This is a genomic window from Brachybacterium sp. FME24, assembly GCF_014897705.1.
GTDB lineage: Bacteria > Actinomycetota > Actinomycetes > Actinomycetales > Dermabacteraceae > Brachybacterium.
The window spans coordinates 1-54,004 of sequence record NZ_JABUXV010000024.1; the positions used below are offsets into that span (position 1 = coordinate 1).

Annotated in this window: 43 protein-coding genes and 1 tRNA gene; 18 read left to right on the forward strand and 26 right to left on the reverse strand. The window is 69.9% G+C overall.

The annotated features are described in order from the left end of the window. Positions 1–11 precede the first annotated feature (11 nt). Positions 12–1,919, reverse strand: a complete 1,908-nt coding sequence (locus INT51_RS19790) for a hypothetical protein (RefSeq protein WP_193107137.1) — start codon at positions 1,917–1,919, stop codon at positions 12–14. Between the two features lie 164 nt (positions 1,920–2,083). Here INT51_RS19790 and INT51_RS19795 point away from each other — a divergent pair, with 164 nt between their 5' ends. Continuing rightward, the gene (locus INT51_RS19795) at positions 2,084–2,788 is read left to right on the forward strand and encodes a DUF4194 domain-containing protein (RefSeq protein WP_193107138.1); all 705 of its coding nucleotides are present in this window, start codon (positions 2,084–2,086) and stop codon (positions 2,786–2,788) included. Between the two features lie 93 nt (positions 2,789–2,881). On the opposite strand, the gene INT51_RS19800 is transcribed toward INT51_RS19795, so the two are convergent. Next, positions 2,882–4,735 (reverse strand): CDP-glycerol glycerophosphotransferase family protein, encoded by a 1,854-nt coding sequence (locus tag INT51_RS19800; protein ID WP_193107139.1) that lies wholly within the window; start codon positions 4,733–4,735, stop codon positions 2,882–2,884. 342 nt (positions 4,736–5,077) lie between these two features. On the opposite strand from INT51_RS19800, the gene INT51_RS19805 reads away from it, so the two are divergent. The 3 genes from INT51_RS19805 to INT51_RS19815 all read left to right on the forward strand — a co-directional run bounded on the left by INT51_RS19805 (position 5,078) and on the right by INT51_RS19815 (position 9,098). After that, a complete protein-coding gene (locus INT51_RS19805) occupies positions 5,078–7,072 on the forward strand; it encodes a glycosyltransferase family 2 protein (RefSeq protein WP_193107140.1) in 1,995 nt (664 codons plus the stop codon). Positions 7,073–7,294: 222 nt separating this feature from the next. Next, positions 7,295–8,242 (forward strand): ABC transporter permease, encoded by a 948-nt coding sequence (locus tag INT51_RS19810; RefSeq protein ID WP_226985977.1) that lies wholly within the window; start codon positions 7,295–7,297, stop codon positions 8,240–8,242. Then, positions 8,235–9,098 (forward strand): ABC transporter ATP-binding protein, encoded by an 864-nt coding sequence (locus tag INT51_RS19815; RefSeq protein WP_193107141.1) that lies wholly within the window; start codon positions 8,235–8,237, stop codon positions 9,096–9,098. The genes INT51_RS19810 and INT51_RS19815 overlap by 8 nt, the downstream gene beginning before the upstream one ends. A gap of 83 nt (positions 9,099–9,181) precedes the next feature. Here INT51_RS19815 and INT51_RS19820 read toward each other — a convergent pair whose 3' ends face one another. The 4 genes from INT51_RS19820 to INT51_RS19835 form a co-directional block, all read right to left on the reverse strand. Further along, positions 9,182–9,889, reverse strand: coding sequence for an SDR family NAD(P)-dependent oxidoreductase (locus INT51_RS19820; protein ID WP_193107142.1), 708 nt, complete (start codon positions 9,887–9,889; stop codon positions 9,182–9,184). Beyond that, positions 9,882–10,568 carry a 2-C-methyl-D-erythritol 4-phosphate cytidylyltransferase gene (locus INT51_RS19825; RefSeq protein ID WP_193107143.1) on the reverse strand — a complete coding sequence of 229 codons (687 nt, stop codon included), beginning with the start codon at positions 10,566–10,568 and terminating at the stop codon, positions 9,882–9,884. Before INT51_RS19825 ends, INT51_RS19820 begins: the two co-directional genes overlap by 8 nt. A 225-nt stretch (positions 10,569–10,793) precedes the next feature. After that, positions 10,794–12,044: a CDP-glycerol glycerophosphotransferase family protein gene (locus INT51_RS19830; protein WP_193107144.1), complete on the reverse strand. Its 1,251-nt coding sequence runs from the start codon at positions 12,042–12,044 to the stop codon at positions 10,794–10,796. Between the two features lie 2 nt (positions 12,045–12,046). After that, positions 12,047–13,798, reverse strand: a complete 1,752-nt coding sequence (locus INT51_RS19835; RefSeq protein WP_193107145.1) for a glycosyltransferase — start codon at positions 13,796–13,798, stop codon at positions 12,047–12,049. A 482-nt stretch (positions 13,799–14,280) separates the two neighbouring features. Between INT51_RS19835 and INT51_RS19840 the strand changes: the two genes are divergently transcribed. The 3 genes from INT51_RS19840 to INT51_RS19850 all read left to right on the forward strand — a co-directional run bounded on the left by INT51_RS19840 (position 14,281) and on the right by INT51_RS19850 (position 20,270). Next, positions 14,281–16,170, forward strand: coding sequence for an SIP domain-containing protein (locus tag INT51_RS19840; protein WP_193107146.1), 1,890 nt, complete (start codon positions 14,281–14,283; stop codon positions 16,168–16,170). 71 nt (positions 16,171–16,241) lie between these two features. Beyond that, the gene (locus tag INT51_RS19845; protein WP_226985981.1) at positions 16,242–19,592 is read left to right on the forward strand and encodes an ATP-binding protein; all 3,351 of its coding nucleotides are present in this window, start codon (positions 16,242–16,244) and stop codon (positions 19,590–19,592) included. 174 nt (positions 19,593–19,766) lie between these two features. Beyond that, a complete protein-coding gene (locus INT51_RS19850; RefSeq protein ID WP_193107148.1) occupies positions 19,767–20,270 on the forward strand; it encodes a hypothetical protein in 504 nt (167 codons plus the stop codon). Here INT51_RS19850 and INT51_RS19855 read toward each other — a convergent pair. Further along, complete coding sequence (locus tag INT51_RS19855; RefSeq protein ID WP_193107149.1) at positions 20,233–21,708, reverse strand: phosphotransferase; 1,476 nt, start codon at positions 21,706–21,708, stop codon at positions 20,233–20,235. The two genes, INT51_RS19850 and INT51_RS19855, sit on opposite strands and share 38 nt — an antisense overlap. Before the next feature lie 84 nt (positions 21,709–21,792). On the opposite strand from INT51_RS19855, the gene INT51_RS19860 reads away from it, so the two are divergent. Further along, a complete protein-coding gene (locus INT51_RS19860) occupies positions 21,793–23,757 on the forward strand; it encodes an Ig-like domain-containing protein (protein WP_304502267.1) in 1,965 nt (654 codons plus the stop codon). Between the two features lie 10 nt (positions 23,758–23,767). On the opposite strand, the gene INT51_RS19865 is transcribed toward INT51_RS19860, so the two are convergent. The 6 genes from INT51_RS19865 to INT51_RS19890 form a co-directional block, all read right to left on the reverse strand. Next, positions 23,768–24,379: a LytR C-terminal domain-containing protein gene (locus INT51_RS19865; RefSeq protein WP_193107151.1), complete on the reverse strand. Its 612-nt coding sequence runs from the start codon at positions 24,377–24,379 to the stop codon at positions 23,768–23,770. 1 nt (position 24,380) lies between these two features. Beyond that, positions 24,381–25,790 carry a beta-N-acetylhexosaminidase gene (locus INT51_RS19870; RefSeq protein ID WP_193107152.1) on the reverse strand — a complete coding sequence of 470 codons (1,410 nt, stop codon included), beginning with the start codon at positions 25,788–25,790 and terminating at the stop codon, positions 24,381–24,383. A 265-nt stretch (positions 25,791–26,055) separates the two neighbouring features. Continuing rightward, positions 26,056–27,153, reverse strand: a complete 1,098-nt coding sequence (locus tag INT51_RS19875; protein WP_193107153.1) for a peptidoglycan-binding protein — start codon at positions 27,151–27,153, stop codon at positions 26,056–26,058. 486 nt (positions 27,154–27,639) lie between these two features. Then, positions 27,640–27,713 (reverse strand) — tRNA-Pro (locus tag INT51_RS19880). A gap of 57 nt (positions 27,714–27,770) precedes the next feature. Then, positions 27,771–28,709: a metallophosphoesterase gene (locus tag INT51_RS19885; protein WP_193107154.1), complete on the reverse strand. Its 939-nt coding sequence runs from the start codon at positions 28,707–28,709 to the stop codon at positions 27,771–27,773. A gap of 1 nt (position 28,710) precedes the next feature. Then, positions 28,711–31,110 carry a penicillin-binding protein gene (locus INT51_RS19890; protein WP_193107155.1) on the reverse strand — a complete coding sequence of 800 codons (2,400 nt, stop codon included), beginning with the start codon at positions 31,108–31,110 and terminating at the stop codon, positions 28,711–28,713. A 285-nt stretch (positions 31,111–31,395) separates the two neighbouring features. On the opposite strand from INT51_RS19890, the gene INT51_RS19895 reads away from it, so the two are divergent. From INT51_RS19895 to INT51_RS19910, 4 genes are all read left to right on the forward strand, one after another. Continuing rightward, positions 31,396–31,698 carry a WhiB family transcriptional regulator gene (locus INT51_RS19895; RefSeq protein ID WP_193107156.1) on the forward strand — a complete coding sequence of 101 codons (303 nt, stop codon included), beginning with the start codon at positions 31,396–31,398 and terminating at the stop codon, positions 31,696–31,698. A gap of 70 nt (positions 31,699–31,768) precedes the next feature. Next, positions 31,769–31,939 (forward strand): DUF4177 domain-containing protein, encoded by a 171-nt coding sequence (locus INT51_RS19900; RefSeq protein ID WP_096798403.1) that lies wholly within the window; start codon positions 31,769–31,771, stop codon positions 31,937–31,939. 4 nt (positions 31,940–31,943) lie between these two features. Continuing rightward, positions 31,944–32,462 carry a RidA family protein gene (locus tag INT51_RS19905; RefSeq protein ID WP_193107157.1) on the forward strand — a complete coding sequence of 173 codons (519 nt, stop codon included), beginning with the start codon at positions 31,944–31,946 and terminating at the stop codon, positions 32,460–32,462. Between the two features lie 10 nt (positions 32,463–32,472). Then, positions 32,473–33,291, forward strand: coding sequence for an MBL fold metallo-hydrolase (locus tag INT51_RS19910; protein ID WP_193107158.1), 819 nt, complete (start codon positions 32,473–32,475; stop codon positions 33,289–33,291). A 129-nt stretch (positions 33,292–33,420) separates the two neighbouring features. Here INT51_RS19910 and INT51_RS19915 read toward each other — a convergent pair whose 3' ends face one another. Then, positions 33,421–34,098: a Crp/Fnr family transcriptional regulator gene (locus tag INT51_RS19915; protein ID WP_304502268.1), complete on the reverse strand. Its 678-nt coding sequence runs from the start codon at positions 34,096–34,098 to the stop codon at positions 33,421–33,423. Positions 34,099–34,255: 157 nt separating this feature from the next. On the opposite strand from INT51_RS19915, the gene nth reads away from it, so the two are divergent. The 4 genes from nth (at position 34,256) to INT51_RS19935 (ending at position 37,233) form a co-directional block, all read left to right on the forward strand. Further along, entirely contained in the window at positions 34,256–34,948 is a 693-nt protein-coding gene (gene nth, locus INT51_RS19920) for an endonuclease III (RefSeq protein WP_226985978.1), read from the forward strand. Next, on the forward strand, positions 34,945–35,634 hold the full coding sequence (locus tag INT51_RS19925) for a CoA pyrophosphatase (protein WP_193107159.1): 690 nt from the start codon (positions 34,945–34,947) through the stop codon (positions 35,632–35,634). The genes nth and INT51_RS19925 overlap by 4 nt, the downstream gene beginning before the upstream one ends. Before the next feature lie 191 nt (positions 35,635–35,825). Beyond that, positions 35,826–36,212, forward strand: coding sequence for a cold-shock protein (locus tag INT51_RS22780; protein WP_193107160.1), 387 nt, complete (start codon positions 35,826–35,828; stop codon positions 36,210–36,212). Between the two features lie 4 nt (positions 36,213–36,216). Next, complete coding sequence (locus INT51_RS19935) at positions 36,217–37,233, forward strand: DUF3027 domain-containing protein (protein WP_193107161.1); 1,017 nt, start codon at positions 36,217–36,219, stop codon at positions 37,231–37,233. 149 nt (positions 37,234–37,382) lie between these two features. On the opposite strand, the gene INT51_RS19940 is transcribed toward INT51_RS19935, so the two are convergent. The 9 genes from INT51_RS19940 to INT51_RS19980 form a co-directional block, all read right to left on the reverse strand. Beyond that, positions 37,383–38,537: a DNA polymerase III subunit delta' gene (locus tag INT51_RS19940; protein WP_193107162.1), complete on the reverse strand. Its 1,155-nt coding sequence runs from the start codon at positions 38,535–38,537 to the stop codon at positions 37,383–37,385. 47 nt (positions 38,538–38,584) lie between these two features. After that, positions 38,585–39,316 carry a dTMP kinase gene (gene tmk / locus INT51_RS19945; RefSeq protein ID WP_193107163.1) on the reverse strand — a complete coding sequence of 244 codons (732 nt, stop codon included), beginning with the start codon at positions 39,314–39,316 and terminating at the stop codon, positions 38,585–38,587. Beyond that, the gene (locus INT51_RS19950) at positions 39,313–40,389 is read right to left on the reverse strand and encodes a Gfo/Idh/MocA family protein (protein WP_193107164.1); all 1,077 of its coding nucleotides are present in this window, start codon (positions 40,387–40,389) and stop codon (positions 39,313–39,315) included. Before INT51_RS19950 ends, tmk begins: the two co-directional genes overlap by 4 nt. Before the next feature lie 111 nt (positions 40,390–40,500). After that, positions 40,501–41,355, reverse strand: a complete 855-nt coding sequence (locus INT51_RS19955; RefSeq protein ID WP_193107165.1) for a carbohydrate ABC transporter permease — start codon at positions 41,353–41,355, stop codon at positions 40,501–40,503. Next, positions 41,352–42,515 (reverse strand): carbohydrate ABC transporter permease, encoded by a 1,164-nt coding sequence (locus INT51_RS19960; protein ID WP_370540840.1) that lies wholly within the window; start codon positions 42,513–42,515, stop codon positions 41,352–41,354. Before INT51_RS19960 ends, INT51_RS19955 begins: the two co-directional genes overlap by 4 nt. Further along, positions 42,512–43,858: an ABC transporter substrate-binding protein gene (locus INT51_RS19965; RefSeq protein ID WP_193107166.1), complete on the reverse strand. Its 1,347-nt coding sequence runs from the start codon at positions 43,856–43,858 to the stop codon at positions 42,512–42,514. The genes INT51_RS19960 and INT51_RS19965 overlap by 4 nt, the downstream gene beginning before the upstream one ends. A gap of 358 nt (positions 43,859–44,216) precedes the next feature. Further along, on the reverse strand, positions 44,217–46,937 hold the full coding sequence (topA, locus tag INT51_RS19970) for a type I DNA topoisomerase (protein ID WP_193107167.1): 2,721 nt from the start codon (positions 46,935–46,937) through the stop codon (positions 44,217–44,219). A 103-nt stretch (positions 46,938–47,040) separates the two neighbouring features. Further along, positions 47,041–48,123 (reverse strand): phosphatase PAP2 family protein, encoded by a 1,083-nt coding sequence (locus INT51_RS19975; protein ID WP_304502269.1) that lies wholly within the window; start codon positions 48,121–48,123, stop codon positions 47,041–47,043. Further along, a complete protein-coding gene (locus INT51_RS19980) occupies positions 48,120–49,775 on the reverse strand; it encodes a methyltransferase (RefSeq protein ID WP_193107168.1) in 1,656 nt (551 codons plus the stop codon). The genes INT51_RS19975 and INT51_RS19980 overlap by 4 nt, the downstream gene beginning before the upstream one ends. Positions 49,776–49,851: 76 nt before the next feature. On the opposite strand from INT51_RS19980, the gene INT51_RS19985 reads away from it, so the two are divergent. Further along, positions 49,852–52,395 carry a DEAD/DEAH box helicase gene (locus INT51_RS19985; protein ID WP_193107169.1) on the forward strand — a complete coding sequence of 848 codons (2,544 nt, stop codon included), beginning with the start codon at positions 49,852–49,854 and terminating at the stop codon, positions 52,393–52,395. Positions 52,396–52,406: 11 nt separating this feature from the next. On the opposite strand, the gene INT51_RS19990 is transcribed toward INT51_RS19985, so the two are convergent. The 3 genes from INT51_RS19990 to INT51_RS20000 are packed head-to-tail and all read right to left on the reverse strand — an operon-like array spanning position 52,407 to position 53,256. After that, entirely contained in the window at positions 52,407–52,757 is a 351-nt protein-coding gene (locus INT51_RS19990; RefSeq protein ID WP_193107170.1) for an Rv3654c family TadE-like protein, read from the reverse strand. Continuing rightward, positions 52,754–53,149, reverse strand: coding sequence for a TadE family type IV pilus minor pilin (locus tag INT51_RS19995; protein WP_193107171.1), 396 nt, complete (start codon positions 53,147–53,149; stop codon positions 52,754–52,756). Before INT51_RS19995 ends, INT51_RS19990 begins: the two co-directional genes overlap by 4 nt. Further along, on the reverse strand, positions 53,149–53,256 hold the full coding sequence (locus tag INT51_RS20000; RefSeq protein WP_304502270.1) for a DUF4244 domain-containing protein: 108 nt from the start codon (positions 53,254–53,256) through the stop codon (positions 53,149–53,151). Before INT51_RS20000 ends, INT51_RS19995 begins: the two co-directional genes overlap by 1 nt. Positions 53,257–53,284: 28 nt before the next feature. On the opposite strand from INT51_RS20000, the gene INT51_RS20005 reads away from it, so the two are divergent. Continuing rightward, positions 53,285–53,974, forward strand: a complete 690-nt coding sequence (locus INT51_RS20005) for a recombinase family protein (protein WP_193107172.1) — start codon at positions 53,285–53,287, stop codon at positions 53,972–53,974. Positions 53,975–54,004 lie beyond the last annotated feature (30 nt).

Consider the following 54,004-nt stretch of genomic DNA (forward strand, 5'->3'; position numbering starts at 1 on the left):
GTTCTCCCGGTTCAGGTCATCGGCAGGTCGCGCCTGGGGGCGACCCTGCTCGTTGGCGGCCTGCTGCGGCGTGCCGCCCTCGGCCAGGCGCGGGTCGGATGCTCCTGCACCTGCCCTGCACCTGCACCTGCACCTGCACCTGCACCTGCACCTGCACCTGCACCTGCACCTGCACCTGCACCTGCTCCGGCGGCTGCACCGGCCGATGTGGGCTGGGTGCCACCGCCGTGGGCCTGTCCGAGATCGTTCTCCCGGTTCAGGTCATCGGCAGGTCGCGCCTGGGGGCGACCCTGCTCGTTGCCGGCCGGGGAGACCTCGTCCTCAGCGCGTGAGGCCCGACGACCGCGCGGGTTCTCCGCCTCGTCCAGAGGGTCCTGGGCGTTCGGCCCGGCCGGGCCGCGATCTGCAGGGTCCGAGGCGTGGCGCTCGGCTCCCACGGGGCCCTGGGGATTCGGCTGCTCGCCGAATCGTGCGGCCTCCGCGTCCCTGTCGCGACCGGCCTCGGGACGTGACGCCGCGGCGCCTCCGGCAACTGCACCACCGGCTACGGCGCCACCTGCAACGGCGCCGCCAGCAGCGGTTCCGGTGCCGACGTCACCCGGGCGGTGCTCGGTGTTCGAGGCACCGTGCACGGGATCGCGCCCGGCGCCGGCACCGGCATCGGCCTCCGTACCGGGTCGTGCAGATGCGGCGTCGGACTGCGCGGTGCGCTGGGCCGGGCGGCCGGTGTCCTGCACTCGGGCGTCGTGGTCGCCGCGGTTCTCGCCGCGATCATCGGCGCGCGAGACGCGCTCCTCGATCGTGCTGTCCTCGAGAGGCTGGCCTTCGGTCTGACCCCCGACCTTGTCGTTGCCGGGGGCAGCGCCGGCGTCGCGGGAGTCGCTCCGGCCGGCCTGGTCGGCACCCTGCTCGGTGCGAGCGGCGTGTGCTCCATGGCTCTCGGTGGCGTGGCCATTCTGAGCGGGAGTGTCCTGGGGGCGGCCGCCCGGGGAACGGCCAGCCTCCAGATCCTCACGGGCCCGCCGATCGTCCGGGCGCGGGTCGCCGTCGTGAGCATCGGTGCGGTCACGATCACGATCATCGCCGCGGTCGTGCGCAGAGGCGGCGGCAGCACCTGCGCCGACGCCCGCTGCTCCGGCGACACCCGCAGCAGCGGCCGTGGTCCCGCCTCGGTGTGCGTCAGAGTCGTTGCGGTCGTTGCGGTCGTTGCGGTCGTGACCGGCATCGTCCAGGCCACGACCGTCGGCTGCGGCGCCCTCACGGGGTGCCTCGGCCGTGCGATCTCGGGGGGCCTGCGCGGTCGGATCCTGGGCTGCAGCGGTGTCCCGGCGTGCGGGCTCGTCGCGGCGGGCATCGGTCACCGGCTCCTGGGTGGAGCTTGCGGTCCCGTCGCGGTCGGAGGCCGCACCAGCGGCTGCTCCTCCAGCGGTGCCGGCGGCAGCGCCACCGGCCGCACCGGCGCCCGCGCCGTGCCCCGTGTCGGACTTGGCGGCGGCTTTGTCGCGCGGAGTGTCGGGATCCGGAGCGTCAGGGTCGAGGCGATCGGCCTCGGCGAGACGCTCATCCACAGCGCTGCGATCCTGTTCGACGGCGGAACGCTGCTTGTCCGCATCGGCCCGACGACGCTCGGCGGCGATCTGCTCCTGCTCCGCAGCCTTGGCCTTCTTCTCGGCGTCGAGCCGAGCACGATCGGCCTCGAGCTCGCTCTCCTTGGCCTTCAGATCGCGTTCCTGAACTGCCTCTTCCTCCTGCTTCGCCTGTTCACGCAGCTCGGCGGCGCGCCGACGATCCTCTTCCTGCTGCTTCGCCTTGCGGCGCTTGGACGCCAGCGTGCCCAGCACGATCAGAACGATCAGGACGATCAGGACCAGCACGATGATCCCGATGAGTGCGGGTAGTGAGATGGGGAGGTCGTTCATCGTCGGCTCCTTGCGGTCGGCTGCTCCGCCCGATCGAGCGGAGTAAATCCTGCTCTCAGAGCCGATTCCACCAGATATCGGGGTCCGATGGACAGAGTTCACAGGGATCGGGCATGCACGGAACGTTCGGTTCGCGTCAGCGGACGCCGGTAAGGTATGTCCCCGTGACCAGCTCAGCGCTCCGTACCGCAGCCGATGACGCCCGGGATTCCGACGGCGGCGACACGCCGCCGATCCCCGGCGCCGCGCTCGTCGACGACTCCCGGCGGGTGCTCGTCCACCTGATGCAGGGCCCGTTCCTCGATGGTCGACGCGACCCCGCGCGGTACGCCCAGCTGCTGCGCGACCGGGCCTCGCTCGAGGCGCGGCTCGCGGACCTCTTCCTCGAGCTGGTGGTCGACGACGATGCGCAGGTCGCCTTCGTGCGCCAGAGCGAATCCGATCCCGACGCTCCGAAGCTGCTGCGCCGACTGACCGGATTGAACCGCCTGGACTCGGTGTTGTTGCTGGTCCTGCGGCAAATGTTGCTCACCCAATCTTCCCGCGGGCAGCGCACCGTGGTCTCCGAGGCGGAAGTGCAGCAGGCGCTCGCCGCCTATCGCCGCACCACCTCGACCGACGAGGCAGGCTTCGCCAAAGAGGTCCGCGCTTCGATCGCGAAGGTCCAACGCGCAGGACTGCTCGACGAGCAGGGCGACGACTACGAGGTCTCCCCGGTCTTGCGCCTCATGATCGGGCCCGACGCCGCACGCGAGTTCATCGCGCTGTATCGGGAAGCCGGCGTCGGCGGTCTCGAGGACCCGAGCGACAGTGGTGACAGCGGCGACGAGGGCTCTGTGACGGACGGCGGCGACGCGAGCGCCGAGTAGGTCCCGGGCACTGTTCGACCGACTGGTCGACCTCCCGCCTCGCGGGCGGCGGCGACGGGCAGCTGACTGCCTCCGCAGAGGCGGCTCGTGGCCTCACTCGTCCTTGTCGTCCTCGGAACCGTCGTCGGGGTCCACCCCGCGCCCCGGCCGGCTGTCGCTGCCATGGGCCTCGGAGCCACCTTCTTCGCCTTCGGCGGGGGCAGTCATCGCCGGAGCGGTCTTCCCGGCATGCAGGACGACATCGCGTGCAGCCCCCACGAAGGCCTCCGCGTAGTTCTCCGGGGCGAAGGGACCGAGGTAGTACTCACGGGTTGCTCTGCGCTGCTCGGACTTGGTGTCGTGCAGCAGCAGCTCGTCGAGGGCCTGGTCGAGGTTGGACAGGTCCTTGGTGATGACGTAGGAGGAGCGGGCGAGCGGGAACGCCCGCTCGAACTCGTCGACCGTAGCGGTCATGGTGACCAGGCCGTAGGGCTTGCCCGAGTGCAGGAAGTCCGGCACCACCGACGAGACGTCGGAGATCATCGCGTCGGCCGCGTTGAAGCATCCGAAAGCATCCAGCTCCTTCTCCGCCGGGGGGCCGTACAGATGTGCGCGGCCGCTCGCATCCTGGTCGGCACGCAATATCTCGTGGATCTCGACGATGCGCTGCCGGGCTTCCGGATTGCGATAGCTGTATGGATGGGGGCGGAAGACGACCGTCCGCTCTCGGGCGACCAGCTCACGGATGATCGCCGGGCCCACCGGCAGGGAGCCGTAGTTCGTGTCGGCGTAATGACCCTCCCACGTCGGCGCGTAGAGCACCGTGCGCACCGGGATGTTCTCGGGGCGCTGCTGCTCGACCGCCTCCACCTGCGGGCGGCCCACGATCGTGAACTTGTCCTTGGGGATGTCCACGCCGTTGTCCTCGTAGCGGTCGATCCCGGCCTGGCCTGCCACGAAGACCTTGTCGTAGAGCGCGGTGACAGGATTGAAGCTGGAGGCCTTGTCGCTGTCGCCGTGCAGCAACTGCACGTGGGTCAGGTGCGGGTATCGCACCAGGTGCACGTTCGGGGCGGAGTTGTTCACGTAGAAGGCAGCGGTCATGGTCGGCGTGACCACATCGTCGAGCTGCCAGATGTTCGTGCGCACGACCACGGGGGCGTCGGTCAGGGAGGTGATCTCGCGGAAGGCCGAGGTGCGGCGCAGGACGACGATGAACTTCTCGCCGGTGCGCTCGAGGAACTCGATCCACATGCCCACCTGGTAGGAGGATCCCGCCGGGACCCCGTAGTACAGGATGAACGTCGGGTCGTACGCCTCGACCGCCGCATACAGGTTGTTGTCGGAGTCGACCGACTCACGGATGCGCTGGAACGAGTCCAGCGCGGAGGCGCCGGCCACGACGAGCGCGATGAGCGGCAGCACGAGCAGGGGCCCTGCCGGGACGCCGAGCAGCAGGAGGATGCCCGCGAAGGCCGTCACGGCCAGGTCGAGGAAAAGGACGACGTTCACGGGGAGCTTCGGCCCGCGGGTGTCGGAGATCCCGGGCAGGTTCTCGACCCGCAGTTTGCGACCCGGGGCGACCCGGGTGACGACGGGCTCGGCGAGCGGGACCAGTGCGAACAGGATGACCGCCACCCACCCCGCAGGCCCTGTGCCTCCGGTGCCCCAGGCGATCGCGAGGGGCAGCAGACCCAGCAGGAGCCGAATCCCGTGCTCGCCGGTGAGCGCCGTACGCGTCACGTGCTTGCGCAGGCGCCGGAATCCACGGCGGAGGAGGACGAAGAACGGGTAGACGGCAGGGAGGGCGGCGAGGGCCGGGTGGACTCCGATCGCCATCAGCGCCAGTGGTGCCATCGCGAACACCGTCTGCGTCAGGCGCCTCCGAAGGCTGCTGACGCGGCTCCAGGGAACTGACAACCTGCGAGCGGGCAGCGCAGTGCTGCCTGCGGTTTCGTTCTGGGTCATCGCCACGGGACTCCTCATGGGGACGGAATGATCAGGAGGGGACAGGCGCGCAGTTCGGCGAGTGCTCATGGAAACGTCGGGACCGCGGCCGACCGAGCGAAAGGCCGGCCCGGCATGCCAGGAATTCGGCGCGAGTACACCATACGTGCGACCGCTGTTCATCCCGTGGACATCTGTGGATGTTCGGAGCTACTCTGGCGATTCATCGGTGCCGGCGGGGGACCCGAGAGAACGTCGACGTCCCTGTCGCCGTGTCGATGACGCTGATGCGAGAGCGAAGCTCGCGAGACTTCTGACCTGCAATGCTGCGGAGCGATTCTCTTCATGGCCGATGGCGCCGACATGATTGACACCCCTGAGGCAACCCCTCTCATCTCGATGATCATCCCGGTCTACAACTCCCGGACGTACCTCGCCGAGTCCCTCGACTCGTTGCTCGAGCAGGGCCTGTCCGAGTCCGAGCTGGAGGTCGTCATGGTCGACGACGGCTCGGACGACGGCTCCGAGATGATCGTGGACGAGTACGCGCAGAGGTACCCGAACTTCCGCGCGATCCACCAGGCGCAGTCCGGCGGCCCGGCCTCGCCGTGCAACGAAGGGATCTGGGCTTCGCGAGGTCGCTACTTCTTCCTCCTGGGCTCGGACGATGTGATGACGCCCAACGCCCTGCGCGAACTCGTCGACGTCGCAGAGCGAGAGGGCTCCGATGTGGTCATCCCGAAGCTCGGGAGCCTCGGCGGGCGTCGCACCCCGGGCAGCGTCTACAAGAAGACCGTGTACGACGCAGATCTCGTGGAGCACAAGATCTTCAACACCCTTAGCGCGGTCAAGCTCTTCCGCAGAGAGCTCGTGGAGCGCACCGGTGCGTACCACCCGCCCCATCTCCGCGTCGGATCGGACCAGCCTTTCGTCGCGGCCCTCTACCTCGCCGCGAGCAGGTTCAGCATCTGCGCCGATCGCGAATTCGTCCTGATCCGGCGGCGCACGGACGGCTCCAACATCACCCGCACGTTCCGCTCGCCCGTGGAGTACGCCGACCTCGCGAGCGCGGTCCTGTCCGCGATCGTCACCGGGACCGAGCCCGGTGCCCTGCGAGATGGGATCGTTCGACGCACCTTCCGACGGGAGCTCCCCCCGATCCTCGGGGCAGCGTTCCTCGACCTGCCCGAGGACGAGCAGCGTCGCGTCGCCGATCGGGTCCGGGAGATGCTCGCACCGGTCTACCACGACGTCACCGCCCCGTATATCGAGCCGCTCACGCGGACCAAGGTCGATCTCGCGATCGCCGGGGACCTGGAGAGCCTGCAGGAGGTCATCGCCTGGCAGTCGCGCGGTGAGACGCGAGCCGTCCATGACGGAGCACGCTTCAGGTATCCGATCCCGCCGGAACTTGCCGCGAGGATCGGTGAGCACCGCATTCACCCGCCCGTGGTGCGGGGAGAGGTGACCCTGACCGGGGTCTCGTGCCGCGGACGCGTCGTCGAGCTCCGCGCAACCGTCCTCGCCGAAGACTGCAGGACGCCTGCGCCGGTCACGCTCCTGCGCCTGCGCCACCGCGGGACGGACGAGGCGGTCGATATCCCGACCCAGGTCGAGCGTCCCGTGGACGCGCCGTCCGGCAGCGGGAACGCGGTGCGGGCAGCGGTCGATCTGCGCGAGTTCACCTCGGGCGTCTGGGACGCGTACATGGTCCAGCGCTTCGGGGACGACGAGATCCTGACCCGGTTCGGCGCGAAGCGGTCCGAGCAGGTGGACGCCGAGTCGATCTATCTCTTCCCGGACGGGGGTGACGCACCTCCGCTGGGCAAGCTGTACTTCACGCGCGGGCCCGAGAACCTCTCGATCGACCTCGGCTTCACCCATACGCAGAACGACCTGCCGGAGGCATCGGTACGCGGCGTCATCGACCACAGCGGTGCCTCCGAACTGGCCATCCTCGCGGTGACCAGTCGCGGATCCGTGACGTATCACGTGCCGGCCGACGGCGGGGCGACGTCGCGCAGTACCCGCGCCGCGCATTCCACCCTGAGTGGTGGCCTGGTCTGCGTCGTACTGCCCTCGGATCTCCCGCACAGTGGCCCAGCGCGCCGTCTGATCCTCCAGGACGGCGATGCCACGCGGAGCATTCCGCTGCCGCCGTCCGCCGAACCCGGCATCGCGCCCGCGGGGCCCGCGGGGTCGCAGACCTGGCGAGAGGGCGAACGGACCGGAGACATCCTCCGTCAGGCCGTGGACGACCTCCGTGTCGTCGGCCGCAGATCGGCGCGACGGGTGCGGCAGGAGGCGACGTCCCTGCCTCAGCGCGTACGCGGGGTGCTCGGACCGCAGCGGCGGTGACGACGCCGCTGAGGTCCGACAGGTCTCCTCCGGCTGAAGTGGCCCCGCGGAACATGCCCCGAGGGGCATCGGTCACGGCAACTGCGTCCTATCGGCCGGTCGTCGTAGAGTGGCACGTCGCGCGGGTGCGGTGGAGACCACTGCGGCGCGTTCGCGTCACTATCATGAACAGACCCCGGGGCCTGTGAGATCGAATTGCCTCGGCGAGATGGGAGCAGTGTCTTGACCGTTGGCGAGGCAGGGAGCGCCGCGGCACCCGAGGTGCCCGCGCCGCTGGAGCGCGTTTTCGACCAGGCGTCGGTGGACCGCGCTGCCCGGGAGAACGGACTCGATCAGGTCGGTGTCCGTCCGCGCCTGGTGCCGTACCTCAAGGACCTCTGGACGCGTCGAGCGTTCATCAAGGTGCTCGCCATCTCGAAGGCGTACGCGGAGAACCAGAACACCTATCTGGGTCAGCTGTGGGCGCTGTTCTCCCCGATCCTCAATGCCACGGTCTACGTGATCATCTTCGGCTTCATCCTGAAGGTCGGCCGCGAAGGCATCGAGAACACGATCGCGTTCATCGTGGTCGGGGTGTTCATGTTCCGGTTCTTCGAACGATCCGTCATGGCCGGCGCGCACTCCGTCAACAAGAACATGAACCTGGTGCGGTCGGTGCAGTTCCCCCGCGCCGTGCTCCCCATCGCGGGAGTCCTCGCCGAGCTCACCGTCCTGGGGCCGGCACTGGTCGTCATGTGCGTGATCTCGTACTTCTCGGGCTTCCTGCCCATCGCCGGCACGGTGACGATCGACGCGTACTGGCTGCTGCTGTTCCCCGCGGTCGGGCTGATGTGGATCTTCTCGACCGGCTGCGCCTTCCTCGTGGCGCGCTGGGTCGCGATCACCCCCGACCTGGACAATCTGCTGCCGCACATCATGCGGGTGCTCATGTACAGCTCCGGCGTGATCTTCTCCATCGACCGGTACCTGGGGCAGTTCAGCTGGGGCTGGATCGTCGAGTACCAGCCCGTCGCCGTGTACCTCTATCTCGTGCGTTCTGCGCTGCTGAACGAGCCCGCGTATCCGCCGGACGGCACGATGTGGCTGCTCGGAGTCGGGTGGGCGGCAGTGTTCGCCCTCGTCGGATTCGTGGTGTTCTGGCGCGGAGAGGAGCGATACGGTCGTGACTGATATCGAAGAAGTCGACTTCGAGGTCGACCCTGAGGACCTCGACAACTCCCCGGTGGTGAGGGTTCCCTCGGACGAGCTCTCGCTGCTGGTGAACGATCTGCACGTGTCCTACCGCGTCTTCGGCGCGAAGAAGGTCGGGCACGGCCCCGGGCGCAAGCAGGGCCCGCTCGCCAAGCTGCTGCGCCGAGGAGGCCGTGCACCGGCGATCCGTGAGGTCAAGGCGATCCGGGGCATCTCGTTCGCGGCCCGGCACGGAGAGGCCATCGGCATCATCGGGGTGAACGGCTCCGGGAAATCGACCCTGCTGCGCGCCATCGCCGGGCTCATCCCGCCAGCATCCGGAACGGTCCACGTGGCCAGCAACCCGGCCCTGCTCGGCGTGAACGCGGTCCTCATGAAGGACCTGTCCGGGGAACGCAACATCATGATCGGCGCCCTCGCCCTCGGCCTCACCCCCAAGCAGGTCCAGGAGCGCTACCAGGAGATCGTGGACTTCGCCGAGATCGGCGATTTCGTCAATCTGCCGATGAAGTCCTACTCCTCCGGGATGGGGGGACGCCTGCGCTTCGCCATCTCCGCGTCGGCGGTGCCGGACATCCTGATGATCGATGAGGCCCTCGCCACCGGTGACGCCGGATTCCGCGCCAAGAGCAAGGCCCGGATGGACGAGATCCGGCAGGCGGCGGGGACAGTGTTCCTGGTCAGCCACTCCCTGGCGACCATCCAGAGCATGTGCACCCGAGTGCTCTGGGTGCACGACGGCCAGCTCGTCATGGACGGCGAGCCGAAAGAGGTCTGCGCGCGGTACAAGACGTTCGTGCAGGAGAAGAAGAAGCGCGCGAAGACCCTGCACTGAGCGGACGTCCTCCGTCGTGCCGAACGGGGCCCGTGCACCACTGGTGCACGGGCCCCGTTCGCGACGTTCACGTCAGCGTCGGATCATTGCCGCACGACGATGTTCTCCGAATCGATGAATCGACCCACCGGTGAGGAGATCGTGTTGATGACCTGGGCGACATGCTCAGGCTGCATGATCGTGCTGGGATCCTCGTCCGGGGCGAGAGTCTTGCGCAGCGCGGTGGCCGTACGACCGGGGGAGAGGCACACGACCCGGGTCCCGTAGATCGACAGCTCCTCGCGCATCGCCTGGCTCATGTTGATCACGGCGGCCTTCGAGGCCGAGTACGCGAGCCACCCGGAGCGGCCGTTGATACCGGCGGTGGAGGCGATGTTGACGATGAGATCGAAACGATTGCCACGGTTCAGCAACGTCTTGACGACCGTGAACGGACCGTACAGGTTCACGTTCATCGTCTTCTCGAAGTCGGCCATCTTGATCTGCTGGAGCGGTACAGGATTCGTGTACCCGGCATTGTTGACCAGGATGTCGATGTTGCCGACCTCGTCGTAGGCGTGCTTGACCGCCTTCTTCAGGGCGCCGCGGTCGCCCACGTCGACCTTCACGGGGATGACCCTGCGCCCGATGGGAAGCTCCGCTTCGAGCTCCGCGACCGCGGCGTCGAAGTCCTCCGAATCGCGCGCGAACATCACCACCGTGGTGATCTGGTCGTTGTTGAGGATGAAACGCCGTGTGGTCTCGAGGCCGATGCCTCGCGATGCTCCGGTGACGAGCGCTGTCTTACTCATCGTCGTCCTCCTCGGGTCGCAGGAGGAACCCTGCCATCTTCAGATCAGTGCTGGTGGTGACCTTGAAATTCCGGTCCGAGCCGTCGATGAAGTGGACCGGGAATCCACTGTCGGCGACGAGTGTGGCGTCCTCGGTGAACTCGACCTGCTGCTCACGAGCGCTGGAGTGCGCATCCTGGAGGTCGGACTTCGCGAATTTCTGCGGCAGCTGGACGTTGCGCAGTCGCGAGCGGTCCAGGGAGCCCGTGACCGCGGAGGTCTCCGGGTCGACCGGTGCCACGGTGAAGGCGATCTCGGACATGAGCGAGACGTTGCGGAACTCGGAGTCGATCAGCCGTTGGAAGTCCTGTCCCCGCACCAGGGGGCGCGCGGACTCATGGATGATGACGTCGTCATTGGTGCAGTGCGGGACCATCGCCGCGACCGAGGAATGGCGCGAATGGCCGGCCTCGACGAGCGTGACCGGGGTCGAGATCGCGTAGGCCTCGAGGACCTCCTCGATCTGTTCGCGCCACTCCGGCGGGTAGTTGACCACGATCTGGGAGATCTGATCGACCCGATCGGCCGTGACGAGGGCATACACCAGGATCGGTATCCCTCGCAGTTTGAGGAGCTGTTTCGGCTGGTTCGCACCCGTGCGACTGCCTATCCCGCCATTGAGGAGGATGAGTGAGTACATAGGTTGTTCCTTCATGCGGGTCGGCGGCGCTGCTCCCGAGTTGACGTAGCACGAGGTCAGACGACCGCATCCGTCGAGTTCACCGGGTCGTAACCTCCACGACCCGCTGCGTTCACTGTACAAGCTCGAGCCGCCGTTGCCGGGCGGCACGCGGGGGTGTGGCGGGTGCGGCGATCGGTTCGTCGGCGGCTCGGTCGGCACGGCCCCGTATCGGAGCCGAGCAGGTCAGCTCCGGTCGTGGGGCGTGGTCCGCTCGTTCTCCTGGATCTGACTCCACAGCTCGTCCCGCCGTGCGGCCAGACGGCGGCAGGCGTCCAGGAACCGCGCCAGGGAGGCGCCGGGGGTGGTGTCCCCGAGGTAGTACTCGGTCAGCTCGATCCTCTCCTCGCGCAGCGTGTCGTGCTCGATCAGGTCCACCGCGAGCTCGCCGGCCCGGTCCGCCTCCGATTCCGACAGGCGGGGCACCACGTCCAGCAGCTCGGTCGCCGCATCCCGTGCCTGTGGGTCCGTCGACCTCGTCACGATCAGCGGGCGCATGGTGGGCAGCCAGTCGTTGGCCACGGCGGAGACATCGCACAGCACCAGATCGGCCTCGGCGAAGTCCTGCTGCAGAGTCCGATCGACACTGACCAGACCACCAGCGGCGGTGAGCTGCACGCGCACCGCGCTGTCGGCCTCTCCGTACTCGGGCACCCGCACGCCGGTGAGGGGATGGGGGCGATAGATGACTTCCAGGCCCGCCGCGAGCAAGGACCGGACCATCTGCTGGCCGTGGGTGCGCAGCGAGCTGTACCCGGCAGAGGCCTGACCGCCCTCCCAGGTCGGCGCGTACAGCACGACTCGGCGCTCGTGGGGAGGGGAGGCGAGGGGCAGGCGCTCGGTGTCGAGGGATGGTCGGCCCACCGGGATGCACCGGGCGGCCGCGTCGAACAACGAGGTGTACCGCTCGAGCCGGTCGATCGCTGCCTGTCCGGCCACGAACGAGTAGTCGTAGGCCTTGACCTGGTTCGAGACGGAGACCGTCTTGTCGGAATCGCCGTGCAGGAGGGAGACGTGGATCGCGGAGCGGGAGCGCAGCGCAGCGGTGTTGAGCGGGTTGAAGTTGATGTACAGCACCAGCTTCGTGCCGCTGCGCAGGATGATCGCGTCGAGGGTGGCGTCCAGGGCGATGGTGACAACCGGCAGCGCGGTCTCTTCGCGGATGGTCGCGGCGGCGCGGGAATCCATGCACACGATGGTCACGCCCTGGGCCCGGTGCAGTTCGCGCAGCGGTCCGTACCAGCTGCGCAGCTGGTAGAGGCTGTCGGAGGTGTCGGGGAAGTACACGACCACCTCGCCCTCCAGGGCTGCGTCCCGCAGGGCGCCGTCGTCCCCGAGGCCATCGGGCATGCCGCCCGGCAGCAGGCGGTAGCGGCGCAGCAGCTTGCCGCCGAGGCTGCGCACCCTGCGCTTGAGGGCGTTCCCGCGTGCCGGCATGCTCACCTCCTCCTGGTCTGATCCGTCTGAACTGTCTGATCGGGCTGCTCGGGCTCGGGGCCCGCGCCGAACAGTACGGCCCATGACGTGGTGGTGGTGTGCCGAGGCAGAGCGCGACGGTACTGGCGGCGCAGGAGGGGCCAGCGCAGGGCCAGGCCCGAGTGGGATCTCAGCGTCCGCACGAGGGCGTGACGGGCGTCCGAGCCGCGCACGAGGAAGGTCGAGACCGGCACCCCGTCGTCGTCGGTGATGACCACGGCGTCGGCGCCCAGGGTGGCGCGCCAGTGCACGGCGTCGGACGCAAGGGCGAGCACCACGCGCGGAGGTCGGTCGGGAAGCACCATCCGTGCCAGCGAGCGGGCGAGGGCCCGAGGCAGAGGCGGCGGGCGGGAGCGGGTCGGGGTCAGGTCCTCATCGCTCCCGTGCTCGAGCAGCCAGGCGGCCACCACGCGGGAACCGTCGCTCCGGGCGCGCTGCAGATCGCTGCCCAACCAGGCGTCGGGCCCGGCTCGGAAGGCGTCGATGCCCTCCTCCCAGAGCTCGGCCGTCAGGAGGTGACCGGAGAGGATGTGCTTGCACTGATGGACCAGGGAGGAGCCGATCACTCCGCGTCCGGCCCCGTAGGCGGCGGCGATCGCGAAACGGTTGCGATGGAGGATCCTGGCGGTCCACGTCATCTGGGTGCGGTAGGCGTTCCACGGCGGATGGTGGACGGCGGTGCCCGGCAGCACGACGTGGACGTACCCGCGAGCCGTGGCGCGCAGACCGTACTCGGCGTCGTCCCACTTCAGGAACAGGGGCACGGGCAGCCCCAGCTCGGCCGCCGTGCCGGGCGGGAACAAGGTGCCCCACCAGCCGGTGTAGTTCGCCTCGCCTCGCAGGGCCAGGAAGGACCAGTCCGCCGGGGTGGTCCCGGCGAGGTCCTTCCCGGCCCCTCCGTGCAGATGGTCGGCCGATGTCCACTGGAAGACCGCAGCCCGCACCGTCTCGGTATGGGCGATGAGGCGGGTCGGCTGCTTCGCGGAGAACAGCGGGGTGCCCAGGATCGTGGGGTGGGTGGTCAGTGCCTGATAGGTGAGCATCCGTCGCAGCGACTCCTCGCTGATGACGGCGTCGTCGTCGGAGAACAGCACGGCGGAGCCGGGATCCTGTGAGGCCTCGAGCATTCCCCGGGCGTATCCCCCCGAGCCACCCAGATTCTCCTGGACCACGAGACGGATCGCGTCCGTCGAGGCGCGCAGAAGGGTGAATCCGGGATGGGTGGCCAGGGTCCCGCCCTGATCGACCACCACCACGGCGTCGACGATGCTCATCGAGGTGAATCGACGGACCTGCTCGGTCGCGTCCCTCTCCCGCTTGTACGTGGGCACCACCACCGTCACCGGCGGCAGCTCGACATCCGCCTCGACGCTCCAGGTCACGGAGCGGATGTCCCCGTCGAGCCAGAGCCAGTCATGCTCCAGCTCGGTTCGGGTGAGGCGTCGTCCACCGTGGGTGACGGGGCCCAGGTAGTCCGTTCGGCCGTCACGAGAGCCCCGCAGGATCGGGCGCCGGCCCTCGACCTCCACGGTCACCTCGCGTCCCCCCAGGACGCTGCGCCAGGAGGCGGCGGGGAAGGCCTGGTCCCAGAGGGTGGTGGACGGCTCGACGGCGGTCCTCTGCAGAATCAGCGTGGCTGCTCCCTCCGGCGAGCCTGCGGAATGGTCGACGCGGCGCGCATCCGGTCGGCGCACGTCGCTCCGGGCTCCCTTCATCGATACTCCTCGGACTCCTCGGTGACGTCGGGCAGGTCCGGCACCCGGTCACCGTGCATCGCTGAGCGGGGAGGAGATCGAGCGCGGGGGCCGATCACTGCCGTGGTCCGGCGGTGGCACCCTGTTAGCTCACGGACTATAGCAACGTGAACGACAGGTGAACCCGGATTGGCCGGGGCGTGGCGCGCTGCCGTGGCGTCCCGTGGAGCTGGCGCGGGCAATGACGGCGCGCCGAACGGCCCGGGGTGTGATGACGTGCGGTGATCGTGGGACGTGATCCTGGTCGCTCGGGAGCCTCCGTCGCGCCTGTGGCGTGCACCCCTGGGTGCGCCAGACGGACATAGACCGCCGGGCAATTGCGTCCCACCAGGCTTGCAGAATAAGGTCAGGCGTACCTCACCACCGGGAATCGGTGGTGGAGCGGTTCCTGAACTGGCCGCCGACCCGAATCCCGATCGCTGCGAGTGGAAGGTGGCCCGGTCATGGCTGTGATCCACGCGCAGAACCTCCACCTCGCCTACGACCGGCGCGAGATCGTCCACGACCTCACCCTGACCCTCCCCGAAGGGCAGATCACGGTCATCGTCGGTGCCAACGGCTGCGGGAAGTCCACCGTCCTGCGGGGGCTCTCACGCCTGATGACCCCCCGTCGAGGCTCCGTGGTCCTGGACGGCAAGGACATCCACACCCTGCGCGGCAAGGACCTCGCGCGCCGGCTCGGCCTGCTCCCGCAGTCCCCCCTGGCTCCCGACGGCGTCACCGTGCGCGAACTCATCGCCCGAGGTCGCTTCCCCCACCAGGGGCTGCTCGCCCAGTGGGGCGAGGAGGACGAGCGCGCCGTCCAGGAGGCACTCGCCGCGACCCGCACCGACGAGCTGCAGGACCGCCCGGTCGCGGAGCTCTCCGGGGGGCAGCGCCAGCGGGTCTGGATCGCGATGGCGCTGGCCCAGCAGACCGAGGTGCTGCTGCTGGACGAGCCCACCACCTTCCTCGATCTGACCCATCAGCTCGACGTGCTCGACGTGGTCCGTGACCTCAACCGGGAACGCGGAACCACCGTCGGCATCGTCCTGCACGACCTGAACCTCGCGGCCCGCTACGCCGATCACCTGGTCGCCGTGAAGGACGGCCGCATCCACGCCGAGGGCCCACCGGCCGACGTCATCACGCAGCAGATGGTCCATGACGTCTTCGCCCTCGAGTCCCGCATCGTCCCCGACGTCGTCACCGGCACCCCGATGGTGCTGCCGCGCGGCCGCGAGGTCGCCCCCGACAACACCCCCGACGCCACCCCGGAGGAGTACGCCTTGTCCACTCTCACCGCCGCCCCGGCAGCACCGACCGCCGAGCTGGTGCCCGCCCTCGAGCACAGCGCCATGCTCGCCTTCGAACCCACCGTGATCGCGAAGCAGCAGCTCGGGCAGTCCCTGGTCCGATTCACCTTCTCCAGTGCGGACCTGGCCCACTTCGGCACCAACTCCCACCCGCTGGACCTGCGCATCAAGATGATCATCCCCGGCCCCGAGGCGAGCGCCGACCACTTCGCCTCCGTGCGTCCGGGCGCGGTGCTGGACCCCGCGACCCACGCCGAGTGGTACCGCACCTGGTTGCAGATCGACCCCCGTGACCGCGGATGGCTGCGCACCTACACCGTGCGGGACCTCCGCGCCGCCGGCCACCCCGGCAACCTGGGTGCTGATCCCGAGATCGACGTGGATTTCGTCCTCCACCTCGACCCCGAGCAGACCCCCGGCAGCGGCGTGGCCGCCCGATGGGCCGACGCCGCGCAGGTCGGAGACACCCTCTGCCTGCTCGGCCCGAACAAGCACCTGGTCGGTCCCGACTACGGCGGCATCGAGTTCCGCCCCGGCACCGCCCGCACCGTGCTCCTGGTCGGGGACGAGACCGCCGTCCCGGCGATCGGGTCGATCCTCGAGTCGCTTCCCGCCTCGATCAGCGGGCACGCTCTGATCGAGGTGCCCGACGCCTCCGATCAGCAGCGGATCCTCACGCGCTCCGGGGTGCAGGTGCGCTGGCTCCCGCGCGGCGACCGCCCCCACGGCGAGCTGCTCGGTGTCGAGGTGGAGCGACTGATGAGCGAGAACGCCCAGGCGTTCCGACCCGCCGACGGGACCGGCGACCAGGCCGGCGGCGTCACGGACGTCATGGATGTCACGGACCTCGAGGATATTGACGTCGACCAGAACATCCTGTGGGAGACCACCACCGGGCACGGGGCGTTCTACGCGTGGCTGGCCGGAGAGGCCGGCGTGATCAAGTCCCTGCGCCGCCACCTGGTCACCGAGCTCGGCCTGGATCGGCGGCAGGTCTCCTTCATGGGGTACTGGCGTCAGGGGCGCCCCGAGCACTGAGCACATCGGGGCCGCGACCCCGGTACCCTGCAAGGGTGAATTCCGCAGCCGAGACCCTCGATCTTCCGGGCATGCCCGAGACCGACGCGCCGACCGACCAGGTCGCCACCGATCCGGACCATCCGCATCCGGGGCAGTGGCGCCTGACCGCTGTGCAGGTCTCGAACTGGGGAACCTTCCACGGCACCCATGAGCTGACGATCTCCCCGAAGGGCTTCTTCCTCACCGGAGGCCCCGGCACCGGGAAGTCGACGCTGCTGGACGCGGTCAGCGCCCTGCTGACCCCGCCGCGCACCCTGCAGTTCAACGCCGCCGCCTCCGACGCGGGCCCGGCGCGCTCGAAGTACCGCCGCACGGTCGCGAGCTATGTGCGCGGCGCCTGGGCGATGCACTACGACCAGGCCACGGGCGAGTTCAGCCAGGAGGTGCTGCGCGACAAGACCACCCTGTCGGTGCTGACGCTGCGCTACGCCGACGGGATGGGCGGCACCGTCCAGCTCTCGCGCCTGCTCCTGCTGCACGCGGGCCATTCGGCGGATTCCGACGTGAAGAGCCTGTACGTCATCGCGCGCAAGCCCTTGGACGTCACCGATCTGCGCCAGTTCGTCTCCAGTCAGATCGAGGGCAAGGCGCTGGAGGCCGCCCACCCGGGCACCGAGACGTTCCGCCAGTTCCGCGAGTACCGGGCCGCCTTCAGCCAGCTGCTGGGCATCCCGGACGAGAAGGCGCTCGGGCTGCTGCACAAGATCCAGTCCGCCAAGGAGCTCGGCGACGTCAACGCCCTCCTGCGCGACTACATGCTGGATGCGCCCCGCACCTTCGAACTCGCCGACCAGGCGCTGGCGAACTTCCACAATCTCTCCGAGGTGTACGAGGCGCTGGTCACCGCTCGGGAGCAGCGCGACCTGCTGCGGGGGCTGCGGGAGAACCATGAGGACTGGACCGCGATGCGCGAGCGCGGTGGTGCCCTGGTGGATCGTCGCGCCGACATCGATGTGTACGCGGCCCAGCATCTGGTGCGTCTGCTCGGGGACGAGACCGGTCGCCTCCAGCTCGAGCGCGATCGTCTCGGGGCCCAGCAGCGTCGACTGACCCAGGATGTCTCCGAGGCCCGTTCCGACCTGGGCCAGCTCAAGGAGCAGCGTCGTCGCGCCGGTGGTGGCGAGATCGATGACTGGAAGCAGCAGATCGCCGGTCTCGAGGTCGAGCGCGATCGACGCCGGGAGCGGGGCACCGAGTTCGCCGCCCTGCTGGCCACCGTGGAACTGCGCACTCCCGCCGGGGAGGACATGTTCCTCGCCCTGCAGCGCGAGGTCGATGCTCTGCGGGAGTCCCTCGAGTCCGAGGAGAAGGGCGCAGACTCCGCCCGCTGGGAGGCCGAGGCGAACGTGCGTGAGCTCACCGCGACCCTCTCCCGCACCCGCGAGGAGCTGACCTCGCTGACCTCCCGCGCCTCGAACCTGCACTCCGAGGACATCGCCCTGCGCGACCACATCGCCGCCGAGGTCGGCATCGCCCCCACCGAGCTGCCCTTCGCCGCCGAGCTGCTGCAGGTGCGCGCCGGCGAGGAGGAGTGGACCGCGGCCGCCGAGCAGGCGCTGCGAGGACTGGCCCGTTCGATCCTGGTCCCCGATCGGATCTACCGCGAGGTGGCCTCGGTCATCGACCGCACCAAGCTGCGCCGACGCATCTCCTACAACCGGGTCAACACCGAGCTGCGCCGCCCCTCGAAGAGCATCGACGAGCGCTCGCTGGCCGCGAAGCTCGATGTCAAGGACGGCGAATTCCATGTCTGGCTCAGCCATGAGATCGCCTCCCGCATGGATTACACCTGTGCGGAGACGCTCGAGGAGTTCACCCGGCTCACTCGCGCCGTCCTGCGCTCGGGGCAGATCAAGCATTCCGCCGCCCGGCACGAGAAGAACGCCGACCGGCAGATCAACGACCGCTCCCAGTGGGTGCTGGGCTTCGACAACCGTGCCAAGCGTGCGGTGTTCGAGACCGAGCGCACCCGCGCCGAGCAGGCCCTCTTCGAGGCCCAGGCTCGCCGCAAGGACGTCGAGTCCGAGCGCGAGCAGCGGCGGGAGCGGCTGTACGCCCTCCAGTCGATCAGCTCTGTCACCTGGGACGACATCGACGCCGCCTCGGTGGCACGGCGGGTGGCGAACCTGCGCGACATGGTGCGCGCCGCGGAGGACGGCTCGGCCGCCCTGTCCGAGCTGGCTCGCCAGATCGAGGACGTCGAACGCTCCATCGCCGACTCCGACGAGGAACTGCTGGAGGTCGTGCGCACCGCGGGCAAGCTCGGCGAGCAGGCCGAGCGCGCCGCCGAACGCCTGGCCGAGGCGAGCGAGCGCATCGCCGAGTCCAGTCTGGATCCGGAGGTCGAGGCCGAGCTGGCCGAGCGCTTCACCGCGATCGCCCCGACCTTGCTGATCGGCAACATCGACCAGGTCACCAAGGACGCCTCGGCGACCCTGGACGCCGAGCTGATGGCCCTGACGAGGCGCACCTCCCGCACCGAGGAGGACATCCGCACCGTGATGCGCGAGTTCTCCCGTCGCTGGCCCGCCCAGGCCGGGGACACCGCGCCCACCCTCGAGGCGGCCGACGACTTCCTCGCGATCCTGCAGCGGATCGAGGAGGAGAAGCTGCCGGAGGTCGAGGACCGCTTCTTCGAGTTCTTCACCGGCAACACCCTCGGGGATGTGCAGGCCCTGGCCACCGCCATCGCCCGCGAACCGGCAGAGATCCGCAAGCGCCTCCAGCGCATCAACGCCCTGCTCGCGCAGGTGGAGTTCCACTCGGGTCGCTTCCTGCAGCTGTCGATGCGGCCCGTGCACCTCGCCGCCCTCGACGAGTTCAAACGGGCTCTCGAGGACGCCGTGGCGGATATGGCCCTGAACGACATCAGCCGTGACCGGGACCTGGCCGAGGAGCGCTTCCTCTCCCTGCGCCACCTCATGGACATGATCGGAGCGGCGCGCACCCGGGATGACCAGGTCTCCCGGGTCATCCTCGACGTGCGACGTCACGTGCACTTCCATGCGGAGGAGGTCGACGCGGAAGGGACCGTGGTCCACGCCCATGAGTCCGGCGGCCCGCTGTCGGGCGGTCAGAACGAGCGGCTGGCGACCTTCTGCCTCGCCGCGGCACTGCGGTACCAGCTGGCCGGGACCGGCCAGGAGGTTCCGCGCTTCGCACCGATCATCATCGATGAGGCCTTCTCCAAGGGCGCCGGCAAGTTCATCACGGCGGCGATGGAGTCCTTCCGGCACTTCGGGTTCCAGGTCATCCTGGCCAACCCGGGCAAGAACCCGCAGGCGCTGGCCCCCTTCATCGGTGGCGTGGGCGTGGTCTCCATCCGTCAGGACCGCTATTCCTCGGTCGCCCCGGTGGAGTTCGTGCCGGTCGAGAACTGACTGCTCGGGAGTGCTCCGCTCCCGTTCCACCGGGTGCTGCCGGGAGGGCATGGGGAGTTCTCCCCATCGGCAGGGAGGACGAGGGCCGATACGCTGTTCGGCATCCGTTCCGGTCGGGCGGGCCACGGGGACGCCGCCGGATTCGGCAGTGCGAGAGGCGAGAGGTGGACAGGGATGTCAGCTCTCCCGGCCGGTCCCTCCCTGTCGATTCCGAGCCAGGACGACACCCACGGACGGATCCATGCGCTGCTCGCTGCGGTGACCACCGTCCTGCTCGAGCAGCAGCCGGGACTGGCCGGTTTCGAGGACCACCGGCCCCAGCGCGATCGTTCCTCCGGTGAGTCCTGGCGCGGCCTGGAGACCTTCTGCCATGTCAGCGCGCTGCTGGCCAGCACAGGTCAACCCGACGGCGACAACGCCCAGCGGGCCCTGGCGGCAGCCCATGCGGTCGCCACGGCACGCGGGATGCGTCGACGCTCGGACAGCGAGGTTCAGGGGATCTGCGGTGCCACCTGGATCGATGAGCGCGGCGACCTGCTCGATGTGGTCGTGGGGGTGCGGGTGGCGGTGCGCGCGATCAGCGCACCGTTCCTGCCCGGGTCCCTGCAGCCGACGCGTTCGACCAGCCCGCCCACGCCGATCAGCCCGGTGACCCCTCCTCCGCGGCTCGTGCGCTGATCCAGTCCAGAGCGGCCAGAGGGATCGGCAGCCAGTCCGGTCGGTTGCGTGCTTCGTACAGTGCTTCGTAGACCGCCTTGTCGGCCTCGAAGGCCGCGAGCAGGACGTGCAGCGCCGGCCCGTCGGTCGCCATGCCGGCGACCTGCGAGTAGCCCTCCAGGAACGCTGCGCGGGATGCTGCGGCCCATGCGCTGGCGTCGGTCGCGTGCTCGTGAGCGACCGCGCCGGCCACGTAGTCGAGGCTGCGCAGCATCCCGGCCACATCCCGCAGCGGGGAGTCGGGCCGTGAGCGCTGCTCGAGCGGCCGCAGGGGCTCCCCTTCGAAGTCCACCAGCACCCAGCCGCGTTCGGGCGCCCACAGAACCTGTCCCAGATGCAGGTCGCCGTGGATGCGCTGCATCGGCGGCCACGGCACGTCCGAAGCGGCGTCCAGCAGGGTCTCGAGCGCCCTGCGATGTGCGGCGACCTGGGGGAGCTCCTGCGAGATCTCTGCGATCCGCCGGCGCATCTGGGTGACCATCTCTGCAGCCAGGGTCGTATCGGTGCCGATGGCCCCCAGGGCTGTGGCGAGGTCGCGGTGCACCTCGGCCACGGTCGCGCCGAGGGCGCGGGCGGCGTCGTCGAAATCCTCCCCGGCGACTGCGAGACGCAGGGCTGCGCGCCAGGCATCCTGGACGCCCGGCAGGAACTCCTGGGCGAATAGCGAATGGGTGCGCACCTCGCCCGCGCGCAGACTCGCCGATCCGACCAGCGCCGGCACCCGGGCGCTGCCGGCAGCGGTGAGTGCGCGCTGGAGCACCACGTCGGGGTTCTGCCCGTGCTGGAGCACGCGGAACAGTTTGAGGATCATCGGCGTCGCCCCCTCGGTCTCGATGATCATCGAGGTGTTGGACTGCTCGCCGGTCAGCAGGCGACTGCGCATCGCGCGACCGAGGGGGAGCGGGGCATCGGGAGCCATCCGCTGGGACGTCACGCTCAGCGAGGGGCCCAGGGCCCCTTCCCCGGAGACGAGGGTGGCGATGATCGCGGCGCGTCCGTCGATGTCACCGGTGGCATCGTCGAAGCGCAGCGGGCCTCCGGGGACGGCCAGCACGCCGATCTCGGAGCCGGGGTCGCGAGGAACCGGGGCGCCGTCCGGTGGGCGCAGCACGAGGGGGACCTGGTAGAGGGCCTCACCAGAGGCGCCCGCGCTGTCCACGTCGGCCGCCACCACGGCCAGGACCACAGCGTGGTCCGGCGCTACCCGCAGCGGCGCCCAGCCCCGGATCGTGATCCTGGGGAGCCCGGTGCCCTTGTGGGCGTACCAGCGCTGTGCGGGCATCCAGGCCGCCAGCTGGTCCGTGAGTGCGTCGAGCAGTTCGTCCAGCGGCGGCAGTGCCGTGACATCGAAGGTCGGAGCGGTCGGAGCGGTGGGGGCGGGGGAGCTCGGCTCGTCCATGACGTCACTGTAGGGGCAGGCGGCGACGAATCGGGGGCGCGGTGCGTGATGTCCCGTCCCGGGAGCCCTTGCTACTCTGGCACGGTGCCCGAACAGACGCCGCGTCCCCGTTCGCGTGCGGGCCTGCGGAGGGTCACCGCACGCGTCGCCGCGCTGGCCGCTGCCGGGATGCTCGCCGCCTCGCTCACGCTGCCGGCCGCGGCGCTGGGGGAGGACGGGCCCTTCGCTTTCCCCACGGAGACCGAGACCGTCGCCATGGTCCCCGGCGCGGTGACCCGCCTGCCGCTGTGGTCCCTGGTCGAGGACAGCCTCGAGGACGAGGTCGATGCCGACTCCGCGCGCTTGGCCATGCCGGAGGAGATCGACGAGGGCCAGCGCTCTCTGATGGAGCTCAGCGAGGACGGCCGGACCCTCACCGTGGCAGGCGAGGGCACCTGGTCCCTGATCGGGCAGAACCTCGTGTTCACCCCGCTCAGCGGGGTCGAGGGGCCCTCCACTCCGATCGCCATGACCATCGAGGGCTTCTTCGACAGTCGCTCCGAGCCTGCGATGTTCACGCCGGAGCTGCTGGAGCTGGAAGAGATCGAAGTACGGGGCTCCGCCGGCGAGGTCACCGACGTCCAGCTGTCGGAGGACATCCCCGAAGGGGGCACCGTGCGGCTCGAGCTGGCGGGGCTGCCCGCCGGTTCCACGCTGGTGGCCGACGGGAGCCGTGCGACGATCCCGGAGCAGGGCGTCTGGCAGCTCTCGGCCGACGGCGGAACCCTCAGCCACTCCCCGGCCGGGCTCGGCCTGGGCCTCCAGCTGGACCCGGTCCGACTCGTCGTCGAGGACGCCGAGGGTGCGGTGGTCCGTGCCGCGGAGGTCTGGCTGACAGTCCCGATCATCTCCGATCTCGACTGGTCGGCACCGTTCGGGCAGGACATCTCCTTCGTGGTGGGGGAGGGACAGCAGCACGTCGACCCCGAGACCCTGCGACTCGAGCCTCTCGCCGGCGAGGAGGGTGCACAGACCACGCAGGACCGCACCGAGGTGGTCGTGCCCGGGCAGGGCACATGGGTGCTGAACCGGGACAGCGCCACTGTGCGCTTCTCCCCGGAGAGCGCCGACGTGCGGGTGACCGCTCCGATGGGCATCGTCGGCGGGGACGGGGAAGGCGCGACCTCCGCGACGGCGCTGCTGAGCACTGCCTACCCGATTCTGGTGGACCGCGCAGCGGCCGCCGCGCCCGGGACCGAGGTCCAGTTCGACCTGACCACCGGGATCCGGGACGTCCGCTCAGATTCACTGCGCTTCGATCCCGACGCCGTGCCCGAGGGGGCTGATCTCTCGGAGGACGGCACCGAGGTGGTCGTCGAGGGCGAAGGCACCTGGAGGATCGATTTCGAGTCGCGCACTGTGACCATGACTCCTGCAGAAGCATTCACGGGCACGACCTCGCCGGTGGGCATCACCGCGCAGGGGGTGTTCGCCGACAACCCGGTCGACGCCACGCTCGAGGCGACGTTCTCCCCGGTGATCGCGACGATGCGCGACGACGAGCAGCGCACGGCTCCGCTGACCCCGGTCACCGTGGACGTCCTGAGCAACGACACCGCGGGCAGCGGCTCGCAACCGCTGGACCCCGCGTCGGTGGAGATCGCCTCGCTCTCGGCGACGAACCTCACCGAGCTCGACGACGGCCGCGGCACACGGCTGGTGATTCCCGGCGAGGGCACCTACACCGTCGACGCGAACGGTTCGGTCATGTTCACTCCGGCCGAGGGGTTCGTCGGCCGCACCGCCCCGGTCACGTATCACGTGCTCGACAGCGAGGGGATCCCCACGACGGCGAGCTTCGTCGTCGACGTGGATCGGAACCTCACCGGCGCGAGCGAGCCGGGCCCCGAGGTCAGCGGGATCAACAGCCTGCTGGCCGGGTTGATGCCCTCGGCGCCGGCCACCTCGGTGGTCTTCGGCACCATCGTGCTGCTGCTGCTGTTCGCCGGCGGAGTCGCCCTGTGGGTCGGAATCCGCATGGAGGCCGACAAACGGACGTGGGAAGACTGAAGTCGTCGGCTCACCCGGTGGGGCAGCCCTCGGGGATCTCGACGGCCTTCTCGAGTCCGGCGGCCGCAGTCGCCTCCTTCTCGAGCCCGGAGAATTCGTCGCCGAGCAGCAGGGACACCTCCGCCCCCTCCCGCTCGTCCATGCGCAGGGTGGCGCCCGGGACGTGCACGTGCACGGATTGGGCGGCGAGGTAGCCGGAGGGGCCGTGGACGATCGTGGCGGCAGCGGTGGCGTTCCGGGTGTTCCCGGCGTCTCCCACCATGAAGCCTCGCTCGCTGAACTGCCCGGTGACCTCGCCGGCGAGACCACCGCGGCTGGTTCCGTTGAGCACGGTGACGGTGACCTCCGCCGGAGGGAGGGGGACGGCGCCCGGTTCCGGGCACGTGAGCTCGGCCGGGTTCTCCCCGAACGATTTCGGCACGATCTCCCCGGGCTCCGCGACGGGTTCGCGGAACTCGCTCACCGCATACGCACCGATCCCGATCAGGAACAGCGCGAGCACCGAGAAGATCGCCAGCTGCGTCGCGCGCATCCGCCGAGTGCGTCGGATGCGCTGATCGCGGCGGCGGACATCGTCGGCCGACCGCCCGTACGGGTGGGCATCGCGGTGGGAGGTGGACATGTCAGTCGAGCGGGCGGTAGCGCACGCCGAACGCGTCGAGGCGCGGGAGATGGGCGCGCAGTCGCTCCTCGAACTCGTCCCAGCTCTGCTGAGGTGAGCCCCAGGCGCGCTCCGCGAGGGCACACATGCGGGGGAATGCCATGTACTCGACCTGCTCGGCGGTCGGCATGTACTCGGTCCACAGCTGACCCTGCAGTCCGATCAGCAGTGACTTCTGGTCGTCGTCGAGCTTGTGCGGGGAGAACTCGGCCGTGTAGACGTCCTTGACCGTGGTCAGGCCGCCGATCGCGAGCGGCTCGTGCGCCGGGTCGGCCTGGTAGTGGTCGAAATAGGTGTGCTCGTTGTTGGCGATGATGGTCTGGAATCCGCGCGCGGTGGAGGTCTTCAGCCCGTTGCCGTGGCGCCAGTTCATGATCACCGTGTTGTCGGGAAGATGGCTTTCGAGCACTTCGTCCCAGGCGATGATCCGCTTGCCGGACTCCGCGAGGACGTCGGCCGCGAACTGCGTGAAGCGTCCCTGGATCTCGGAGACGCGGGTCAAGCCCCATTCGTTCATCCTGGTGCGCGCGGCGCTGGAGCGCTCCCATTCCACGCGCGGGCACTCATCGCCCCCGATGTGGACATACGGGGCCGGGAAGATGTCCGCGACCTGGGTGAGCACGTCGCGAAGGAAGTCGAAGACCTCGTCGGAGACGCCGAGGACATGGTCGGAGATGCCCCAGACTTCGCGCACGCCGACCTGCTGCTCGGGGAAATTGCCGAGGTTCGGGTAGGCGGCGAGAGCGGCCTGCATATGACCGGGAAGATCCACCTCCGGCACGATCATGATGCCGCGGCGACGGGCGTACTCGACGAGTCCGCGCAGCTCCTCCTGGGTGTACGAGCCGCCGTGCGGGGTCCCGTCGAACTCCCAGGTCTCCTCCTGTCCGCTCATGTGCCCGACCAGGGTCTGGTCACGCCAGGCGCCGACCTCGGTGAGCTTCGGGTAGCCCTTGATCTCCACGCGCCAGCCCTGATCGTCCGTCAGATGCAGGTGGAGGACGTTCAGGCGGTGCAGCGCCATCGTGTCGATCATCGTCTCGACCTCGGCCACGGTGCGGAAGTGGCGCGAGACGTCCAGATGCATTCCGCGCCAGGCGTGCACGGGGTAGTCGCTGATGGTCACGCAGGGAATCGAGCCGTGCGCACCGGTGACGATCTGCGCGAAGGTGTTGCGACCGTCCGCCAGGGCGGCTTCGCTGCCGGCCGTGAGGTTCGCGCCGTGAGGTGAGATCGACAGGGCGTATTCCGTGCGGGGGAGGTCCTCGGTGAGGCCGACGGAGAGCTCATCCCAGGGAGCAGTGGTCTCCCAGGTGCCCGCCGACCAGATGACGGACTGGGGCAGCGGGACAAGGGCGATGGGATCGGTCATCAACTTCTCCTGAGACAGCGACGTCGTGTGGTGCACCCAGTTTGCCATGGGGTGCGGGTCACGGCGCACCCCGCGCACAAGGAGAGCCGGACAGCGGATCATCGTCGCGGGTGCCGGTCGGTGGTTCATGTCCCGGACGCACAGGAGCCCGGTCGGCAGTGCCGACCGGGCTCCTTCACGCCGCCCTGCTCCTTCCCGTTGACGCTGTCGCGTCGAGCAGGCCGTCGTGGCTCTGGTGCGTCTGTCCTAGACGCTGATCAAGGGATCAGCGATAGGTGACGAAGACGTGCGGGGCGTTCCAGATCGAACGCTCCACGACCTGCTGGCGCGAACCGGAGGCGTCGATGATCTTCCCGTTGCCCACATAGATGCCCATGTGGCCGTAGTTGTTCCCGGTGAAGGCGACGAGGTCGCCGGGCTTCGCCTGGGACTGGGAGATGATCTTGCCGCCGAAGGTGTAGCCCTTCGCGGTCTTGCGCGGCAGGTTGGTGCCGGCCTGGTTGTACGCGTAGTGCACGAGTCCGGAGCAGTCGAAGCCGGTCGACGGCGATTCGTCGCCCCAGCTGTACCGCACGCCGATCTGGCTGCGGGCCGCGTTGATCACGGCCTGCCCGTTGACCGACGAACCGGAGGACGGCGCGCGGTCGTCATCGCGGCTGGAGCCGCTGTCGGAGATGCGGACGTTGCTGTAGGCCGCATTCCAGGTCTTGGGCCCGACGACAGTGTCCACACCGATGCCGGCGGCGGACTGCAGTCCACGGACCGCCGAGGCGGTTCCGCGACCGAAGACGCCATCGACCGAGATCGAGGCACCCCGCTCGTTGAGCTTGGACTGGAGCGTCTTCACAGCTGCCCCGCGAGCGCCCTGGCGCAGCTTGGGCTGTGAGGACGACGAGGAGTCGCCCGACGAAGAACTGCCGTTCAGCGCGTTCCACGTCTTGGGCCCGACGACGCCGTCCACGCCGATACGGGCGGAGGACTGCAGATTCTTGACGGCTCGCAGGGTCTTGGACCCGAAGACGCCGTCGACGTTGATCGAGGCGCCATGGGCTTTGAGCTCGCCCTGAAGGTGCCTCACAGCATCGCCGCGAGCGCCGAGGCGCAGCTTGACGCCGGTGTACTTGGAGGTGGTGGGGGCTGCCGGTGTCAGTGCCGGGGCGGCGCCGCGGACGGTGCCGACGGCCGCCGGAGCAGGACTCTGGGCAGTGGCAGCGCTGGCGCCCGTGAAGGCGGCGGTGGCCGAGACGGCGCCGAGAACGGCGACACCTCCCACGCCTCGACCGACCGGAGCGGCGAGCCCGCGGTAGTCGATCACGGCACGGCCGGCTGCCCGGTGTGTGCCTCGAGGAGCATTGTGGAACATCTGCAGTAATCACTTTCTCCGTCGCCCCGCAGGGGTCCCGACGCGACGCACGCGCGAGACCTGCGCCCGTCACCCAGGGAAGTGGAGGAAGTGACCGGGCCGGTGACGGGAAGGCGGCGACACGGTCGGTGCCCCAGTTCATGACGGCACCGTTGATCACTGTATGTGCAGGTCGCACCCAGCCCACAGGGGCGTTTACCCAGGGAGGTCGATACCTTTGCGAACATTTTGCCAAATATCGTGATACTGCGTCGTGTTGCCCGTGAAAATCGGACATTCCTGTGGTAGTTACACCATTGTTATTCATGGCACGAGCATTCCGAGCATTCCGAGCATTCCGAGCATTCCGAGCATTCCGGACATTTCGGGTAATTGCAAGGAGGGTGTCAGTGGCGGGGACATTCGCGCGCACATCGAGCCGGAGCTCTGGGGAAAGACTCAGGGCCGCGAGCCCGTCTCTCGACGACCTCGCGGCCCTGTTTCCGGTCGGGGTGACAGGATTTGAACCTGCGACCTCCTCGTCCCGAACGAGGCGCGCTACCAAGCTGCGCTACACCCCGGAGGTGCCCCGTCGAAGCGGTGCACCGAGGAGAAACTCTAGCAGGGGTCGAGCGGGGTCAGGAGCTCGGTTCGATCCTGGGGGCGCGCAACGTGAGCAACGTCGCCTCCGGCGGGGTGAACAGGCGGTAGTCGGAGTACGGGCTGGCGCCCAACCCGGCGCTCACGTTCAGCGGTACGCCCTGCCAGGTGGACAGGCCGCGCGCCTGCTGACGGGGCAGGTCGCAGTTGGTGACCAGAGCGCCGAACCCCGGAAGGCGGAGCTGGCCGCCATGGGTATGGCCGGCCAGGATCAGGTCGGCGCGGTCGGCCGTGAAGGCGTCCAATACACGCCGGTAGGGCGCATGGGCCACGCCGAGGCGCAGCACATTGCCGTGCTCGGGTGCGGACGGCGGCGGATCGGCCGGAGCAGGCATCTCGTCGCGCTCCAGATGCGGATCGTCCACGCCCACCAGCCGCACCTCGAGTCCGCCGAGTTCGATGCTCGCCCGGGCGTTGGTGAGATCCTTCCAGCCGTACGCGGCCAGTCGGCGCGCCAGTTCCGAGGTGGGCAGGGTCGGGTCCCTGGGTTCGGTGAGTCCCTCGGGTCGCGGGTCGGGCAACAGGTACCGCGCCGGATTCTTCGGCATGGGCTCGAACATGTCGTTGGAGCCCATGACGAAGGCACCCGGACACTGCAGCAGCGGATCCAGGGCCTCGGCGAGCACCGGCACGGACGCGGCCGTGGCGATGTTGTCCCCGGTGTCGATGACCAGGTGCGGTCTCAGGGCCGCGAGGTATTCCAGGAATGCGAGCTTGCGGTCCTGGTCCGGCATCAGGTGGATATCGCTGATGTGCAGCACCCGGATCGTGCGCGCGCCCGGGGGAAGGATCCGCAGCTCGAGCTCGCGCAGCGTGTACCGGTGGATCTCGATGTGGCGCGCCCAGACGTGCGCGGCCGCGGCGGCACCGAGGCCCGCGAGGCCCACTGCGCCGGTGGCGGCGAAGAGCGGCCGCACGTCAGCCCTCGCCGGAGGATTGACGGATGGCCACGGACTGCCCCTCGGGCAGCTTCGTCCCGGGACCGGGGTCAGTGCCGATCACGTACCACTTGCCCACCGAGCCGGAGGACTCCTGTGTGACCTCGTACGAGTACCCGGCCGATTCGACTGCGGCCTTGGCTTCGGAGAGCACCATCCCGGACACGTCGGGCACCACGCCCTTCTGCGTCGCCTCGTTCGCGGCGGACTCCGGCTGCTTCGGAGCGGCGGGGAACGGCTCGCTGGGCAGGCCCTCGTGCACCCGGGTCATGTACTCCTGCCAGGTGGGCAGGGAGACGGTGTTGCCCCAGACGCTCCCGCTGCGGAGCATGGTGTCGTCGACCGTGAAGCCCCCGGGGCGCGTATCGCCCTGCGGGTGACCGAACCACACCGCGGTGGACATCTGTCGGGTGAAGCCCACGTACCAGGTGTGGAACTGCGAGCCCGAGGTGCCGGTCTTGCCGCCGGCGGGGTGGCCGGGGATGGTCTTGCCCTTGCCGGTGGCGCGCGGATCCTCGAGGTCCTGCTGCAGGGTCCAGGCCATCGTGTCGGCGACCTTCTTGTCGACCGCCTGGTGGCACTCGGCCCCGGAGATCGGCATCGCCTCGCCGCCGCGGTCGACGACTTCGGTGATCGCCTGCGGCTTGCAGTAGGTGCCGCCCGCGGCGTAGGTCGCGTAGGCGTTGGCCATGTCGAGTGCGGAGACCTGCAGCTGTCCGAGGACCACGGCGGACGGCGCCAGGGTCTGGCCGTACATGTCCGCGATATCCATGTCCCAGGTGGCGTTGTCGTACGGGTTGTACTTGCCGGGGATCGCGCCGATCTCGCGGGCACCCTCGGCGACGTCGCACAGGTCCAGCTGGCGGGCCATGTTCGCGTAGGAGGTGTTGATGGAGAACTTCGTGGAGTTCAGGACGGACTCCATCGGGGAGATCGGCACGGAGACGGCGTTGTCGGGGTTGTAGCCGGGCCTCTCCAGCCACCTGCCACGGGGCAGGCAGTGCGCGGGGAAGGTCGTCATGGGCTCGCGCGTGGTGCTCACCCGATCGTCGATGCTGCGGCCGCTCTCGAGCCATTGCTGGAGGACGAAGGGCTTGAACGCCGAGCCGACGGGGAACCCGCTGCTGCCGCCGAGTGCTCGGGGGACGTTGTAGTTGATCGCGGTCTCGCCCGGGCTGACTTCCTCGTACGGGTTGAACGAGCGGTTCTCCGCCATGGTCAGGATGTTGCCGGTGCCGGGCTCGACGGTGACGATCGAGTGGCCGAAGCCGCTCTCGGAGTCGCCGGGGACCTTGCGCTGGAGGATGTCGGTGGCCGCGCCCTGCTTGGCCGGGTCCAGCGTGGTGCGGATCGTGAGGCCGCCGCCGTAGAGCAGCTTGCGCCGTTCCTCGTAGGTGGGGGCGAACTCCGAGTCGTTGAGCAGGGAACGGGTGACGTAGTCGCAGAAGAACCCGCTCTCGCCCGCGTCGGCGCAGCCGGCGCGCAGGTTCTTGACCTTGAGCATGTCCTCCACGGGCTGGGCGGTGTACTCGTCGTACTCCGCCTGGGTGATGTACTCCTCGCGGCGCATGTCCCCGAGCACTTCATTGCGGCGCTTCTCGCCCGCCTCCGGATGGGAGACGGGATCGAACTGGTTCGGGCCGTTGGTGACTCCGGCCAGCAGGGCCGCCTCGCCGGGATTGAGGTCCTTGGCGTTCTTCGAGAAGTAGTGCCGCGAGCCGGTCTCGACGCCGTACTGGGACGGTCCGAACTGGGCGACGTTCAGATAGGCGTTGAGGATCTCATCCTTGCTCCACTGCTTCTCCAGGGAGATGGAGAGCTTCGCCTCGCGCAGCTTGCGGCCGTAGCTCTGCTCGGTCGCCTCGAGCTGGTCCTCCTGGTCGCCCCGCTGGACGGCATCCATCAGCAGGGCGTTCTTCACGTACTGCTGGGTGAGCGTGGAACCGCCCTGCGTGGCGCCGCCGGCGGCGTTGCTCGCCAGGGCGCGCGCCATGCCCCTGGGGTCCACGCCGCCGTGCTCGTAGAAGCGGCGATCCTCGACCGCGATCACGGCCTTCTGCATGTAGGGCGAGATCTCCTCGAGCGGCACCATGATGCGGTTCTCGGTGTAGAACGTGGCCAGCAGCGAGCCGTCCGACGCCTCGATGCGGCTCGCCTCGTTCAGCGGCTCGACCTCGAGTTCCGACGGATACGACTCGAACAGGGCGACGCCATCCTTGGCGACCGCTGACGAGGCGGAGACCGCCGGCAGCAAGAAGGCGGCCAGGAGCACCCCGGCCAGGGCGGAGACGGCGAGCATCCCCAGCAGCAGGTACAGGGACTGTGCGAGGGCGACGGGGAGTGAGCGTCCGGAACCGGAGCTGGACGGAGTACTGGCCATGGTCCAACAGTACGGCGGGCGGGGACGGGGAGCCACGAGGCATGCCAGACGTGGAGGAATCTTCACGAACCTGATGCATGGTCGAGACCTGTCCGAAGGCCGACAGGGCAGGGCCGGGGCGCGGCGATGCCCGGACGCCGCGATGAGCGCGGGCAGGTTGCCCTGGAGGGCGGCCCGGATATCACGTGCCAGTCACGGAGACCCCCAGAATTTTGCACTGTGGCAGGGGTCTCCTTACAGTGGTCGAAGAAGTCCGGTCAACGAGGATTCGGAAAGAGGATGCACATGACCATCGGGGCGACCCCCATCACCGGGGATTCGAGCTGGGCGACTCGCGGAGCGTGCGTGAGCATGGACCCGGACGGGTTCTTCGTCCAGGGAGCAGAGCAGCATGCCGTGAAGACGACCTGTGGGGCGTGCCCGGTGAGAACCGAATGCCTTGCCGACGCCTTGGACAACCGTGTCGACTTCGGGGTGTGGGGCGGGATGACCGAGCGGGAACGCCGGCGGCTGCTGCGTCGCAACCCCGATGTCAGCGACTGGTCCACCGTGCTGCGGCGCGCTTCGCAGGAGGCGGTCGGCAGCTGATCGCCGGGGGTCGGGGCCGATGGGACGTCCGGGAGCCCTTCGTGCAGGGGTTCGCCGGTAGGCTCGCCCCATGAGCACTGTCACCCGCTGGGAGTACCTGACCGTTCCGCTGCTGATCCACGCGACCAAGCAGATCCTCGACAACTACGGCGAGGAGGGGTGGGAGCTGGTCCAGGTCGTTCCCGGGCCCAATCCCGAGAACCTGGTCGCGTACCTCAAGCGGCCCCTGGGCGAGGGCTGAGCAGATGACCACCGCCCCCCAGGAGCCGGGGTCGCGGGTCCGCGCCCGGCTCGACGAGCTGGGCCTCGCCCTGCCTGCGGTCGCCGCACCGGTGGCCGCGTACGTCCCGGCCGTGGCGACCGGGAACCACGTCCACACCTCCGGGCAGCTGCCCTTCGTCGACGGGGCTCTGCCGGAGGCCGGCAAGGTCGGCGCCGAGGTCTCTCCGGAGCGTGCGTCCGAGCTCGCCGCGACCTGCTGCCTCAACGCGCTGGCGGCGATCGAGGACCTGGTCGGAGACCTCGACCGGGTGGTGCGGATCGTCAAGCTCACCGGATACGTGGCCTCGGCCCCCTCCTTCACCGCGCAGCCCGCAGTGATCAACGGAGCCAGTGAGCTGCTCGGCCAGATCTTCGCGCAGGCCGGGCGGCACGCCCGCAGCGCCGTCGGCGTCGCAGTGCTTCCGCTGGACTCGCCCGTCGAGCTGGACCTGCTGGTGGAGCTGGACGGCCCGGTCGCGCCCGCGCCCGTGCCGACCGCCTGAGCGGCTCGCCGTGTCCGACGATGCCCCGCAGCGGGATCCGGAAGCCCCGGCGGTCGAGCTGATCGCGATCCGGGCAGACAATCCCGGACCGATGACCCTGACCGGCACCACCAGCTACGTCCTGCGCGACGAGGACCAGGTCTGGGTGGTCGACCCTGGACCGAAGGACCCGAACCACCTCGCGGAGCTGCTGGTGGCCTGCGAGGACGCCCGGCCGATGGGTGTCCTGGTCACGCACCGCCATCTCGACCACTCCGCCGGGGCCGCGACGCTCGCCCGTCAACTCGCCGCTCGCAGCGGACACGAGGTGCCCCTGTGGGCCGCGGACCAGGCGGCCGTGGCCGGCTCCCGCCCTCTGCCCTCGACCCTCGAGAGCGACCATGGGGCCGTCGGTCATGTCATCCACCTGCCCGGTCACACCTCCGACTCGGTGGGGGTGCTCGTGGACGGCGGGCGCCTGCTGAGCGGCGACACGCTGCTGGGCGGGTCCTCGACCGTGATCGTGCCCGACGACGGAGGCTCCCTCGCGGACTATCTGCAGTCCCTCGCGATCCTGCGCGCGATGGCGCTCGATGGGCGGATCGGGTCGATCCACCCCGGCCACGGACCGGCCTACGAGGATCCGCTCGCGGCCCTCGAGGCGATCGATGCAGCACTCGAGCACCGCCGCGAGCGCATCGAGCAGGTGCGGCGCGCCCGGACAGCGGGCGTGCTCACCCTGGACCGGCTGCTGCGGTCCGTCTACGGGCCGGATCTGCCGCAGCCGCTGCAGGACGCAGCGCGCTGGAACCTGCGCGCCACCCTCGAGCATCTCGCCCAGGGGAACTGACCCTCCGCGAGGCGACGGGTACCTTCAGCGCCCGGGCGGATCCCTGGGGCACCGCACGACGATGCGCGCTGCGCTTCCAGCAGTGGGAGCACAGCGCGCATCGGCGTGGGTGGGGTGGGGCCCCGTAAGTCAGCGGGCGCGGCGGCGCAGACGCTCGACGTCGGAGATCAGCACAGCGCGCGCCTCGAGGCGGATCCAGCCGCGCGAGGCGAAGTCCGCCAGTGCCTTGTTGACGGTCTCGCGGGAGGCGCCGACCAGCTGGGCGAGCTCCTCCTGGGTGAGACCGTGGGCGACCATGACGCCGTCGTCGGTCTGGCGACCGAAGCGCTGCGCGAGGTCCAGGACGTTCTTGGCCACACGACCCGGGACGTCGGCGAAGACGAGATCGGCGAGCGACTCGTTGGTCTTGCGCAGCCGGCGGGCCAGCGAGGCGAGCAGGTGGCGACCGACCTCGGGACGCTGTGCGAGGACCCGGTAGAGGTCCTGCTGGGACAGCGAGTAGAGCGTCGACTCGGCGACCACGGTCGCGGTCGCGTTGCGCGGCGCCGGGTCGAAGAGCGACAGCTCGCCGAGCGTCTCGCTCGGACCGAGCACGGCGAGCAGGTTCTCGCGGCCGTCGCCGGAGGCGTGACCGACCTTGACCTTGCCCGAACCGATGATGAAGAGCCGATCGCCCGGATCGCCCTCACGGAAGATGATTGCGCTGCGGTGGTAGTCCTCCTGCTTCATCGACGCCAGCACGGCCTGCTTGCCGTCCTCGTCGAGCGCAGCGAACAGCGGCGATGACCGTACGATGTTCTCGTCCACGGAACCTCCTGATGATGGGGTCCCGGATGCCGGGACCGTGCTGTGCTTCCCATGTGACCGATGCCACGAACTGCGGTGGTCACCGTCACATGATGAGGAAACACTATCGCGCCAGCGACGCTGAGGCCCGCCACCCGCCGTACGAGGAGCAATTCAGATGATGACGCCGACTCCCGCACGGGGTGCCGCGAGGCCCTCCGGCGGCCCTGCCGACGCGGCGATCGTGGCCTCCCGACTGCAGGATCTCCACCTCGACGCGCGCACCGAGCTCGACCACCGGGACGCCTTCGAACTGCTGGTCGCGACGGTGCTGTCGGCCCAGACCACCGATGTCCGCGTCAACCAGGTGACCCCTGAGCTGTTCGCGACGTGGCCCGATGCGGCCGCGCTCGCGGGCGCCGCGGAGACCGCGGTGACAGAGGTGGTCCGACCGCTCGGAATGGGCCCCACCCGGGCGCGTCGGATCATCGGACTCGCCCGCTGCCTGGTCGGCGACCACGCCGGCGGGGTCCCGGACGACCAGGCCGCCCTCGAAGCCCTTCCCGGGGTGGGACGCAAGACCGCCCACGTCGTGCGCGGGGCCTGGTTCGGGCACTCCCTGCTCGCCGTGGACACCCACGTCGGCCGGCTCGCGCGACGCCTGGGGTGGACCGCGCAGTCCGACCCGCGCAGGGTCGAAGACGATGTCGTCGCCCGGATCGCCGCCGACGGCACGGGTGGCCCTGCCGAGGAGCTGACTCTCCTGGGGCTGCGGCTCATCCTGCACGGACGGCGCGTGTGCACGGCTCGGGCCCCGCACTGCGGTGACTGCGTGCTGGCGGACGTCTGCCCGAGCGCGGCAGTCGCATGAGCCACCAGCGCACTGCGGAGGGATCGCTTCCGAGCTTCCTCGTCCCGCTCGCCGAGCGTGCGCGTCGCGGTGACGTCCTGGTCAGACGGGACGCGGACCCGCGCGTTCCCACGTCGGCCGCCGGACCGGTGCGCCGCAGCGCCGTGCTGATCCTGATCGCCGGCACCGGGGTCGGCGACGCCCAGGTGGTGCTCGAGGAGCGCGGCCACGCCCTGCGCTCCCAGCCCGGCCAGTTCTCCCTGCCCGGCGGCGGTGCGGACAGCGGTGACCGCGACGATGTCCACACCGCGCTGCGGGAGGCGCAGGAGGAGACCGGACTGGAGCCGCAGGACGTCCAGGTGCTGGGTGCCTTCGCGCCGATCCCGATGCCGTGGCGGGGGCAGCGGGTCACCCCCGTACTGGGGTGGTCGCCCGAGCCCCCGCCGCTCGGTGTCCAGGACCCGGTAGAGGTGGAGCGGGTGGTGTGGGCGCCCCTGGCCGGTGCCGGTTCGCTCACCGATCCCTCGCACCGGCGGCGCGGGCTGCTGCAGGGGATGGGCGTGGGTCCGGTCTTCGAGCTTCCCGGGGACGCCTTCGTGTGGGGCTTCACCGCGATGATCCTCGAGCAGATGCTGATCGGGCTCGGGCTGGAGCCGGTCCCGCCGAGTGCCCCGAGTCGCGAGATACCGCCCGAGCGGCGGCGATGAGCGTCGTGGCCGCGGTCACGTCCGAGAATTGCCTTCGCCACGAGGCCTGTCGTGCACGCTAGACTGGATCGTTGCCGGACGGTCTCCGGCTTCTCCGGGGCACAACGTCTCCATCCGGCCCGACAGGGCTCGCGAGCGTCCCGGTCCCTGAACCAGCAGACCACCATCACCAGACAAGGAATGGGATCCACGTGCCACGCGGCAAGGTGAAGTTCTACGACGCCGAGAAGGGCTTCGGCTTCATCCTCGATGACGAGGATGGTCAGAGCGTGTACGTGCACGCCTCGAACCTGCCCGACGGGGTGGAGTCGCTCCGCCCCGGCGCCAGGGTGGAGTTCGACATGGTCGACGGCCGCCGCGGTCCCCAGGTGCTGGCGCTGCAGCTGATGGAGCCCGCTCCGTCGATCAGCCGTGCGCGCCGCACCAAGCCCGATGAGATGGCGGGCATGGTCGAGGACCTGATCCGTCTGCTGGACGATGCATCCAACGGCCTCCGCCAGGGCCGCTACCCAGATCGCGGGCACTCGCAGAAGATCTCCACCGTGCTCCGAGCCGTCGCCGACAACTTCGAGGCCTGAACCTATGACTCAGTCGACCACCGCACCCCGCCGCCCCCGCACCTCCCGGCCCCGGTTGGACGCGGTGACGGCCGAGGCCGTCGAGCTCGCCCACCAGGCGCTGCTCGAGGTCACCGAGCCCGGCCAGGTCGGTGAGCACCTGCGCGTCGAGGTCAGTGGCGAGCGGCTGGTCACCCATGTCTTCGAGTGCACCATGCCCGGGTATCGCGGCTGGTCCTGGGTCGTGGTGCTCGCTCGCGCCGCCCGCGCGAAGGCACCCACCGTCGCCGAGACCGCACTGCTGCCGGGCGAGGACGCGATCATGGCCCCCGAGTGGGAGCCGTGGTCCGAGCGTCTGAAGCCCGAAGACATCGGCGCCGACGATCTGCTGCCGTTCCACGAGCAGGACGAACGCCTCGAGCAGGGCTACGAGGCCACCGGCGACGAGGACGCGGATCGCGTCGCGCTGTGGGAGCTCGGCCTGGGTCGCCCCCGCGTGCTGTCCCCGCAGGGTCGTGCCGACGCCGCTGAACGCTGGATGGACGGCGAGTTCGGCCCCCGCCAGACCTCCGATCGCGGCCGCCGCGGCACCGTCTCGGCGACCTGCACCAGCTGCGGATTCCTGTCGCAGCTCTCCGGCTCCCTGCGCGGCGAGTTCGGGGTCTGCACCAACGAATGGTCCCCGGCCGACGGCAAGGTCGTGCACCTGGACTTCGGGTGCGGGGCACACTCCGAGACCGGCCAGGAGGACAACGAGCGCGAGATCCAGCGCCCCGGTGCGATCACCCACGACGAACTCGACGTCGACGTCCCCACGCCCGCCGGGACCGACGAAGAGCCCGCTGCCGCTGCGGCGCCTGTCGACGAGGTCCCCGAGGCCGACTCGACAGCGGATGAGGCACCCGCCGACGCCGTGGCCGAGGTGGCTCCGGCCGCCGACGGAGTCGAGGAGACTCCGGCGAACGAGGTCCCGGAGGCCGATTCCCGTGCGGACGACGCGGCACCGTCGGCGACGGACCAGGCCCCCTCGACCGAGGCCTGACCCCGGCCCACCCCTGACGCGTATGCGCGCTGTGCTTCCCTCTGCTGGAAGCGCAGCGCGCATACGCGTTCGCGGCGACGCCGTGGGGCGGTTCGTGGGGTGGGTGGTCGAGGACCGAGAGCAGATGCCCGGATGCTCGGGCGATGCCCTCAGTGCAGGGAGACGGCGATGCGCGAGAGCAGGGCTTCGATCGCCAGCAGGGGCGGGACGTTGCCGCTGATCCGGTCGCGCGCGACCTGGATGGCTTCGAGCAGACCCAGGGTGGTCTTCGCGGCGGCGCCGGCAGCGGCCTGCTCGATCTCCCCGGCGACCTCCACGTTGACCAGCTCGCTGCCGGTGCCGAGCTGGTGGCTCAGCACGTCCCGCAGAACCGAGTGGGCATCGAGCAGGTATCTGTCCAGCACATCGCGCACCAGTCGGGTCTGCCGGCGCTTGGCATCCTCCTCCAGCTGGCGAACCTGGGCCCGCAGTGACGGAGGCACCTTCGCGTCGTCGATGCCCGCCGAACGCAGGAAGCGCTCCTTCTCCTCGGTGGCGACGGCGTCGGCATGCTCCTTGGCCTCCGCGGTCGCACGATCCACCAAGCCCTGGGCTGCGAGAACAGCCTGCCCGGCACCGCGCAGGTTCAGCAGAGTGCGCGCGGAGTCCTCACGGGCCGCCAGCGCCCCCTCCTGGGTGGCGTAGCGCAGAGCGAGCCCGATGTGCCCCTGGGCGGCGCGCGCCGAACGCACCGCGAGGTTCGCTTCCACCCCGTCGCGACGTCGCAGCAGCTCGGCGACGACCTCCGAGGACGGCACGGCGAGCGTCACCAGGCGACAGCGGGATCTGATGGTCGGGGCGAGATCCTCGGCCGACGGTGCGCACAGCATCCACACCGTCGACGGGGGCGGTTCTTCGATGGACTTCAGCAGCACGTTGAAGGTGCCGGCGCTCATGCGGTCGGCATCCTCGACGATCAGCACCCGGTGCCGCCCGGTGGCGGGAGCGCGCTGGGCGGTCATCACCAGGCCCCGCACCTCCTCCTTCGCGATCGAGAGCTTGTCGGTCGCGACCACCGTGACGTCCGGGTGCGTGTTCGCCAGCACCGTGCGGCAGGCCCGGCACTGCCCGCACCCGGTGCCCGTCTCGCACTGCAGTGTCGCCGCGAACGCACGCGCCGCGGTGGAACGGCCGGATCCGGGAGGACCCGTGATCAGCCACGCCTGCGCGAGCGAGCCCTGGGGTGAGGTGGAACGGCGGAACTGGGCGACCGCAGAATCCTGGCCGACGACGTCGGCCCACACACCGAAGCCGGGATCTGCCATGTCACCGGGAGCCTGCGTGGAGCCTGCGCCACCGAGTCCGGTCGCCGTCACTGCTCGTCCCGGTGCTTGGTAGGTGGAGCCGGCTCGAAGGTCGGGTCGAAGAGGCCCAGCACCTCGGCAACGGCCGCGAGCACCTGGGCATGGACCTCCTCACGCGGCTGTGTGCCGTCGATGACGGCAAAGCGTTCCGGGTCAGCGGCGGCCAGATCCAGGAACTCCTGGCGCACGGTGGCCCGGAAATCCGCGCCGGCCTGTTCGAGACGGTCCTGACCGGTCGTGTCACGGCGTTCGTCGAGCGTCTCCGTCGGCACATCCAGCAGGATCGTGCGGTGGGGGAGGAGGCCGTCGGCCGCCCACAACGACAAGGATCCGATCTCCTCCGGCTCCAGGGAGCGGCCCGCGCCCTGGTAGGCGATCGAGGAGTCGAGGTAGCGGTCGCCGAGGACGAGACCGCCGCGGGCCAGATGCGGGCGCACCACGGTGGCGATGTGGTGGGCGCGGTCCGCGGCGTACAGCAGGGCTTCGGCGCGCGGGTCGACGTGCTCGCCGTGCAGCAGCAGCCGCCGGATGCTCACCCCGAGCGGAGTGCCGCCCGGTTCGCGCGTGGTCAGGATGAGGTCCTCGGCGACGGAGCGCTCGGTGACCAGGTGGTTGCGCAGCATCGCCATCTGGGTGGTCTTGCCGGCTCCATCACCGCCCTCGAAGGAGATGAAGACTCCGCGGTGTGGAGGGTGGGGCAGGGGGATGCGCAGGCCGCGCGCGGAATCCAGGATGCTCACGAGGGCTCCTCCCCGGGGTAGACCACGCCGAGCTCGGCGCGCACAGCATCCATCGTGTCCATCACGCTGAGAGTGTCCGACCAGCTCATCAGGGGGGACTCCAGCGCGCCGGCGGTGATGCGACGGGTCGCCTCCGCGATCTCGTAGGCCATGCCGTCTCCCGGCGCACCGGGGTGGTCGAAGCTCGCCGAGCGGCCGTCGAGCAGGGTGACGGTGAGGGTGCCGGGCGCGAAGAACGCCCCGGACAGGCGCGCCGACCCGGCGGTGCCGCTGACCACGGCCTCGGTGGGCGTGCGTGCGAGCAGGGTCGACGACAGCCGCGCATGGCCGCCGCCCGGCCCGCGGGCGAGCAGCCCGAAGTACGCGTCCACGGCTGTCGCCGTCAGATCACCGCGGACGGCGACGTCCGAGAGGTCGCCGAGCACCATCTGGGCGAAGGAGATCGGGTAGACCCCCAGGTCGAGCAGCGCTCCGCCGCCGAGCTCGGGCGCGTACATGCGGTGGGTCGGATCCTCCGGGAAGGACTGGCCGTGATCCGCGGTCACCTCGATGATCTCGCCGAGCACCCCGGAGGCCACCACCTCGCGCAGCACGTCGTACTGCGGCAGGAAGCGCGCCCACATCGCCTCCATGGCGAAGACTCCCTGTTCGGCGGCGAGATCCAGGAGCTCGCGGGCCTGTCCGTGGTTCAGGGTGAAGGCTTTCTCGACCAGCACCGGGATCCCGGCCTCGAGCACCGGGCGGGCCAGCTCATGGTGCTGGGCGTGCGGGGAGGCGATGTAGACGGCGTCGAGCCCGCCGGTGGCGAGCATGTCGGCCACGGAGCTTAAGGCGCTCTCGATGCCGTGCTTCGCGGCGAACTCCTCGGCCCGCTGCTGGGAGCGGGAGACGACGGAGACGACACGGGAGGCGGTCGCGCGATGCGCCGTCGCCGTGAACTGGTCGCCGATGTGGCCGGGGGAGATCACGCCCCAGCGCAGGCCGGGGGCGGTGGCCGGATCGGGAATGGTGGAGGCGGGGAGGGCCAGGATCGGCTCAGCGTCGCTGCCTCGGGGATCGTCGGTCTCGCTCATGGGTCCAATCTACCCAGCGTGCCCGACACCGCGGGGCATCGGGGACGCTGGGGAGGGAAGGTCCGCCGTCGGCGCAATTCTGGGCCGACCCGTCGGTCCGGCCGGGGAGGGTCAGCCCTTGACCGAGCCGGCGGTCATACCGCGCACCAGGAACCGTTGGAGGCCGAAGAACACGAGCATCGGGATCACCATGGAGATGAAGGCGCCGGCGGTGAGGAGCTCGGCTCCCTGCCCCTGAGTGCCCAGCATCTGCTGCAGGCTCACGATGATCGTCTTGTTGTCCCCGCCGCCCAGGAACAGCTTGGCGATGAGCAGGTCGTTCCACACCCAGAGGAACTGCAGGGTGGCGAACGCCGCGATCGCCGGTGAGGCCATCGGCGCCACCAGACGCCAGAAGGTCTGGAAATGGGAAGCACCGTCGATCTTCGCGCTCTCCACCACCGAGTTCGGGAGGGTGGACATGTAGTTGCGCAGCGTGTAGACCGCCAGCGGCATGCCGAAGCCGGTGTGCAGCATCCACACCGCGACGAACTGGCCGTTGATCCCGAGCCCGCGCGGGCCCAGCAGGTCCAGCATCGGCTGGAAGGACACCTGGATCGGCACCACCATCACCGCGACGATCGCGATGAACAGCACGTCCTTGCCACGGAACTCGATGAAGGTGAACGCGTAGGCGGCGAAGGCGGCGAACATGATCGGCAGCACCGTCGCCGGCACCGCCACCACGATCGAGTTGATCAGCGACCCCGAGATCGAGGGGTCCCCGAGCACGGTGGCGTAGTTGTCGAAGGTCCAGCCGCCCTCCCAGAGGCTGCTCCACCAGCCCGTCGAGGCAGCTGCCTCGCGGGAGCGGAAGCTCGTCACCAGCAGCCCGATCGTGGGGACCGTCCACAGCAGCGCCAGCAGCGGCATCGTGATGGTGGCGACGAGCGAACGCTTGCGCCCGTCCTTCATGGTCCCGTTCATCGGTTCGCCTCCTGGGCCCTGAAGCTCTTGACCTGGTAGATGAGGATCGGAATCACCATCAGGAGGAGCACGACGACGACGGCCGAGGCCTGGCCGGCCTGCTGATCGGTGAACAGCTTCCGGAAGAAGAGGTTCGCGATCACGTCGGAGTTGTACAGGCCGTTGGTGGTCACGTAGATGATGTCGAAGACCTTCAGCACCAGGATCAGCACCGTGATCAGCACGGCGATGAGCGTGGTCCTCACCTGCGGGAAGATGACCTGCCAGAAGATGCGCAGCTCGCTGGCACCGTCCATGCGTCCGGCCTCGACGGTGTCCTCCGGGACGCCCTTGATCGCCGAGCTCAGCAGCACCATGGCGAAGCCGGTCTGGAGCCAGATCAGGATCACCATCAGCACCAGCGAGTTCAGTCGCCCGGACTCGATCTGGTACCAGGGCTGCGGATCGCCGCCCAGTGCCGTCACGATCGCGTTGAGCAGGCCCGTCTGGGAGTCGCCGGGCGAGTTGTAGGCATACACCAGGCCCCAGATCGTCGCCGCTCCCACGAAGCTGATCGCCATCGGCAGGAAGATCAGCGACTTCGCGGTCTTCTCCCCGGAGGGGGAGAGCTTGTCGGCGAGCACCGCGACCGCGAGGCCGAAGGCGACCGTGACGACCGGGACGATGAGGATCCACAGGAAGTTGTTCAGCAGCGCCGACCAGAAGGCGCCGCTGCCGAAGATCGCCGTGTAGTTGTCCAGGCCCACCCAGTCGGTCGAATCATCGTTGGCGAAGGAGTACACGATCGTCTGCACGGTCGGGTACAGCAGGAAGATCGCGATCAGGCTGAATCCCGGCAGCAGGAACGCGTAGGGGATCAGCCCCTCGGCGAACCTCGTGGGGAAACCCTCGATGCACAGGTTCAGGAAATAGAAGAACACCAGCGATCCGCCGATGCCGATGACCAGGCCCAGGACGCCGATCAGGATCCCCGAGTTCAGGAACCAGTGCGGGTAGTAGGCGAACGCGAGGAACGCGTTGCACACGAACCAGGCCGTGACCGCCATGCCGACGGCGCCGACGATCACCCTCACCGGGCGGGCGGGTGACCCCTTGTGCTCGTTCCGCTCCAGGGGTGCGGAACCGTCCGACCCCTGCTGGGTGGAGGCCGCGGTGGTCACGTCGGCCACCCGGCCTCGATCTCGTCGCAGACCTCCTGCGACGTCTTCGACCCCTGCAGCCACTCGACCATTCCCGTCCAGAAGGACCCGCCGCCCACGGCAGTCGGCATCAGGTCCGAGCCGTCGTACCGGAACACCTGGGCGTTCGAGGCGATCTTGGCGACCTGCTGGGTGATCGCGTCGGAGTACAGGGTCTGATCGAAGGTGCGGTGAGGGCTGAGCCAGCCGCCGGCCTGCGCCCACTCCCCACCGAAGGCATCCGAGGTCAGGAACTCCATGACCTTCACGCTGTCGTCGTTGAGGGCGAAGAGGGCAGCGAGATCGCCACCGCCGAGGATCGGCTGGCCATCGAAGCCGCCCTCCCAGGTGGGCATCGCATAGACGCCGACCTCCTCGTCCATGTTCGCCTGGACATCCTCCGGGAGGAATCCGGTGACGAAGTTGCCCTGGCGCACCAGCATCGCCTTGGGCGGGTCCTCGAACAGGGGCAGGGGAGCCTCGGAGAACGGGGTGTTGATGATCCCGTCGGTCCCGCCCAGCACGTTTCCCTCGCCCTTGAGCAGGTCGCCGGCGATGTCGAAGACCTCCACGACTTCCTTCGCGTTGAAGGGGATGCGGTGCTTGGTCCAGTCGTCGTAGACGACGGGGCCGTGGACCCGGAGCATGAGCTCCTCGATCCAGTCGGTGCCCACCCATCCGGTGGCCTGCCCGTCGTCCCAGCCGTCGGACCACGGCGCGATGCCGTCGGCCTTGATCTGCTCGGTGATCTCGGTGAGCTCCTGCATGGTCGCGGGCTCCGCGGAGTAGCCGCCCGCCTCGTACGCCTTCTTCGGATACCAGATGAGGGACTTGCAGGCCATGCGCATCGGGGCGCCGTAGACGCGCCCTTCGAACCGTGCCGAATCGAGGAAGCCGGGGATCAGGGTCGAATTCAGGGCGTCGTAGTCCAGGAACGCGTCGATCGGCGTGATCAGCCCCTTCCCGGCGAGGTCGAACATGCCGCCGGGCTGCGGGAACAGGGCGATGTCCGGTGCGTCGCCGGCTCCGGCGCGCTGCTGGATGGTGTTGGTGAAGTCCTTGTCGGGGGTGTAGTTGATAGTGATCTTCGCATCGGCCTCGAACTTCTCGAGGGAGGCCATGAAGGCTTCCTGCTCCTGGCCGCCGAAGGCCCCGAGGATGCTCACCGAGCCGTTTCCCGGGGTGTCGCCGGGCGTGTACTTCTCGCCGCCGCCACCGCCTCCTCCACTGCTGGGGTCAGGGTTCTGCAGGCATCCGGTCATCCCCAGCGCCGCGGTGGCCGCGGCGCCGGTCATGATCGTGCGCCGGCTGAGACGTCGATCCATGATCACTCCTTCGTGAGTCAACAACGAGCTCTTGGTCACACTGTAGGCCGCTTCCGCAGGTGATCGAGCCATCGCGGCTCGGTGACCACGATTCTCGTGCGCCCCGTGACCACCTCGTGACCCGTGGTGAGCAGCTGTGACCGCGACGGGGGCGATTCGTGACATTCCGGTCATAGGTGCCGGGCGGGAGACGCGGACGACGACACGGGCCGACGACGGCGGGGAGCGCGACACCAGGACGGGCGATGGCAGCACGGACGACGACAGGGGCACGGACCTGATGGTCCGTGCCCCTGTTCCCGGGGGCTCCTGATCGGAGCCCTCCGCTCGGACCCTGTGGCTCAGGGTCCGAGCGGCCTCACTTCTTCGCGGTGGTGCTCTTCTTCGTCGTCGTGCTCTTCTTGGCGGGAGCCTTGCGCTTGGCGGCTGGCTTCTTCGCGGGACCCTTCGCCCGCTTCTCCGCGAGCTTCTCGATGGCGACCTTCTCGGTGATCTCCTCGACGGTCTCCGACGCGCGCAGCGAGACGTTCGTGGTGCCATCGGTGATGTAGGCCCCGAAGCGGCCGTCCTTGATCACGATCGGCTTCTCGCTGGTGGGATCGGTGCCGAGCTCCTTGAGCGGCGGCTTCGCGGCGGCGCGCCCCCGGGTCTTGGGCTGCGCGTAGAGCTTCTCCGCCTCCTCCATGGTGACGGTGAACAGCTGCTCCTCCGACTCCAGCGACCGCGAGTCCGTGCCCTTCTTGAGATACGGGCCGTACCGGCCGTTCTGCGCGGTGACCTCGGTGCCGTCCTCCGTCGTGCCGACCACCCGCGGGAGGCTCAACAGCTTCAGGGCATCCTCGAGCGTGATGGTCGCCAGCTCCATGGTCTTCAGCAGCGAGCCGGTGCGGGGCTTGGGCTGCTTGGCCTTGGCGACCTTCTTGCCGCCGTTCTCCTCCGGATCGGGCAGGATCTCGGTGACGTACGGGCCGAAGCGGCCGTCCTTGGCGACGATCTCGTGGCCGGTCTCCGGACCGGTGCCCAGCACCTTGCCGTCGTCCTTGGCGCGCTCGAGCATCTCGGTGGCGAGCGCGACGGTCAGCTCGTCGGGGGCGACGTCGTCGGAGACCGAGGACCGCTGCGGATCCGCCCCCTCGATGAGCTCGCCGTTCTCGTCCCGGGCGGCACGCTCGACGTAGGCCCCGTAACGGCCCACGCGCAGCGTGATGCCCTCGCCGATGTCGATGCTGTTGATCGCGCGGGCATCGATGTCGCCCAGGTCGTCGACCATGGGCTTGAGGCCGATCGGGCCGTCGGTGCCATCGGAGTGGTAGAAGTTCTTGAGGTACTCCGCACGGCTCAGCTCGCCCTGGGCCATGCGGTCCAGCTGCTGCTCCATCTGCGCGGTGAAGTCGTAGTCGATGAACGCCCCGAAGTGCTCCTCGAGCAGGCGCACCACGGCGAAGGCCACCCAGCTGGGCACGAGGGCGGTGCCACGGCGCAGCACATAGCCACGGTCCTGCACGGTGGCGACGGTGGAGGCGTAGGTCGAGGGGCGGCCGATGCCGCGCTCCTCGAGGGCCCGCACCAGCGAGGCCTCGGTGTAGCGCGGGGGAGGCGTGGTGGAGTGGCCGTCCGGGATCAGCTCGCGGGTGTCGAGCTTCTGGCCCTCCTCCATCTGCGGCAGGCGCTTGTCGCCCTTGCCCTCGGCCTCGTCGGAGCCGTAGCGGCTCGCGTCGCGACCCTCCTCGTAGGCGGCGAGGAAGCCGCGGAAGGTGATCACGGTGCCGGCGGCGCGGAACGTCGCGGTGCGGTCCTTCTGCTCCAGCTGCAGCTCGACCGTCGAGGTGGTGCCCTTCGCGTCGGCCATCTGCGAGGCGACGGTGCGCTTCCAGATCAGCTCGTAGAGACGGAACTCGTCGCCCGAGAGGGAGCCGGACACGTCGGCCGGGGTACGGAAGCGGTCGCCCGCGGGGCGGATCGCCTCGTGCGCCTCCTGGGCGCTCTGCGACTTGGTCTGGTAGTAGCGCGGCTTGTCCGGCACGTACTGGGAGCCGTAGAGCTCCGCAGCCTGTGCGCGGGAGGCCTTGATGGCCTCGCCGGAGAGCGTCACCGAGTCGGTACGCATGTAGGTGATGTAGCCGTTCTCGTACAGCGACTGCGCGACCCGCATCGCCTGGCGGGCGCCGAGACGCAGCTTGCGCGAGGCCTCCTGCTGCAGCGAGGAGGTCGTGAACGGAGCCGCCGGGCGGCGGGTGTACGGCTTGGACTCGAGCGAGGAGACCGTGGCCGGGGCATCGGTCAGCGCCTCGATGAGGGTCCGCGTGGACTCCTCGGTGAGCACGGTCGCCGAGGCGGCCCGGGGCTTGAGGGTGCCGTCGTCGGCGAAGTCGCTGCCGGAGGCGACACGGGCGCCGTCGACCGTCGCGATCTTCGCGGTGAACTGCTCGGACTCGGCCCCGAAGGTGCCGGTCACGTCCCAGTAGTCGGCGGCGACGAACGCCATGCGCTCGCGCTCCCGCTCGACCACGAGGCGCGTCGCGACGGACTGCACACGACCGGCCGACAGGGACGGCTTGATCTTGCGCCACAGCACGGGCGAGAGCTCGAAGCCGACCAGGCGGTCCAGGATGCGGCGGGTCTCCTGCGCGTCGACCAGGTGGGAGTCGATCTCGCGGGTGTTCTCGAGCGCGGCGAGGATCGCGTCCTTCGTGATCTCGTGGAAGACCATGCGCTTGACGGGCAGGGACTTCTTGGGCTTGAGGGTCTCCAGGAGGTGCCAGGCGATCGCCTCGCCCTCCCGGTCCTCATCCGTGGCGAGGTAGAGGGTGTCGGCGTCCTTGAGAGCCTTCTTGAGGTCCGCGACGGTCTTCTTCTTGTCGGGGCTGACGATGTAGTACGGGTCGAACCCGCCGTCCACGTCGACCCCGAACTTGCCGTACGGGCCCTTCTTCATCTCCGCGGGAAGGTCGCGCGGCACCGGGATGTCACGAATGTGTCCCACCGATGCCTGAACGATGTAGTCGTCCCCCAGGTATCGGCTGATGGTCCGCGCCTTCGCAGGGGACTCGACGATCACCAGATGCCGTCCGCCAGTCACGTTGATATGTCCTTCCTCGCCGCGAGACGTCGCGGCCCGTCCGCCGTGGCCGAATGCCGTGGTCCGGGATCAACCGGACGCATCCTCTGCGCTCGGCGATTGTTCACGGTACACGGTCGCCGGGGCTGCTCCTGTGTGACGTCGGCGTGCGCAGAACGAGCACCAGCGCCATCCAGGACGCTGTGCCGCCGGCGATCAGAGCGGCCGTGGCGACGAAGGAGGACGTCTGCTGCGCGGCGTCCTGGAGATCCAGCGGGAGGCCCAGGCCCGCCAGCCCGATCGCGCCGTAGACCACTCCCGCCAGCCCGGCCAGGCCCAGCAGCACGGCGACGACACGATCGGCGGCCCCGGTGCGCAGGTCCAGCAGGGTGGGGGACTCCGCGGAGGGCCCGGTGGCGGCCCGGGACGCGTCGCGGCGCCGACGCCCGCGCCCGGGGCGCGTCGCATCCCGCGCCAGCCGGTGCCGCGTGTGCAGGCCATCGATCGCGAGCACCAGCACGGTCCAGCCGGCGACGATGACGATCGCCCCGACGACGTCGCTGGGCCGGTGCCAGCCCAGCACCAGAGTGCCGACGCCTGCGGCAGCGGTCCAGATCACTCCCAGCGGTGCGAGGAGAGCGCGGAGCCGGCCCGAGGCCAGCACGACGGCGATCATCGCGGTGGCCGCGAGGGTGGTGTGCCCGGAGGGGAACGAGTTCGGGGTGACCTCGATGCCCGGACCCAGCGCCTCGCGGGTGACGACCAGGTGTTTGACCACCTGGGTGGTGACGTTCGCGCCGACCACCAGGAGGGCCAGCGGGAGCAGCAGGGTGAGCCGACGACGGATCAGCACCAGGACCAGCGCGAGGGCGAGCAGGCCCGCCATGACCGGCACGCTCACCGTCCCCACAGCCAGCTCGGCGTAGTGGGAGAGGCGTCCCTGGTGGTCCTGCGCCCCGGAGAGGATCAGCTGGTCCAGGCGCTGTCCGCTCGCGGTGCCCACCGAGGTCCGGGCCAGCAGCACGGCCAGGCCCGCGCCGATCACCGCGCACAGCAGGGCCAGCAGCGGACGCGCGAGCGCACCGGTGCGGCGGCGCCGGGTGCGGGCTCCGGGCCTCGGCGGAGGAGTCATGGCGTCGTCCTCCAGGGGTGTGGCCCCGTCGTCCTCCGGGGGTGTGGTCCCGGCGCGGTCATCCGGCGCGTTCACAGGCGGACCATCCCGGTGCGGACGAGGTCGCGCACGACCGGGAGCACCTGGTCACGTGCCTCGTCGGGGTCCGCGTCGGTGAGGGCGCACACCGCGGCGAGCACCTGGCCGAGGGTGAGGGTCCCGTCCAGGGCGCCGACGGTCGCGGCGAGCACCTGGTCGGCCCGGACGGTGCGGGCGAAGCCGGCGCCCTGGACGAGCTCGATGAGCATCGGGTCCCACTGCCCGGGGGTGAGGTGACGGCGTTCGACGACGTCGGCGGCGCGGACCAGCCGGCGCGCGACGAGGGCGTCGTCGTCCATCCCGGCGAGGACGTCGAGTGCGAGCAGGCTCTCGGCCAGGTGCACGCCGAGAGTCCCGGTCCCGGTGCCGGTGGCCTCCTCGGTGCGCAGCACGCCCATGCGCGGCCCTGCGCTGTCGGAGCCCACAGCGTCGGGGCCGTCAGGCCGACGCAGCAGGAGGTAGCCGAAGCCGATGCCCTCGACGTCGCGCCCGGCGAAGTCGTCGAGCCAGGCCGCCTGGAGGTCCGACCAGCGGGGATCGCGGTCGGTGACGCCGCCGTCGCGGACCCAGGTCTCCGCGTACTGGACGGGATCCTCCTGCTCGCGCTGGATGACCCATGAGTCCACGCCGTCCGCCGAGGCGGTGGCGAGCCAGGCGCGGGGGTGCTCGTCCCACTCGCCTCCGCGGGGGATCTCCCAGTTGCCGAGCATCACGGCGCTGCCGCCCGATGCCAGGTGCGCGGGCAGGCCGGTGAGCAGCTCGGCGAGCAGGGTGTCGCCGGCGCGGCCCCCGTCGCGGTAGGTCCAGGTCGTCTCGGGGGTTGTCGGCTCGTCCCCGACCCCGTGCTCCGGCGCCGCCGCTGCACGCCGCGGGGTGATCACGAAGGGCGGATTGGAGACGATGAGGTCGAAGGTCTCTCCCGCCACGGGATCCAGCAGGGAGCCCTGGCGCAGCTCGAGGTCGACCTCGTTGAGAGCCGCGTTGAAGGCCGCGAAGGCGAGGGCGCGCTCGGAGAGGTCGGTCGCGACCACGTGCTCGGCGTGGCGGGAGGCGTGCAGCGCCTGGATGCCGCCGCCGCAGCCGAGGTCCAGCACGCGGCCCACCGCGGCTCGCGGCGTGATCCGCGCGAGGGTCAGAGAGGCGCCGCCGACCCCCAGCACGTGCTCCGGGCCCAGGGCGCGACCGGTGGCCAGCTCGGAGAGGTCCGAGGCGATCCACCAGGAGATCTCGCCGGCGTCGTCGCTCGCGGAGTACGGCGCGAGATCGACCAGTGCGCGCAGCGGGCTGTCGGGGTCGTCGGCCTCGTGATCGTCCTCGCCCCGATGGGCGGGGAGCGACGCCGGGCCGACGAGCCCCAGCTGCAGCGCTCCGTCCGCCCCGAGGGTGGGCAGGACTGCACGGACGAGGGAGTACGGGACGACGTCCCCGAGGACGAACAGCCGGAACAGCACGGCGGCCGGATCCGACTGCGCTGCCAGCGCGCGCCGGGCGGGGATCGGGTTCTCGCGGCGCAGCGCGGCGAGCGCGACCGGGCCCAGGAGGGACTCCGTGGTCTCGACCGTGTAGCGGGCCGTGCGGAGGTCGGCGCGCAGGGCGGCGACCTGGTCGGGCAGCGCCTGTGGGGGCGCGGTGGAGATGTCGGGGGACATGGCTACGATTGTGCCCCAGCCGCCTGCCTCCGGAACGGAGCGCAGGTGTGGGAAATGCACAGGGAATGGGGAGTCGATGCGGGCAGGCAGAGCGTCCGAGCTCCTGACCGATCTCACCGGCCCCCTGACCCGTCGCAGCTGCCTCACGCACGTCGAGCAGCGCCCTGCGAGGCCCGGACGGCAGGGCAGCTTCCCCGACTGGACCGACCCCCGCCTGCTCGAGCACCTGGCCGAGCGAGGGATCACCGCCCCCTGGATCCATCAGGAGCATGCGGCGCAGCTCGCCCATGACGGCACGAACGTGGTCCTCGCCACGGCGACCGCCTCCGGCAAGTCCCTCGCCTATCTGCTGCCCGCGCTCACCGCTGTCGGGGCGCGCGAGCTGGAGCCGTCGGCGCGCCGCTCGACCGTGCTCTACCTCTCGCCCACGAAGGCGCTCGCCGCCGATCAGCTCACCAACATCACCGCCATGGCCGACGGGGCCGGAATCCGCGACGCGCGCGTCGCGGTGTACGACGGGGACACCCCGACCGAGCAGCGACGGTGGGTGCGCCGGCACGGCACCATCGTGCTGACGAACCCCGACATGCTGCACTTCGGGATCCTCCCCGGCCACGAGCAGTGGGCGAGCTTCTTCCGTGCGCTGCGCTATGTGGTGATCGACGAGTGCCACAGCTATCGGGGCGTGTTCGGCAGCCACGTGTCGATGGTGATGAGGCGCCTGCGGCGGATCGCCGCCCACTACCGGGCCGAGCCCACGTTCATCCTCGCCTCCGCGACGACCGCGACCCCGGAGCTGTCGGCGAGCAGGCTGATCGGTCAGGACGTCACCGCGGTGACCGAGGACGGCTCCCCGCGGACAGGGTTGACGATCGGCCTCTGGGAGCCGGGGGCGATCGCCCGCGTCGACGGGCGGGGCCCGATGACCGCCGGACGTGGGAGCGACGGGGGCACTGACCTGCACGGGGGTGCAGACCTGCACGGCGGTGCGGACCTGCACGGCGGCACGGACCTGCACGCGGGAGCGGACGCGGGCACAGAGGCGGATGCGGACACGGACCCGGAGGACGATTCGGCGGTGAGTGGCACGCGACGGCGCTCGTCCGAGGAGCCGCTGCGGCGCTCGGCCACGAGCGAGGCCGGCGCGCTGCTCGCCGACCTGGTCGAACGGGACGTCCAGACCCTCGTCTTCGCACGCTCCCGGCGCGGGGCGGAGCTGGTCTCCAGCGGTGCGCGACGTCTGCTCGAGCAGAAGGCCGAGCACACCTTCTCCCCGCAGCTGGCGGACAGCGCCCGACGGGTGGCGGCCTACCGCGGCGGGTACCTGGCGCGCGAGCGCCGGGAGCTCGAGGACTCCCTGCGCTCCGGGGAGCTGAAGGCCCTGGCCTCGACGAACGCCCTCGAGCTGGGAATCGACATCGCCGGCCTGGACGCAGTGGTGATCGCCGGCTGGCCCGGGACCCGCGCCTCCCTGTGGCAGCAGTTCGGCCGGGCCGGCCGACGCCAGGATCGAGACGGCGGCGCCCTGGCGCTGTTCGTCGCGCGAGAGGATCCGCTGGACACCTACGTCGTCCACCATCCCGAGACCGTCTTCGGCGCAGAGGTGGAGGCGGCGGTGTTCGACCCGGGCAACCCCTATGTGATGACGCCCCATCTGTGCGCCGCCGCCTCCGAGCTCGCCATCCGGGACGGGGAGGAGGGCATCTTCGGCCCGAGCGCGCGGGAGCTGCTGACCACGCTGGCGGCCCGGGGTGTGCTGCGGGCGCGACCCACGGGCTGGTTCTGGACGATGACCGAATCCGCCCACGAGCTCACCGATCTGCGAGGAAGCGGCGGGGAACCGGTGCGGATCGTCGAGGAGTCCAGCGGCACCCTGCTCGGCACCGTCGATGCGGCGAGCGCCCACACCCAGGTCCACGACGGCGCCGTCTATCTCCACCAGCGCACGAGCTACGTGGTCAACCACCTCGACGTGGAGCGCGCGGTCGCCTTCGTGCATCGGGAGGACCCGCTGCATTCCACCCACCCGCAGTCGACGTCCACCGTGCGCATCCGGCAGACGGACAGTGAGGTCGAGTGGTCCGGCGGGGTGCAGCTGTGCTTCGGCACGGTGGATGTCACCGATCAGGTCACCGGCTACCAGGTGCGGGACGTGTTCACCCAGGCGGTGCTCGCCCAGCACCCGTTGGACCTGCCGCCGCGCACCCTCACCACGAAGGCGGTGTGGTGGGTGATCCCGCGGACGACCACAGACAACGCGGAGATCCCCGGGGAGGAGCTGCCCGGCGCCCTGCATGCCGCCGAGCATGCGGCCATCTCGATGCTCCCGCTGCTGGCGACCTGTGATCGCTGGGACATCGGCGGGCTCTCCGCCGCCCTGCACGAGGACACCGGGGAGCCGACGATCTTCGTCTATGACGGCGCGCCCGGTGGAGCAGGCTTCGCCGAGCGCGGGGCCGATGACGCCGATGCTTGGCTGCGGGCGACGGCTGACATGATCGCCGAATGCGGGTGCGAGGCGGGCTGCCCCGCCTGCGTGGTGTCCCCGAAGTGCGGCAACGGCAACGAGCCGCTGTCGAAGCGCGAGGCCGAACGGCTGCTGGGCCTGCTCCACCCCTGAGATCGCCGGGCTCATGGCGGGTCCGGTGGCACGGGAAGATCCGTAGGGCCGGGGCCGGCGCGGGCGTGGGCGGTCGCGGGCGGAAGCGGGGACGCCTCGACCTGGACCTCCACGAGCACATCCCACTCGCGCAGCTCGCACTGCAGCAGCCGGGCACCGTTGCGGGAAGCGGCCTCGGCGGCGATCGAGCACGGCTCGCCGCCGGCGGCGGCCAGAGAATCGGCTCCTGCCAGCGCGGCCAGGTCCGCGGCCGTGGCGGCGCGTGAGTGCGCCACGGCGCCGGTGCCCAGGAGTGACAGGCCCGCCACCACCGCGGTGGCGGCTCCCGTCCAGGCGAGCACTCCCGCCGCGCCCGTGCTCATCCGTCACCACCGGTGATCAGATGGGGCTCCCGGCGTGCTTCGGCGTCGGCGCTCAGCTCCCAGTGGGCCCCGCCGAGAAACCCGGAGGGGGCCTCGAGCGTGCGGGAGGTGTCCACCCGTACCCATGCCCCGGCTCCGGAGATCTGCACCTGCGTGCCGGGTCCGCCGATCCGCTGCGCCGTGGCGACCGCAGCACCAGGATCCTCCCCGCGAGCCATCTCGCGTGCGGCACCGCGGGCGGCGCTCTCCAGACGGAGCTGCGCCCCGAGCCCGGCGCCGGCGAGAAGGATGACGACGACCATCATCACCACGACGGGCAGCACGATCGCCGTCTCCGCCGTGGCGGACCCCCGGTCGTCCCGCAGACGGGACGACCGGGCGGACCGCGGCATCACGACCCCATCGACAGCGCAGAGGTGATGATGCCCATCAGGAGCTCGCGCACCTCTCCGGAGGCCAGCAGAGCGACCAGGACGGCGGCGAACCCGCACGCGGCCACCGTGATTGCTTAATGGCATACTTGAAAGATGACTACCGAACCCGCTCGCCGCGCCATCCCTCGTGTCGCCATTTACGCACGTCAGAGCGTCGAGGAGGACCAGGGCATCGCGCAGCAGATCGCCGACTGCGAGGACGAGGTCAGGCGGCGCGGTTGGCTGGTCGCCGGCGAGCCCTACCCTGACAACGACGTCAGCGGCAGCACCACACGCGGCTCGAAGACGAACTGGGCGAAGATGCTCAGGGCGTTCGACTCCGGCGAGTTCGATGTCCTCATGGTCACGGAGGTCGACCGCCTCACCCGGAGCCTCACCGACGTGCTCGACATCCGCCCTCCGCGCCGAGACATCCGTGTCGTCACCGTGCGCGGCGGCATCGACACGGAGCACGACGACTACATGCTCAAGCAGCTCGTGCTCCTCGCCGAGCGGGAAGTCAAGATCAAGGCGCAGCGTGCCAAGCGCTATGCCCGAGAGCGTCGTGCTGCCGGGCACCCTTCTCCCGGCAAAGCACCGCACGGGTACAAGTGGCTCGCTGCCGCCAACCGCGACGCCAAAGGCACCAGATACGAGATTGACAAGGCCGAAGCGAAAGACGTGGAGAAGATCTTCGAGGAGTTCTTGTCAGGCGCTCCGCTTGGCGACATCGCCCGCCAACTCAACACTGATGGCCGGAAGACACGCAAGGGCGCTAACCTCGATCTTTCATGGGGTCGGTAGGTCCGCTCGGTCGGCGTCGTTGCCGATCTT

Bases quoted from the DNA above. Each gene is read 5' to 3' on its own strand.
- INT51_RS19990 (WP_193107170.1), bottom strand. From the start codon at position 52,757: ATGAGCACGGGCGCGGCGGGAGTGCTCGCCTGGACGGGAGCCGCCACC.
- INT51_RS19875 (WP_193107153.1), bottom strand. From the start codon at position 27,153: ATGTTCCACAATGCTCCTCGAGGCACACACCGGGCAGCCGGCCGTGCC.
- INT51_RS19850 (WP_193107148.1), top strand. From the start codon at position 19,767: ATGTCAGCTCTCCCGGCCGGTCCCTCCCTGTCGATTCCGAGCCAGGAC.
- INT51_RS19935 (WP_193107161.1), top strand. From the start codon at position 36,217: ATGACTCAGTCGACCACCGCACCCCGCCGCCCCCGCACCTCCCGGCCC.
- INT51_RS19825 (WP_193107143.1), bottom strand. From the start codon at position 10,568: ATGTACTCACTCATCCTCCTCAATGGCGGGATAGGCAGTCGCACGGGT.
- INT51_RS19845 (WP_226985981.1), top strand. From the start codon at position 16,242: ATGCCCGAGACCGACGCGCCGACCGACCAGGTCGCCACCGATCCGGAC.
- INT51_RS19905 (WP_193107157.1), top strand. From the start codon at position 31,944: ATGACCACCGCCCCCCAGGAGCCGGGGTCGCGGGTCCGCGCCCGGCTC.
- INT51_RS19940 (WP_193107162.1), bottom strand. From the start codon at position 38,537: ATGGCAGATCCCGGCTTCGGTGTGTGGGCCGACGTCGTCGGCCAGGAT.
- INT51_RS20005 (WP_193107172.1), top strand. From the start codon at position 53,285: ATGACTACCGAACCCGCTCGCCGCGCCATCCCTCGTGTCGCCATTTAC.
- nth (WP_226985978.1), top strand. From the start codon at position 34,256: ATGATGACGCCGACTCCCGCACGGGGTGCCGCGAGGCCCTCCGGCGGC.
- INT51_RS19900 (WP_096798403.1), top strand. From the start codon at position 31,769: ATGAGCACTGTCACCCGCTGGGAGTACCTGACCGTTCCGCTGCTGATC.
- INT51_RS19805 (WP_193107140.1), top strand. From the start codon at position 5,078: ATGATTGACACCCCTGAGGCAACCCCTCTCATCTCGATGATCATCCCG.
- INT51_RS19800 (WP_193107139.1), bottom strand. From the start codon at position 4,735: ATGACCCAGAACGAAACCGCAGGCAGCACTGCGCTGCCCGCTCGCAGG.
- INT51_RS19925 (WP_193107159.1), top strand. From the start codon at position 34,945: ATGAGCCACCAGCGCACTGCGGAGGGATCGCTTCCGAGCTTCCTCGTC.
- INT51_RS19870 (WP_193107152.1), bottom strand. From the start codon at position 25,790: ATGACCGATCCCATCGCCCTTGTCCCGCTGCCCCAGTCCGTCATCTGG.
- INT51_RS19895 (WP_193107156.1), top strand. From the start codon at position 31,396: ATGACCATCGGGGCGACCCCCATCACCGGGGATTCGAGCTGGGCGACT.
- INT51_RS19830 (WP_193107144.1), bottom strand. From the start codon at position 12,044: ATGCCGGCACGCGGGAACGCCCTCAAGCGCAGGGTGCGCAGCCTCGGC.
- INT51_RS19965 (WP_193107166.1), bottom strand. From the start codon at position 43,858: ATGGATCGACGTCTCAGCCGGCGCACGATCATGACCGGCGCCGCGGCC.
- INT51_RS19950 (WP_193107164.1), bottom strand. From the start codon at position 40,389: ATGAGCGAGACCGACGATCCCCGAGGCAGCGACGCTGAGCCGATCCTG.
- INT51_RS19955 (WP_193107165.1), bottom strand. From the start codon at position 41,355: ATGAACGGGACCATGAAGGACGGGCGCAAGCGTTCGCTCGTCGCCACC.
- INT51_RS19820 (WP_193107142.1), bottom strand. From the start codon at position 9,889: ATGAGTAAGACAGCGCTCGTCACCGGAGCATCGCGAGGCATCGGCCTC.
- INT51_RS19980 (WP_193107168.1), bottom strand. From the start codon at position 49,775: ATGTCCCCCGACATCTCCACCGCGCCCCCACAGGCGCTGCCCGACCAG.
- INT51_RS19855 (WP_193107149.1), bottom strand. From the start codon at position 21,708: ATGGACGAGCCGAGCTCCCCCGCCCCCACCGCTCCGACCGCTCCGACC.
- INT51_RS19865 (WP_193107151.1), bottom strand. From the start codon at position 24,379: ATGTCCACCTCCCACCGCGATGCCCACCCGTACGGGCGGTCGGCCGAC.
- INT51_RS19995 (WP_193107171.1), bottom strand. From the start codon at position 53,149: ATGCCGCGGTCCGCCCGGTCGTCCCGTCTGCGGGACGACCGGGGGTCC.
- INT51_RS19985 (WP_193107169.1), top strand. From the start codon at position 49,852: ATGCGGGCAGGCAGAGCGTCCGAGCTCCTGACCGATCTCACCGGCCCC.
- INT51_RS19840 (WP_193107146.1), top strand. From the start codon at position 14,281: ATGGCTGTGATCCACGCGCAGAACCTCCACCTCGCCTACGACCGGCGC.
- INT51_RS19890 (WP_193107155.1), bottom strand. From the start codon at position 31,110: ATGGCCAGTACTCCGTCCAGCTCCGGTTCCGGACGCTCACTCCCCGTC.
- INT51_RS19835 (WP_193107145.1), bottom strand. From the start codon at position 13,798: ATGAAGGGAGCCCGGAGCGACGTGCGCCGACCGGATGCGCGCCGCGTC.
- INT51_RS19790 (WP_193107137.1), bottom strand. From the start codon at position 1,919: ATGAACGACCTCCCCATCTCACTACCCGCACTCATCGGGATCATCGTG.